This window comes from Bacillus rhizoplanae, assembly GCF_917563915.1.
Classification (GTDB): Bacteria; Bacillota; Bacilli; order Bacillales; family Bacillaceae_G; genus Bacillus_A; species Bacillus_A rhizoplanae.
The window spans coordinates 1-57671 of sequence record NZ_CAKJTI010000005.1; the positions used below are offsets into that span (position 1 = coordinate 1).

Consider the following 57671-nt stretch of genomic DNA (forward strand, 5'->3'; position numbering starts at 1 on the left):
GAGAGATAGTTCTCTCAAAACTGAACAAAACGAAACACGGAAACTTTATTGATGAACAGCGTTCATCAATTCTCCATAGAAAGGAGGTGATCCAGCCGCACCTTCCGATACGGCTACCTTGTTACGACTTCACCCCAATCATCTGTCCCACCTTAGGCGGCTGGCTCCAAAAAGGTTACCCCACCGACTTCGGGTGTTACAAACTCTCGTGGTGTGACGGGCGGTGTGTACAAGGCCCGGGAACGTATTCACCGCGGCATGCTGATCCGCGATTACTAGCGATTCCAGCTTCATGTAGGCGAGTTGCAGCCTACAATCCGAACTGAGAACGGTTTTATGAGATTAGCTCCACCTCGCGGTCTTGCGACTCTTTGTACCGTCCATTGTAGCACGTGTGTAGCCCAGGTCATAAGGGGCATGATGATTTGACGTCATCCCCACCTTCCTCCGGTTTGTCACCGGCAGTCACCTTAGAGTGCCCAACTTAATGATGGCAACTAAGATCAAGGGTTGCGCTCGTTGCGGGACTTAACCCAACATCTCACGACACGAGCTGACGACAACCATGCACCACCTGTCACTCTGCCCCCGAAGGGGAAGCCCTATCTCTAGGGTTTTCAGAGGATGTCAAGACCTGGTAAGGTTCTTCGCGTTGCTTCGAATTAAACCACATGCTCCACCGCTTGTGCGGGCCCCCGTCAATTCCTTTGAGTTTCAGCCTTGCGGCCGTACTCCCCAGGCGGAGTGCTTAATGCGTTAACTTCAGCACTAAAGGGCGGAAACCCTCTAACACTTAGCACTCATCGTTTACGGCGTGGACTACCAGGGTATCTAATCCTGTTTGCTCCCCACGCTTTCGCGCCTCAGTGTCAGTTGCAGACCAGAAAGTCGCCTTCGCCACTGGTGTTCCTCCATATCTCTACGCATTTCACCGCTACACATGGAATTCCACTTTCCTCTTCTGCACTCAAGTCTCCCAGTTTCCAATGACCCTCCACGGTTGAGCCGTGGGCTTTCACATCAGACTTAAGAAACCACCTGCGCGCGCTTTACGCCCAATAATTCCGGATAACGCTTGCCACCTACGTATTACCGCGGCTGCTGGCACGTAGTTAGCCGTGGCTTTCTGGTTAGGTACCGTCAAGGTGCCAGCTTATTCAACTAGCACTTGTTCTTCCCTAACAACAGAGCTTTACGACCCGAAGGCCTTCATCGCTCACGCGGCGTTGCTCCGTCAGACTTTCGTCCATTGCGGAAGATTCCCTACTGCTGCCTCCCGTAGGAGTCTGGGCCGTGTCTCAGTCCCAGTGTGGCCGATCACCCTCTCAGGTCGGCTACGCATCGTCGCCTTGGTGAGCCGTTACCTCACCAACTAGCTAATGCGCCGCAGGTCCATCTGTAAGTGACAGCCGAAGCCGCCTTTCAATTTCGCACCATGCGGTGCAAAATGTTATCCGGTATTAGCCCCGGTTTCCCGGAGTTATCCCAATCTTACAGGTAGGTTACCTACGTGTTACTCACCCGTCCGCCGCTAACTTCTTAAGAGCAAGCTCTTAATCGGTTCGCTCGACTTGCATGTATTAGGCACGCCGCCAGCGTTCATCCTGAGCCAGGATCAAACTCTCCAATAAAGTGTTTGTCTAGCATCATAAATAAAAATTGACGTTTCACGTTGTTTGTTTCGTTCAGTTTTCAAAGAACTTGTCTGCCGCTCAATTGCGACTTCCTCATGTTAGCATCTTTGTTTTTTGATGTCAACATTGTTTTTCACTTCTTTTTTCTTTTCGCTTTCCGCTTTTGTGCATCAGCGACGTTTATTAATATAACACGGCTATTACAGAGGGTCAATACTTTTTATAAAAAATTTCACATCCCGTTTAAATACCACAAACATATAGTTAAATTACTACAAAGAAGAGCACTATTGCTTCACCTCAGCTTTACCCTTGGCTTATTATACGAAATACATCTCTATAGCTTTATACAACATTCAACAAAAGGATCCCAATCATCCAAAAATTCAGAAATATATGCTATATTATCCTTATAGGAAGGTGAAGGGAATGAGCATTAAATACTCAAATAAAATCAATAAGATTAGAACCTTTGCGTTAAGTTTAGTATTCATCGGGCTTTTTATTGCATACTTAGGGGTCTTTTTTCGGGAAAACATGATTATTATGACCATTTTCATGATGGTTGGTTTTTTAGCTGTCATTGCTAGCACAGGTGTGTACTTCTGGATTGGTATGCTATCAACAAAGACCGTCCAAGTTGTTTGTCCATCTTGCAATAAATCAACGAAAATACTTGGACGAGTCGACGCTTGTATGCATTGCAACCAGCCGCTAACGCTCGATCGTAATTTAGAAGGAAAAGAATTTGATGAAAAATACAACCGTAAAAATTACAAGGCCTAATGAAGAGTATATGTTTACTTCTAAAAAAAGAGAGGCTGACTTAAAATGTCAGCCTCTTAATCATTCTTATTACTTATTTATTACTTATTGCATTCTTGACAAACACCGTAAATTTCTAAGCGATGACTATTGATTACAAAGCCAGTTGCTTTCGCAGCTTCATCCTCAATCTTCTCTAAACTTGCATACGGAAAATCTACAATTTTCCCACATTTTTCACAAATAACATGATAATGTTGGCTTGTAACGTAATCAAATCTGCTAGACGCATCACCATACGTAAGTTCTTTCACAAGCCCTACTTCTTTAAATACGCGTAAGTTATTATAAACTGTCGCAACACTCATATTTGGGAACTTACCTTCTAATGCTTTATAAATTTCATCCGCTGTTGGGTGCGTCATAGATTCCACAAGGTACTCTAAAACAGCATGACGCTGTGGAGTAATGCGTACACCCGTATTTTTCAACATTTCCAGCGCTTCTTTTAATTCCTCTTTGACCACCGTCATGCACCCCGATTCTATATGGATTATTATTTTATAATTCTTATAAAGAGTGTACTCCTTTTCCTTTCACTCGTCAACATTTCTACTATAACTATGTGGTTTTATTCTTCATCTTATATTCATTTCACTCTAACAAGCAGTAAAAGTACGATTGGTGGGAACGATGGAAGCTTCATTTTATCCCTAAGAGCCCGATTGGTTCAACTGGCCATCAGTGGGCGATAAAGCTCCCCACTGATAGAAGTTTCATTTTATTCTTATATGAGTCTGCCTTTTTTTATACATATGCATAAAAAAAAGTGCGAGAAAAAACTCGCACATGGAAAACTATCACCTGAGGAGGTATGCCCTACACTACTAACATATGAGAAATCCCCAAAAGTGTATAGACACATGCCTTGTAATACTTCACTTATTATTTTGTGCTACACAAGCTGGTAATAAAACTCCACCTCTATTGATGAAAATTTCATTTTATCCCTCATTAACGGGCAGTCAGACCCCCACCTCGAGATTGAGAGAAAAGCGAAGAAGATAGGTGGGGGATAACTGCCCGTACAAGCCCGATTGGTTCAACTAGCCATCAGTGGGGGATAAAGACCCCCCCACTGATGGAAGTTTCACTTTATATAAGACAAAACTTCCTCTACGTGACCTTTTACTTTCACCTTACGCCACTCTTTAACGAGTTCTCCTTCCTTATTAATAAGAAAAGTAGAACGCTCAATACCCATATATTCTTTTCCAAAGTTCTTTTTTAGCTTCCAAACATCATATAGTTCCGCTACTTCATGTTGCTCATCTACTAAAAGTAAAAATGGTAAGTCATGTTTTTCAATAAATTTCAAATGTCTATTTGCTGGATCAGGACTCACCCCAAGAATAACTGTATCTTTCTTTTGAAACATTCCGTAGGCATCACGAAAATCACATGCTTCTGTTGTACATCCTGGTGTCATATCTTTCGGATAAAAATAAAGCACAACATGTTTCCCACGAAAATCAGATAATTTTACTTGCTCTCCGTTACTTGCTTCTAACATGAAATCCGGTGCTCCTGCTGTAACCACGTGTAATCACTCCTTCTCTTTTACTTTCACTATATCAAATATCATATCATTTTTCATTTTCGATAACTGTCCGTACAACAAATGCAAACGGCATCGTATACCCTATTAATGCTTCTACAATCGCAATCCAACGACCAATCCCGATAGGAGTTATATCTCCGTATCCAACTGATAACAATGTAATCGCACTAAAATATAAACATACTTCTACAAGTGCAAACGAATGACTCGTTACCATCTTTCCGTCTTCTTCTAATATCAAAAATCCACTTTCCTCTAGAACAACATAACTTAACGCAAACGCAATGAGTACAGTTGTATAAATAAGAAATAATGAAATAAGATTATACAAAGAAAAAAAACGTTTTGATTCTCCTGCCGAATTCCATAACAGTTGTATACTTCGCAATACAGCAATCGCAGCAATAAATAGAATAATTCCCCATAACATGTCCCCCACCTCATTTTATTTGTATGAGGACAAAGGTAGTTTTATCCCATACACAACAGACATTAAAACTTCATGTTCAAGATGAAAAAGGAAGACGTAAACAAATTAACTTTACCCCGCATTAACGGGCAGTAAGACCCCCACTGATGGAAGTTTCACTTTATTAATTTCCAGCACCGCGATATCGTTTTACTCCTATATTCCAAACGAAAAAACCAATTGAGAAACAAATAATTCCAACAGCAGGCGTTGCAAATGCGTAAGAGTTCCATTCTGTTTTTCCTAGAAAATAAGATGCTGGATACACACCAACAAAAGCAAATGGCAATACAAACGTTAAAATAAAACGAATGACACGATTATAAATGTTAACAGGATAACGTCCATAGTTTCCAATATTATACATAAGCGGCATAATGGAACTTCTTGCATCTGACCAAAAACCAATGCTTGCAAGTGTTACGAAAATTCCCCCATACACCAGCGCACCGCCTAGTACCATCAATATAAATAAAAAGAAATCATACCAATGAAATGTTAATTGAAGTTGTACTGCAGCATATCCCATTACCCCTAAACCTGTTATCGCACCAAGAAGTGACTCCAACTCCATTCGTTCTAATATGACTTGAAACAAACTGTGAATTGGACGGGTTAAAATCCGATCCATTTCACCTTTTACGATATAACGATCATTAAAGTCCCATATATTAAAGAATGATGAAAAAACCGCAAATGGAACCAAGAAGAACCCATAAATAAAGATAATTTCTTCCCTATTCCAGCCTTCCAATTCTTGTGTATGTCCAAATACAACAAGAATAAAGATTAAGTTTACTGCTTGTAACAATAAATCTGATAGTAAACCAATAATAAAATCGCCACGGTATTCTAGCTTCGTTTTTATATACTGACTTGCATATTGTAAAAACAACTTAAAATATAACATTTTCTCATCATCCCCCTTGCACAATCAGCCGTTTTCTCGCTGTTTTCCACATCATAACAATTGGAATAATGAGCAGAACCGCCCATGTTATTTGAAATAATAAAGCTTTATAAATTGCCTCGCCTTGTATCCCTTCAGAGAAAATCATACTCGGAATGTAACTAATCGCTTGAAACGGCAAAAACGTCATTGCTTTTTGAGCCCATAACGGATAGAAGCTAATTGGAAGTAACAGTCCTGAAAACAAATCAATAACGACACGTTTCGCATACATAATTCCATTATTATTAAATAAAAAGAACGTTAACATCCCTGTCATTAAATTAATTTGTGTATTAATGATAAAACTAAATAATAGCGATAGGAAAAAGTACAACCACGTTTGGAAATTCGTTGTAATTTGCAGTGAGAATAACAATGTAACGATCACCATACCTGGAATAGAAAAGAAAGCAAATCTAAAAATCCCTTCTCCTAACCCTTGCATTACTTTCATACCTAAATAGTTATATGGACGAATTAACTCAACTGCAACCCGCCCTTCCTTAATTTCCATCGCAATCTCTCTGTCAATGTTATTAAAATAAAAAGCACGGGCCATCCATGCAATTGCGATATAGGTTGTCATTTGTGTAACCGATAAACCTTCGATATTTTCTTTCCCACTATAAATTGCTTGCCATAAAAAATAATACGCTCCGATATTAATTGTATAAATGATAATACCGCTATAATAATTTGTTCGATAAGCAAGCATCATTAAAAAACGAACGCGAATCATTTCAATATACTTATCCATGAGTTATGCCCTCTTCATAAATATTACGAATGATTTCCTCCGTAGATACTTCATTAATTTTTAAATCTTTAATTGTAAAAGTTTGTACGACTTTTGATATAAGAGTTGAAATAATAATTTCTTCATTCGGAATCTTGGCAATCCATGTATTTTGTTCTTTTCCTTGCGACCAAATTACATCATTATCAGGTATTAACATTGCAAGTTGCTGATAAGCAACAGGAGTTCCAAATTGAAAATGAATTTCTTTTTCTGCTCCCCACTGCGATCGAAGCTTTTCTAAAGACCCGTCATACATTACTTTTCCTTCATCTAACATAACAACACGATCACAAAGCGCTTCAATATCTGTAATGTCATGTGTCGTTAATAAAATTGTTGTTTTATATCGCTCATTCATTTCTTTTAAAAAATCACGGATTTTCAATTTAACAAGAACATCAAGTCCAATTGTTGGTTCATCTAAAAACAATAACGGCGGATTATGAATTAATGCTGCCGCTAATTCGCAGCGCATCCGCTGTCCAAGAGATAACTTCCGAACTGGCTTGTCCAAGAGCGGACCAATATCTAACGTTTCAATCACATGTTCCATATGTTCTTTATATTGCGCATCAGATACACCATATACTTTTTTTAACAAACGAAATGACTCTTGCACAGCAATATCCCACCAAAGCTGCGAACGCTGCCCAAACACAACACCAATCGTTTTCACAAATTCTTCCCTTTGTTTGTGAGGATTCATGCCATTCACAGTAATTTGTCCAGCAGTCGGTGTTAAAATACCTGTTAGCATCTTAATAGTAGTGGATTTACCAGCACCATTTTCACCAATATATCCAACCATTTCCCCTTGCTTTACAGTGAACGAAATATCATTTACTGCCGGTACAATCTTGTAATTGCGATTTAATAAATCTCGAAACGCTCCTTTTAATCCTGAGCGGCTTGAGTACGATGTAAATTCTTTCCGTAAATCTTTTACTTCAATAACCGTCTCCATACTCATTCTCCTTTCTGTTTCTCTCTAAAAGGCAGCACCTTTCATTGTCCTATAATATAAAGATTAGCGAGCTTTTGCGGGATCCCCCTATGAACTCGCTTCATTTCACTAACCATCAATGAAGCAGATAATGCCGACGAAAGTTTCATTTTAACACAACGAATAGTTTACTCAACAGTAGCAACTATCACAAACAATACGTCTTTTCCAAAAACGTGTTAAAATAATACATAGATTTTTGTAAGGAGATGAATTTTCGTGAAATTCACAAAATCAGAAGAACTACATAAAGAGGCATTAGAACATATCGTTGGTGGTGTAAATAGCCCTTCTCGCTCCTATAAAGCAGTTGGCGGCGGTTCACCTGTTGCAATGGAGCGCGGTAAAGGCGCTTACTTTTGGGATGTAGACGGCAACAAATACATCGATTATTTAGCAGCATACGGGCCAATCATTACAGGTCATGCTCATCCGCACGTAACAGAAGCAATTAAAGTAGCTGCTGAAAATGGTGTGTTATACGGAACACCAACAGCTTTAGAAGTAAAATTTGCTAAAATGCTAAAAGAAGCCATGCCTGCAATGGATAAAGTACGTTTTGTAAATTCTGGAACAGAAGCCGTTATGACAACAATTCGCGTTGCTCGTGCTTATACAGGGCGCACGAAAATTATGAAATTTGCTGGTTGCTACCATGGACATTCTGATTTAGTACTTGTAGCGGCTGGCTCTGGTCCTTCTACACTTGGTACTCCGGATTCTGCGGGTGTACCACAAAGCATCGCACAAGAAGTAATCACAGTTCCTTTTAATAATGTAGAGACATTAAAAGAAGCATTAGATAAATGGGGACATGAAGTAGCAGCGATTCTTGTGGAACCAATCGTTGGGAACTTCGGAATTGTGGAACCAAAACCTGGATTCCTTGAAAAAGTAAATGAACTTGTTCATGCAGCAGGTGCATTAGTCATTTATGATGAGGTTATCACAGCTTTCCGCTTTATGTATGGTGGTGCTCAAGACTTACTCGGTGTAACACCAGACTTAACTGCTCTTGGCAAAGTAATCGGCGGCGGTCTTCCAATTGGTGCTTACGGTGGTAAAAAAGAAATTATGGAACAAGTTGCACCGCTTGGCCCTGCTTATCAAGCTGGCACAATGGCTGGAAACCCAGCTTCTATGGCTGCTGGTATCGCATGCTTAGAAGTACTTCAACAAGAAGGGGTATACGAAAAACTAAATGAACTTGGGGCAATGCTTGAAAAAGGTATTTTGAAACAAGCAGCTGCACACAACATCGATATTACAATAAACCGCCTAAAAGGCGCTTTAACAGTATACTTTACTAAAGATAAAATCGAAGACTACGATGCTGCACAAAATACAGACGGTGAAATTTTCGGTAAATTCTTCAAGCTAATGCTTCATGAAGGAATTAACTTAGCTCCATCTAAATATGAAGCATGGTTCTTAACAACCGAACATACAAAAGAAGACATTGAATACACGATTGAAGCTGTTGGACGAGCATTTGCTGCATTAAAATAAAGTTCAACTTCCTTTTGGAGTGTTCTTCTCCAAAAGGTTAGTTGAACCAATCGGGCTTTTACAGGCAGTTATCCTCCACCTATCTTCTTTGTTTTTCTCTGAACCTTGAGGTGGGGGTCTTACTGCCCGTTAATGCGGGATAAAGTGAAACTTCCTTTTGGAGCGTTCTTCTCCGAAAGGTTAGTTGAGCCAATCGGGCTCTTACGGACGCTCCTTCCACGAAAAGGCTTTAAGAAATAGCGTCCGTTAGAGCGGGATAAAGTAAATCTTCCATCAGTGGAGGTTCTTCATCCCCCGCTGATGGTTAACCAATTGAGCGCATGCCAATAGTAATACCCTCACCTAACTTCTTTACTTTTTGCATAACTTTGAAATGAGGATATTACTGCCAGTAAATAGAGGTATAACACTCAACTAAATAAGAGTGAATCTCTTTTGTCATCAATAATTAGTTTTTCATGAAACAATAAAATATATTGCCCATTAGCGAAATAAAAAACAGAGGCCCCCCTCTGTTTTTTTATTTTTACTATTTCATAAATTATGAATTAATAGTATAATTATTCATAATTATTTGTTTTTAGTCTTGAATAACGATTTATAATTTTAAAATATTAGGTGTCGGACACCTTCAATATTTTGACTATTCAAAATTCACATCAGAGGGGGCTTGACGGATGCTAAATAAAACAAATAAGTGGACACCGTCTTTATTTCAAAATTATGCAAATGCAGAGCATGACGCGTGTGGAATCGTTTCCGTAATGGAAAAACGAAACATTCCAACGAAAGAAAACATTAATCTTTGTATACAATCGCTGGTGAAAATGAATCACCGTGCTGGATTTATTAATAATGAAGGTGACGGGATTGGAATTCATATTGATCTTCCAAAAACACTTTGGAAAGAAAAATTAACTCAAAATGGTTATAATCCAGCATTAGTGGACCATCCTCACTTTATTGTTGGACATTTTTTTCTACACCAAAAAAGGGATACAAACTCCTTACAAAATTATATTCGTTCCTTGCTGCAGAAAGAAAATCTAACTATCGTTTTTGAAACTAGCACCGTAACAAATTCTGATGCACTCGGACCTATCGGCAAACAGGAAGAACCACTATTTTGGCAAATTGCTATTGTTCCGGAAAATCAACATAAAAAGATTGATCAATTATTATTCTCTCTAACGATAGAAATTGAAAAAAATGAAGCAGTTCATGTCGCGTCATTCAGTCAAGATTATGTTGTTTATAAAGTACTAGGAGCTGGCGATACGCTTGTATCATACTATGATGACCTGCGAAATCCACTCATCGCATCTACAATGACACTTGGACATAACCGTTATTCTACTAACACATTATCTAATTTTTTTCGCGTTCAACCATTTAGTGTTCTTGGACATAATGGAGAAATTAACACCATTGCTAAGCTACGCGATCAAGCTGAAATGATTGATGTACCACTTACAATTGGAGGCAGTGACTCTCAAGATTTAAACCGTACCCTAGAAACACTTCTCACTCATTACAACTACAGTTTATTCGAAGCAATGGATATATTATTTCCGCCAATTATTAATGAAATTAAATTATACAAGCGGCATATGCAAGACTTATATACGTATATACGTGAAGCCTGGGGACATTTTGCTCAAGGACCCGCTGGAATTATTTCACGACATAAAGATGAAGCTGTTTTTAGTGTAGACTCCCTTGGCTTACGACCAGTTTGGAAAATAGAGACAGAAAATTCTTATATTTTTTCATCTGAGCCAGGTGTTATTTCTCCATCAGAATATGTTGCAGAACCAAAATCACTTGCTCCTGGAGAAAAAATTGGGTTAAAGCGGAATGCACAAGGCGAGCTTATTTTATACGAATACGATGTATATCAAGAGGAAGTATATGCACGTATGAAACAGCGAATTGACTTTATCGACTATCGTTATCATCTACATGTTCCACCAACAGAAGAGCTGGATAACCTTGCTTCAATTACTGAAGTCAAAACAGAACAATACGCAGCCTTTGGCTGGGACCGCGAGCATGTTCAGCTTCTCGAACAAATGGCTGAAAAAGGCGCTGAGCCAATCCGTTCTCTCGGACATGATGCTCCTCTTGCAGGACTCGATATAGGAAGAAGAAATATTGCTGACTTTATAAAGGAAAGCGTTGCTGTTGTAACAAATCCTGCTATTGATCGCGATCGAGAAATAGAGCACTTCTCTACACGTACAATTGTAGGAACACGCCCAAATCTGTATGCCACAGAAGAACAACCATTTGTTGTAGAACTTCCAAGCCCTATTGTCTTAGAAGGAGAACCCGGACAGCAAGCGGCAAAGCATCTAGAAACAGTAACATACGAACAACTCATCCGTATGTTTGCTCTGCATAGCACTGTCTATAAATTATCTGGAACATTTACAGCGGATGAAACTTTATATACTGCACTTAATCGACTAGGAACAGAAGCTGTAACAGCAGTAAAAAAAGGTGCCTCTCTTCTCGTACTTGACGATGCAAAGGCTCATCAAAAAAACCAATTATGGATTGATCCGCACCTAGTCACAGCAAAAATCCATAACGAACTTGCAAAACATAAACTCCGCCGTGATTGTGCAATTGTCGTACGTTCTGGAGCGCTTCGTTCTTTACATGATATTGTAACGTTATATGGTTTAGGGGCAGATGTTATAAATCCGTACCTTACATTTGCAACAGTAAATGATGGAACAGAAGAGCCTCTTCTAAACTTATATCACGCATTCAATAAAGGACTTGAAAAAGTCATTTCAACACTTGGAATTCATGAATTACGAGGCTACGGTCGCCTCTTCTCTTCCATTGGTCTACACGAAGAGATTGCACGTATACTGGATATCACCAACTTTCTTGGATCTGATACATTAGCTTTTTCACTAGAAGCACTAGCTGAAGATGCAAAAACTCGGGCAATGGATTATACAAATGAAAAAGCAAAAATACGAAAAACGTTTCACCTATTCCCGCGCATTTGGAAAGCGATTGGGGATGTCGCAAAAGGGAACGCCTATGATGATTACCGTGAAAAGCTAGAAGAATTAGAAGAAAAAAATCCAACAACAATTCGTCATCTCATAAAAATAAAGGAAACAAATCATAAAGTTCCAATTGAACAAGTTTCAATTGCAATAAAAAATCATAGTCTACCATTTATTATTAGCTCGATGTCATTTGGCTCACAAAATGAAATTGCCTTCCGTGCTTATGCTGAAGCTGCTGACCGATTAAATATGATTAGTTTAAACGGTGAAGGCGGCGAAATTAAAGATATGATTGGCAAATATCCACATACACGTGGACAACAAGTTGCATCAGGACGGTTTGGCGTCAATGCTGAACTGCTCAATTCCTCTAACTTAATTGAAATTAAAATTGGGCAAGGAGCAAAACCGGGAGAAGGCGGACATTTACCAGGATCAAAAGTAACAGCAAAAATTGCAGAAGCGCGAAATGCAACAATTGGTTCGGATTTAATCTCTCCTTCTAATAACCATGACATTTATTCGATTGAAGATTTAGCACAAATGATTACAGAAATTAAAACGGCTAATCAACACGCAAAAGTTGCTGTTAAAGTTCCTGTTGTCCCTAATATTGGTACCATTGCAGTAGGTATCGCTAAAGCTGGTGCTGATTTTATTAACATTAGCGGTTTCGATGGCGGGACAGGTGCAGCACGCATTCACGCCTTGCAGCACGTTGGTCTCCCTGTTGAAATTGGTGTAAAAGCTGCTCATAACGCCCTATTAGAAGCTGGAATGAGACAGCATGTAGAAATTTGGGCTGACGGTGGTATCCGCAGTGCTGCAGATGCGTTAAAAATAATGCTTCTTGGTGCAAATCGCATTGGCTTTGGTACACTTTCTATGATTGCCATCGGTTGTACGACATGCCGCGGCTGTCATTTAGATACATGTCATGTCGGAATTGCAACGCAAATTGAATCAGAAGCGCAAGCGAAAGAACATGGTCTGCGCCGCTTTGTGCCACGAGATTTTGAAAGTGCTGTAAAAGGATTATTGAATTTATTCACAGCTTTTGGAACAGAACTAAAGCGATTAACAGGACAGCTCGGTCATGTAAACTTACAAGAAATTATCGGACGTTCCGACTTATTAGAACAAGCACACAGCCAGCATTTGCTAAGTTTACAATACCTATTACAAACATTAGAAGATGTCACGTACGATGCTCCGCAAACAACATCACAGCAAAAGTGTAGTGAGGCTAATTATGCCATTGAATCAAAAGAACTTGTTAGTGTTGGTGTCGATCAGCGCGTAATGGGCGGCATGGAATCTTGCTACCGTGTGCGCAGTAAATTATATGAAAATCATGTATTAGAGCCAATCACATTAAAATACACAAATGGTTCCGTTCCCGGAAATGGTTTAGGTGCCTATAATAGCGAAAATCTGTTCATTCATGTCAACGGCGGCGCGCAAGACGGCATCGGAAAAACAGCTTTTGGAGGCGGTATTTACATTACAAAAACAAAAGGAAAAGACAGTAAATACTATAACGGTTCTGTTGGAAAAGGATTCGGATACGGAGCACAAAAAGGATCATTATATGTACAAGGAAATGCTGATGCTAGAGCTGGAATTCGTCTATCAGGTGCTGATATGATTATTGGCGGAAGAATGACAACATCACTTCCGAAAGAAGAACATGGAAATATCGGTGTTCACGCTAATATAAAAGGATTTGCTTTTGAATACATGACAAATGGTCGTGCGCTCGTCCTCGGTGACCCTGGTCCATGGATTTGTGCTGGAATGACAGGTGGAGTTGTATACTTACGTCATCAGCCTGATCTTGGATTAACAGAGCAAGCACTAGAGCGACGAATTGCAAAAGGTGCTAACGTTACGCTTCGTCCACTCAGTAAAACAGGAGAATCTGATGTAAACGAACTATTATCGGACTATCTCCGCGTGCTAAAGGAACATGAACAATATGAAGAAGTTGCTCTTCTTTCACCTTTGCTAATAGATCTGGATTCTCATTTCTACGAAGTAATTCCAGCAAAAGAGCAAGCAGATCCGTCTGTTTCAACAGAGTAAAATAAAGTGAAACTTCCATCAGTGGTTTTTTTTCATCCCCCACTGATGGAAAGCCCGCCCAATCGGGCCTTTACGGGCAGTTAGCCCCCACCTATCTTCCTCGCTTCTCTCTCAATCTTGAGGTGGAGGTCTTACTGCCCACGAATAGCGGGATAAACGAATAACAGCTTTCTCATTGACGACTTTTGATTCTCATAGTAATCTATAACAAATTAAAAAAACCTGCTGAAATTCAGCAGGTTTTTTCATTAAAATACTACTTGCTAACATAAGTTAATGAATGTATAGTATCATATTGTACATTCATTCTGACAAGAAAGAAAGGATATAAAAAAGAGTATGAAACTTGGTGCTCGCGTTTTAAAAACGGGTATTGCCATTACATTAGCTTTATTTGCATGTTTATTGCTTGGATTACCAAGCCCTGTATTCGCTGGGATCTCAGCAATTTTTGCTGTACAACCCTCTGTATACCGCTCATATTTAACAGCTCTAGAACAAATTCAAGCAAATGTAATTGGGGCAATTTTTGCCATTGTCTTTGTGTTTGCCTTTGGAAACAACCCTTTTATTATTGGTTTAACATGTATATTAGTTATTGCCCTTGCTTTAAAATTACATTTAGAAAATACAATTTCTATTGCTCTCGTAACTGTTATTGCCATTATGGAATATCAAGGTGCAAATTTCTTTGACTTTGCCCTATTACGCTTTGCAACAATTATGGTTGGGATTATTGCGGCATCTCTCGTAAATTTAATATTTATGCCGCCAAAATACGAAACAAAACTCTATCATAAAATCGTGGATAATACAGAAGAAATTGTAAAATGGATTCGTATGAGCAGTAGACAAGCATCAGATTTCACAACATTGAAAACAGATATTGACCATATGAAAGAAAAAATGATTCGTCTAAATCATTACTACTTACTGTATAAAGAAGAAAGAAGCTATACGAAAAAAGTGCAATTTGCTAAAATTCGTAAATTAGTCTTATTTAGACAAATGTTAACGACAACAAATCGTGCTTTGAATACATTAAAGGCATTACATCGAGCAGAAAACGAATTACGTTATATGCCGGAATCATTTCAAGAATCTATTCAAAATGAACTTGATTCGTTAACACATTATCATGAGCAAGTATTACTGAAATTTATCGGAAAAGCAAAGAAACAACAATCTGTTGAATTTCTTGACGAGGTTTCTGTTGGTAAACAACAACTAATTGATATATTTATGAACTACCAAAATAAAGAAGATGAAGAAAGTTATAAAATATGGCTTCACCTGTTCCCTCTCGTTTCAGCTATTATTAACTATAGTGAGGAAGTAGAACATTTAGATTTACTTGTAGACAGCTTCTATACGTATCATAAGCCAGAAAATGAACTAAAAATTCATGATAAACAAGAAGATGAATAAAATGAAACTTCCATCAGTGGGGGGTTTTTCCTCCCCCACTGATGGAAAGCTCTCACCAATCGGGCTTTTACGGACAGTTATCCCCCACCTATCTTCTTCGGGTTCCTTACAATCCTAAGGTAGGGGGCTTACTGTCCGTTAATGCGGGATAAAAAACGACCCTTTCACATTACGAAGGGGTCGTTTCTTTTATATGCTGAATTTGATATAAATTATAATAATGACCACGCTTTTGCATTAATTGCTGATGAGAACCCTTTTCTTTTATCTCACCGTCTTCTAAATAAATAATTGTATCTACATGTGTAATTGTTGATAATCTATGCGCAATAATAATAGTGGTTCGATCAGCAGCTAGCGTTTGCAGCGCTTCTTGAATATAACGTTCATTTTCTAAATCCAACGCAGATGTAGCTTCATCTAAAATAAGCAATGACGGATTTTTTAAAAATACACGTGCAATCGCGATGCGTTGTCTTTGTCCACCTGACAATTTCACGCCTCTTTCTCCGACCACCGTTTCATATCTATCAGGCAAACTCATAATAAAATCATGAATATGTGCGGCTTTCGCTGCTTCTACTATCTCTTCTTCTGTTGCTTCAGGCCTTCCGTATAAAATATTTGCTCCAACTGTATCGCTAAATAAAATATTATCTTGCAAAACAAGACCAATATGACCACGTAAATTACGCACATCGTAATTTCTAACATCAATCTCATCTACATAAATTGATCCTTTAGAAACATCATAAAAACGAGGAATTAAACTTGCAAGTGAAGACTTTCCACCCCCGCTTAAACCAACAAGCGCTACTTTTTCACCTGGTGAAATAGATAAAGAAATATTTCGGAGCACATCTTGTTCATGTTCATTGTAGCGAAATGAAACATCTTCAAATACAACCTCACCTCGAAGTGATTTCTTTGTAATAGCATCTGGGTGATCTACAATATCGTACTCTTCATCTAATAATTCAAAAACACGATCCATGGAGGCAAAAGATTGCGTAAGTGTGGTCGAAGAGTTTACAAGACGGCGTAATGGACTATATAGACTATCCATATAGCCAACAAAAGCTACCATTGTACCGAGCGTTAACGATTCATGAATTACTTCATAAGCAGCAAAAGCTATTACGATTAGAGGACCAAGATCCGTTAATGTGTTTACAGTAGAGAATGTCCTCGCTGTCCAGCTCGTATGTGTTAACGCCTTCGTTAGGAATTTGCTGTTCTTCTCTTGAAATTGCTCTTTTTCATACTCCTCTAACGCAAAGCTACGCGTCACTTGTATACCTTGAATACGCTCATGTAAATACCCTTGCATCGTCGCCAGCGCTTGTGAGCGCTCACGTGTTAATGTTCGAAGACGACTGAAAAAGTATTTAACTGCAACTACATAAACAGGTAATACGAGTAAGGAAACAAGCGTTAATTTCATATTCATCGAAAACATGACCGCAATTGCAATAAAAATTGTTGCTGTGTCAAGCCAAACATTCATTAATCCAGTAATAACAAAGTCTTTTGTCTGCTCAACATCATTAATTACACGAGAAATAATTTCACCAGTCTTCGTATTAGAATAATAACGTAAGCTTAATTTTTGTAAGTGCGCGAAAATATATTTTCTCAAATCATACAACACTGCATTTCCGATACGCTGTGCAAAATATTGACGATAATATTCAATCGGAGGCCGTAGCACCGCAAAAATAAACAACGCAATCCCAATGGCCGTAAATAATTGAGATGTTTTCTGTTCTAGTGAACTTCCTCCTTGAATAATATCATCAATAATATACTTTAATAACCAAGGCATAATAAGCGGAATACCAAATTTAATGAGACCTATTACAATTGTAACCGTAATGAGCCACCGATACGGCTTTACAAATTGTAGATACCGTTTTATTCCTTTCATGCCACTCCCCCAATCATGTTCTAACAGGACAAAACCTGCAGGATGCCCTAGCAGGTTTTTCTTTAATCTCTATACATTAAATATCGCTCATACCACATATCAATAAAATCAGGAGCAAATGGACCCTTTCGTTGATGAATCCATTGTGTTAAATACTCAACGTTTCGTTTTAATATAGTATCAATTACAGCTGGATAGTTCATAAGCTCACGATGTTTTTCATACTCATCTTCATCTAACAATGTATACGTCATATCAGGATACACTTTAATGTCTAAGTCATAGTCAATATATTTTAATGCTTCATAATCGTAGGCAAATGGCGAACTTAAATTACAATAATAGTACACACCTTCCTGCCTCAGCATTCCAATAATATTAAACCAATAATTCGAATGAAAATAACAAATAGCTGGCTCACGAGTAATCCACGTTCTCCCATCTGATTCTGTTACCATCGTTCGATCATTTGCTCCAATAACAAAACTTTGTGTCCCTTTTAAAACCGTTGTCTCTTCCCACATTCTATGAATGGAACCGTTATGTTTATAACTATGTATTTGTATTTTTTCTCCTTCTTTGGGAAACCCCATACTTTCTCCCTTCTTTCGTCGTGAACGCTCTTCTAAAGTTGTTATTTGGTATACCGTTCATTTTTACTCTTTTCCCAAAACATATTGAGCCGAATTCACTTTTCTTTTTATTATAACGGTTCTGTCGAAATTTTAAAACAAAAGAGCCGATTTACAAAATCGTCTCTTAGTTCGAAAGCATTTTCTCATTTTCAAAGGAGTGAATCACCGCTACTGTTTGCTGTTCAAACTTCCCCTGTAAATCTTTTAATGTTTTTTCTGTTCTTTGAATTTCTTGACGAATAAAATGGAGCTCTTTCGCATCTTGCTGATTCATTTCAAGGTGTTGGTATTTTTCTAAATGAATTTGTAACTTTAACAATTCGTCCATCGTCCTCAATTGTTCTTCAACCAGTTCATCAAACGGTCTCATTCCATACCTCCTTAAAAATACTATTACATAGTTTCGAAGAAAAACGTTCCTTCTCCTTTGACTATATTTGTTGACTTATTAGAAGTTATGTCGGCTTTCACAAATAAAGTAAAACTTCCTTCTGGGAGGGGGGTTATCCCCCACCTATCTTCTTCGCTTTTCTCTCAATCTTGAGGTGGGGGTCTTACTGTCCGCGAATAGCGGGATAAAGTGAAACTTCCTTCTGGGAGCGTTTTTTCCCAGAAGGTTAGTTGAACCAATCGGGCTTTTACGGACAGTTATTCCTCACCTACCTTCTTCGCTTTTCCCCGAATCTTGAGGTGGGGTCTTACTGTCCGCGAATAGCGGGATAACAAAGAAAAACACTCCTCTTACATTAAAGGAGTGTTTTTTCTTTGTTATTAAGATTGTGATTTTTTTGCTGCTGATTTTGCGTTTTGTTGTTTTACTGCTTGTACATTTGTTTCTGTTGCAAACTCTGTACCGTAGCTAGCAGCTGCGCTTTGAGCGCTAGCAGCGCCAGAAGCTTGTGATTTCTTAGCTTCTGCTTGTGCGTTTTGTTGTCTTACTTCTTGTGCATTTGTTTCAGTTGCAAATTCTGTGCCAAAGCCAGCGCTTTGAATGCTAGCACCAGAAGTTGTTTTTCCAAAACCTTGTTGTTTTTTGTTCATCTTTCTCACCTCCACAACAAATAATGTAACCATCATTCGCTGAACATATCCGTTAAAAATGTGAAAAGAAAATTTTTTTTTTACGTATACAGACAAAAACGTTCATTCAAACTAACTATGATGGAGGTGTGAATATATGTATATTGGACGTGATATGACAGAATTATCAATGACTCCAAGAAATCAATGGAAAAAAGATGAACTCGCTCATTTTCATCATTCTCTGCAGCAAATAATGCCTTATTTAAATGTAGAAGGACAAACAATTTACAAAGAAATTGTAAAAGAAATTGAAGCGCGCGGTGGTTTACAGCGGCAACAAGCTGATTGGACACATGGTATAAAGTGAAACTTCCATCAGTGGGAGTTTTCTTCATCCCCCACTGATGGAAAGCTCTCACCAATCGGGCGCATGCCAGCAGTTATCCCCCACCTATCTTCTTCGCTTTTCTCTCAATCTTGAGGTGGGGATCTTACTGTCCGCTAATAGCGGGACAAAAATATCCTATGATTAAAAACCCCAGCCGCTACGGCTGGAGTTTTTTCACACACTCTTCAAAAATTGTTCGATGTGATTTAGAAATTGGTAACTGTTCAAATTCCTGAACAGTTATCATTTTTAAAATATCTGTTTCAACAATTGGGTTTGTTACTGTACCATAAAATACAAATATATCCCACGTTCTATGTGTAAATGTATGCTTAACATTCATTGCATAATCATCAATAGAAACGGAAAGAGAAAACTTCTCTTTCATATAATCTGTCAATTGTTGTTTGTGGTTACGAATTCCTTCTCCAATTTCTATGTTAGGAAATTCCCACATGTTAGCAAGTAGCCCTGTGCTCCCTCTTTTATTAATGACATATTTACCGTCTTCTGTACGCAATACACCGGCAACGATTGGAACCATTTTCGGTGCTTTCGCCTTACTTTTCACAGGCAATTCCTTTTGTACTCCTTCTGCAAACGCGCGGCAGTGCTCTCTAACAGGACATAGAAGACAAGATGGATTTTTAGGAACACAAATAAGTGCACCTAATTCCATCAATCCTTGGTTAAAATAAGATGGATTTTCTTTTGAAATGATTTCACGAACAATATCTTCAAATAATTTACGTGTCTTTGGTTTAGCGATATCATCCCAAATCGATAAAATTCGTGATAATACACGCATCACATTTCCATCAACAGCCGGCTCTGGAATTCCGTAAGCGATACTTAAAATTGCTCCTTTTGTATACGGCCCTACACCTTTTAACTTTTCAATTTGTTTTACATCGCTTGGAACTTTTCCACCATATTGCGCTTTTACTTCTTTAACTGCAGCGTGTAAATTACGTGCTCTCGAGTAATAACCAAGTCCTTCCCACGCTTTTAACACCTCTTCATCCTCAGCATCAGCTAATGCTTCTAACGATGGAAACTTTTCCATAAAGTTTGCGTAATATGGTTTTACGGCTTCAACTCGTGTTTGCTGAAGCATAATTTCCGAAACCCAAACGCGATACGGATCTTTATTGATGCGCCATGGTAAATCACGCTGCTCTGCTTCAAACCAACTAATTAAATCATGTTGGAATTTTTCTATATTAAAATCATCTAGTATCTCAAGCTTCAAACTTGATCCCCCTCATTTTTTGCATATACGTACTATTATAAAGAATTTAGGAGAAAATTTAAGTAAGATGGTATAAGAAATAAAAGGTAAATGCCTTGTGATATGAAATAAAAAGAGTTACATTAATAAAAAACGGAGGTGGTTTTCATGGACACAGCCACTCATCTTGTCATGGGCGTTACATTAGGAAGCTTAGCAACACTAGATCCAGCAATCAGTCAAAGCGATTTTGGACCACAAGCTGTGATGCTTGCCGCAATTGCTGGTTCGAATATACCTGATATTGATACTGTTTTAAAACTGCGCAACAATGCGAAATATATTCGAAATCACCGTGGGATTACTCACTCTATGCCAGCTGTTATTATTTGGTCATTTCTCGTTAGCGGGATTACCTTTGCAATCTTTCAAGGAACCCCTTATTTCCATCTTCTTCTATGGTCATTTATTGCTGTTTTTCTTCATGTTTTTGTTGATATTTTTAATGCCTACGGTACACAAGCACTGCGGCCCTTTACTAAAAAATGGGTGGCACTAGGCGTTATTAATACATTTGATGTAGTTATCTTCTTCATTCATACATTAGCGATTGCATGTATGCTTGTCGGTGCAAATAAAGGTTATGCAGGAGCAGCTGCTTATATATTAATGACCATTTATTATATTGGCCGAATTATAATGCGTCAAAATGTAAAAAGTGTCGTAAATAAACGGTTCCGTGATGTTGAACAAGTCATTATTTCACCGTCATACCGCTTTTATCATTACCGCTTAGCTATTGTGACAAAAGATCATTACTATGTTGCCCATTGGCATCGCGGTCATATTATGGTTCATGATAAATTCGAGCGCATTCCATTACCTAATAATGATGTCATTCGTGCCGCTCAAAAAGATGAAAATATTTCAGCATTCTTATCGTTTTCTCCTGTCTATCGCTGGGATATTTTTGAATACAACGATTATTATGAAGTTCGATTTATTGACCTGCGCTATCGCAGTAAAGGTTACTATCCATTTGTTGCTATTGTCCAGCTTAATAAAGAACTTGATATTATAAGCTCATACACAGGATGGATTTTCAGCGAAGAAAAACTACGAAAAAAATTAGAATTGCTTCCCCATTAAAAAACGACCACAATTGGTCGTTTTTTAATGTTTTAAATGATTTTCTTGGTTAATTAAATGACTATACTTTGGATTATTCGTTTGAATTTCATGCAAACGCGCGCCTTGGTTGTTAATCCACGCTCGTACAACTTTCTCCGTCATTTCAATCCCTTGATACGTTCCTATCTTTGCATATGCCGCGCCAAAGTCCTCCCATAACAACTCAACCCAAGTACGGGCTTGAGAGTAAGAAAGAGAAGCATTTTTTTCAAGAAGTTCTTTCGTTAATTTTTCAAAAATATCGTTCATGTTATGTCTCCTTTAGTCAATTCATTCATTTTTTCAACATATAAGTCGCTGCTATGCAGAGCAAAACATGATCTGCACTTTGTTTTAACCCTTGCATGTGGAAGAAAAAGGCACTGACCATGACCAGTTGCTTTCGTCCTCTTAAAAAAGGGTTTATATATCCATTTTAATTTTTCAGCATATAAGTCACGGCTATGCAAAATACAACATGACCTGCACTCGCTTTCTCCCTTTGTTTTAACCCTTGCACGTGGCAGAAAAGGGCACTGACCGCTTCTATGCATGGCCAGTTGCTCTCGCCCACCTAAAAGAAAAAGGTTTTTAGGCTGTTTTTTATTTGTATTTATCTAGAATATTTTCTCTCACATTGCACATTCTATAAGTGATACTTTTTGTATCAATTTGTAGCGAGGGGGAGTTCCTCTTGGGCAAACAATCTGAAATTTGGTCTGAAGCTAGAAATAACAATAAGTTAGACGGTCCGCCAAAAGCACAAGCACGTTTTGCTTCGAAACGACCTAACGGCACTATTAATACGCATCCGCAAGAACGAATGCATGCCGCTAATCGAGAAGAAGAAGCATAACAAATGTTTATCGATAACTTCTTATACGAGGTGATAAAATGAGTTACCGCGATCATTTAGACCATCGTTCCGAATTATTCAACCCTACGTGGGCGCGTCCAAAACATGCAAAAGCACAAGTGAATGGACAAACGCAGCAAACTCAATCTCTTATTATTTTGGCAAATGAGATGAGAAAACGCCAAGTTTAACTGTCTATCTTCTTTAACAACTACGAAAAGTGAAAACCAGAGCAGCCAAGGCTCTCTGGTTTTTATTTCTTTTGCAATAGCGAAATAGGAATACCAATTTCCTCTGTTTCATTTTGTTTGTGACCCCAAGCAAATACTCCATTAAAATACGTAATCGTAAAAGATACCCCTGGCTCTTCTGTAAGTTCATATGTTTCACCAATCTTAAATGCATCGATATCTGTCATATAAGCACGAGCCATTGCAATTTTCCTCATTAATACGTCAAATTCATTTACAATACCAAGTTGCTCTGCCTTCACTGACTGTTCTTTTAAAATGCCAATTTCTTCTCTTAATTCATGTGGTGTCATTTCGCTATAGCGCTTTGGCATATTTCTCATATTTTTCCTCATCCCTCTTCACGTTTCATTTGAATAAACACTTCTATTTCATCAATCGAAAAACCCTTTCGATATAATGCTTGCTTCATCTTATTTTCATACGTCCAGCCATCATATTTCTTGTATTTTTCATGATATTTATTACCATGATATATAAGGGCTTCTTCTTGCTTTTTATCATCCTTTTCATCCTGTAGTTCTTCTAAACAAATTTGAATGATATCACGCCCATATCCTTTGCGTACTAGCATCTCTTCTAATTTTTGTTTCATTTGCAGAAAAGAATGTTTTTGATAAGACTTTTTCTTTTTTTCTATAAGTCCAAGACCATTTTCAATTTGTTTCTCTTGTGGATACTCCTGTAAACTATGAGTAATAATTATATCCGAAACACCCTTACTTAACAGTTCACGTCTAATAACAATCGGTCCTTTTTGGCTCACATTGCTATGAGTACGTACATATGCAATTGCATACTCTTTATCATTAATATAACGGTCATGCAATAGTTTTGAAATAACTTCAGAGATGATGGCTTGTCCAATTTCTTTTTTCCGTAATTGCTCTTCTACCTCTTGTTTCGTTCTCATTTGATGCGATAAATAAGTAATGGCGTATAAATACGCTTTTTGTACTTCTTCACCATATAAAATATTTGCTAATTCAACATCATCAAATTCTAAACCTTTTTGAAGTCCGTGTTTAATTAAGGTCACTTGATCTACACTGAAACCATATTCTTCTCCATGACCTTTATCAACATAAATATTAAATCTTTCTTTTGTTCGCTTTTGTACTTCTATTTTTGTAATGACAGCCATAAATTTCACCTCAACATCATTTTAACATATATGCAACAAATTTGAGTTTCTTGAATATACATAATGAGGAGGGATTTCTCTTGGAAATTGCTATTTCTGGAGGAACAGGTTTTATTGGAAAAGCACTCACTTTATATTTAGCAAGCAACGGACATACCGTATACATTTTGACGCGTCAACTGAGAGAAAATCATTCACCTTCAAATATTCAATATATAAAATGGGATGCTGCCGATTCAAAATTCCCCATTCCTTCCATTGATGTTGTTATTAATCTTGCCGGGGAATCTATTAACAATGGACGTTGGACTAAAAAACAAAAGGAAAGAATCCTCAATAGTCGCTTACAAACGACAAAAGGATTAATTAAACAACTACAAATGTTGCCCCAATCTCCACACACATTTATTAATGCAAGTGCAATTGGCTATTATGGTACATCAGAGACAGAAATATTTACAGAGGACTGCCCAAAACCAGGGAATGATTTTTTAGCTACTACAGTAAAGTTATGGGAAGAAGAAGCAAGCAAAGCTGATGCACTTGGTATTCGCACTGTTTATACACGCTTTGGCGTGGTTCTTGGAAAAGATGGCGGGGCACTACCGAAAATGTTACTTCCATATCAATTGTTTATTGGAGGAACCATTGGTTCAGGCAACCAATTGCTTTCTTGGGTTCATCTTGAAGATGTTGTTCGAATGATTGATTTTGCTATTCATACAAAAGAAGTGAACGGTGCATTAAATGTTACAGCTCCTCATCCCGTAACAATGAAAGAATTCGGCAGAACCATCGCAAAAGTGATGCATAGACCACATTGGTTACCGATGCCTGCCTTTGCACTCAAAACCCTTCTCGGTGAAATGAGCACCCTTATTTTAGAAGGACAAAATGTATTACCTCACAAAGCAATACAACATGGGTATACACATTCTTATGATACTTTAGAACACGCGCTTCAAAATATTGTATCGCACTAGTAATTTCTAAACTTTCTCACGAAAAAACTCGTATGCAGAATAAAGAGGTTATTATGAAAATATTATTTAAGCAAGCCACTGTTTATCCTATTACCTCTCCTAAATTACAAGGCGATGTATTAGTAGAAAACAACAAGATTGCTGCGTTAGAACGATTTATTGAATCTAGCGAAGATATGACCGTTATTGATGCACGTGGTCTTCATCTTCTTCCAGGCTTTATCGATGTGCATACACATCTTGGTTTATATGATGAAGGAACTGGATGGGCTGGAAACGATGCAAATGAAACAGCAGAAATGCTAACTCCTCATATTCGCTCTTTAGATGGCATTCATCCTTTTGATATTGCTTTTCAAGATGCTGTACAAAGCGGTATTACAACCGTACACGTTATGCCTGGAAGTCAAAATGTAATTGGCGGAACAACATGCGTCATAAAAACAGCAGGAAACAGTATTGATCATATGGTCATTCAAGAGCCCGCAGGTCTGAAAATTGCGTTTGGAGAAAACCCAAAGGGAATGCATAGTAATGGAAACAAAGAGTCTATTACCCGCATGGGAATTATGGGAATGCTGCGCGAAGCTTTTTATGAAGCAAAGCATTATGGGAATGATGCGGACTTTCGAATGGTTCCTATTTTGCAAGCGCTCCGCCGTGAAATCCCTGTACGTGCCCACGCCCACCGTGCAGATGATATTCTTTCTGCTCTTCGCTTTGCAAAGGAATTTAATCTTGATTTACGCATTGAACATTGTACGGAAGGTCATCTTGTTGCTGATAGATTAGCAAACCACGATTTAAAAGTATCTGTCGGTCCAACATTAACACGTCGTTCAAAAATTGAATTAAAAAACAAATCTTGGCAAACGTATCACGCCTTATCGAATCAGGGAATTGAAGTCTCTATTACGACAGATCACCCCTATACACCAATTCAGTATTTAAATGTTTGCGCGGCTATCGCTGTTCGAGAAGGATTAGATGAACATAAAGCTCTAGAAGGAATTACGATTATACCTGCTCGCAACTTACGTTTAGAAAAGAAAATTGGTAGTATCGAGCCTAGGAAAGACGCTGATCTTGTCCTATGGACTCATCATCCTTTTCACTATTTAGCCAAGCCTGTATTAACGATGATAGACGGAAAAATTATCCATACAAAAAATTCATAAAAACTAGTTTATTTTTTTGACTAGATGAAGTATTATACGATTATAAACTGAATGAAACCATGATCAATTTGTGTCGTGTTGAGTAATTTCAAATTGATGAATGGGGAAGGCAAATGGTGCGCCACCAGCATTATAGACTGGTTCTAGTGGGTTCGATTCCCACCCCGAAATTTTTTTAAGTTTTATATAAAAATTTCGAGGGTGGGGTGTTTTTTGTCGTCATGCTGCCCTCTTTGGAGGAGATAGTATGTTAAAAAAACGTGACCTACATGACAGCCACGTTCTATATGATTTGATGATTCACCCTGATGTCTTCCCCTTTGTGCGTCAGAAGGCATCTTCTTATGAAGAATTTTTGTTTCTAACAAAACAAACAATTGAAACTGAAGAGCGCGGAGAACTAATTTCACGCACAATTGTTGATGAATGGGGAAACCCTATTGGAACAATAACTTTATTTGATGTGCAAGAAAAAGCAGGTTTTCTTGGCACTTGGCTTGGCAAACCGTATCACGGAAAAGGTTATAATAAACCAGCAAAAGATGCTTTCTTTAGTGAACTTTTCTATGAATTAGATATTGAGACTATTTTCATGCGAATTCGCAAATTAAATACTCGCTCTATTAAAGCTGCCGAAAAACTACCATACGTTAATCTAGCAAATGAAACAAGAAAATGTGTATACGATCAAATTAACGCAAATGGTGAAGTATATAACTTATATGAAATTCCAAAAGATCAATACACACTACACACAATGCGCGAAGCAACATTCCAAGACGCTCATCATTTAAAAGAAGCATAATATATGTATATCTCCCTCTGTCATTGGTAACGATAGGTAATGACTTTATGACACGAGGTGAACTGTAATGGATAAGAAAAAACGTGAAAAATCAAGAAATACATTATCTAGCACACAAGAAGTTCTCTATCAACGTGAATTTAAAAGAGCAGATCGTGCAGCTGGATATAAACCAAAAGGAATTTATTAACATATAGCTACCTCTTGTTCAGAAGAGGTAGCTTTTTTGTGGAAAACTTTATCCACAAAAGATATTAGAATTGTGGATAAATTCTAATATCTTTTGTATAAAAGATGAATTTAATCACAGTTATCTTGTTTATTTTGTGGATATATTTACTAAAAATTGTGGATATTGTGGATACTTTTGTTAATATTTGAAGTTTACTGTATATTGTAAGCGAGTTCTTTTGTGGATAAGGTGAAATTTACATTCACCTTCTTTATTTTCTCAAAATCCTAACGAAAATATCTATCCTCGCAATAGGTTTATTTTTATAACAAAGATTGATCATTTTGTCTGCTATTTTCAACAAACTTGTGAGTATGCAAATGATAGCAAAATCATCCTCATAGCAGCAATTGTAAAAAAGAATGGGATATATTGATACCAAACCATGTTAGTAAGAATTCCACTGACATCAGTCAACTTTCCTCTTTCAAAGGCGATAATATTAAATGTGGATCATACAAATATGTTCAAATTTCATAAATTTCTTGCACCAAAAACGCCTCTATTCATTCCCTTTCAAATTGAAAAACATCTTGATTGATCATTTGATGGAAGTATCTATCCATTTCTTCTGCTGAAACACTTTTTCTATTTTGTAACCACCATGTACTTAACGTTGTAATTACACCCGAATAGAATTCGATAATTAATTCATTTGGTATTGTATGGCTTTTACAAATTCGATTTAATTCTTGATTCTCCCGTTTCTTCGTTTCACGGGTTTGATAATGTATAAAGTTATTAAATTGTTCATCACCCATTTGCGACTCTAATATTTTACCAATCTCTTCATGATGTAAGAATTGCTCCATCACTTGAAATGGCTTAGTTAATCGATCTAAAAGTGGTATTGTAAAAGCTTCCTCTTGATATTGTTTAAATCCAAATGCCAATAACGCGTCTTTATCTTCAAAATGTTTATAAAATGTTGTTCGATGCACCATCGCACGATCACAGATTTGGTTGATGGTAATAGAACTATATTTCTGTTTTGATTGTGTTATTAATTCAAATAAAGACTCCCACAATAATTTATGTGTACGTCTAATACGTAAATCCAGCTGCCCCTCATTACTATTCATCTACACTTCTCCTTTTCTGTAGATTAATTATACAACTAGCGAAAATTGATTCTCCCTATTTTTAATCTACATGTGTATATTATATTACACGTGATCTTTTAGATACAAATGTATCAAAAAGATAGAGACAAAAAATAGGAGGAAAATCGATAAATGAATATGACAGCCACGAGTTCTACAAGTAGCAAAATTGATACTTCTAATATTAGACATACACCCATTTTAATTGCATTAATTTTAGGTGCAATGGTCGCATTATTAAACGAAACATTACTTGGTAATGCTTTAACCGTATTAATGAAAGATTTTGATGTAACAGCTTCAACAATTCAATGGCTTTCTACATCCTACATGTTAGTTGTTGGGGTTTTAGTACCGATTACAGCTTTACTTCAACAATGGCTTACAACAAGACAAATGTTCTTAATCGCCATGTTAACATTTTTAGTCGGTACATTGATCGCTGGGTTCGCACCGACATTTTCCGTTTTATTAATCGGTCGTATTGTCCAAGCAATCGCGACTGGGTTAATTTCACCATTACTAATGAATACGATTTTAATTATTTGTCCACCTGAAGAACGTGGTGCCACAATGGGCTTAATAGCACTTGTTATGATGTCTGCTCCAGCAGTTGGTCCTACATTATCCGGAATGATCGTTGATTCACTTAGTTGGCGCTGGTTATTCTATCTTGTCATTCCTATCGTAATCATTTCCATTTTAATTGGAATGAAGTATATTCAAAATGTCACAGAATTAACACGACCAAAAATTGATTATTTATCCATTCTTTTATCAACATTAGGTTTCGGTGGTATTGTGTATAGCTTTAGTTCTTCAGGTGATTTAGGATGGTCAGATCCTAAAGTTTATTCCACTTTAATTATCGGGGCTATATCGTTATTCATTTTTGTTGTTCGTCAATTAAAAATCGATAATCCAATTTTGGAACTACGCGCATTTAAATTCCCCATGTTTACTTTATCAGTTGGGTTAATGTTCATCGTCATGATGTCGCTGTTCTCAACAATGACATTATTACCAATGTTCTTACAAACGGTTTTACTTGTTACAGCCTTTAAATCAGGGCTAATCATGCTACCGGGGAGTATAATTAGCGCCATCATGGGACCAATTGCAGGTAAATTATTTGATAAATTGAGTCCAAAGGTTATTATCATCCCTGGCATTGTGTTAGTGGCCGTTGCAATGTGGCTATTCAAAGGCATTAACCCAGAAACAACATTGACACAAATTATCTTGATGCACAGCGTATTAATGGTTGGACTCATGTTTGTGATGACAGCACAAACATATGGTTTAAATCAATTGACACCAGAGCTTTATCCACACGGTACAGCGCTCTTTAATACGTTATCGCAGGTAGCCGGTGCGATTGGCACAGCTATATTTATATCTAAAATGTCTTCAAGCACAACTGAATATATGAAAAATTCAGCAAATCCAATGGACCCAGCAGAGAAGTTAAATGGCTTAACATCCGGCTTCCAAGGGGCATTTACGCTTGGGTTAATCTTTATAATTGTTGCCCTCGTTGTATCGTTTTTCTTAAAAGGACAGAAACAGAAAGCAAAAGCTACTCAGCTCTTACACAATGAAAATTAGAAGAACCTAAATTTTGTATTAGCTGTAGATTGATTGAACAAGAACATCAAAAAGACATCTTTACTAGTTAAAGATGTCTTTACTAAGGGAACGTTATACCCTCTATTGGATTGAATATAGGTATAACAGTAAATTTAAAAGTCCTTAATGTCGATTTTTATGTATGCTTGTCAAACAGATTTCGAAAATGATGATTTGTGCCAATTAAAATTCTACAAACAATTCCTCTTCTCCTTTTTTAATATTACTTTCCATTTAAACGAAATAACGCAAAAAACCTCCTTCTACTCAGATAGAAAAGAGGTTCTTATATTAAGTAAAAGACTGCACAAGGGCTGTTGGGTGTACCGGCGAATGTACTTGTACATGATTTTCTTTTAAAATAGAATCTACAATATGAAACGCTGGTTCCGGACGATAAATGTGTTTCATCGCTTCTTTCATTTGCAATAATTTCATATCATCTTGTAATAACTCTTTCGTTTTCTGAAAGATTTCATTATCTTCGCGAATAACAATTGCTGCACCTTGTTTTTCAAAATACTTCGCATTTTCATTTTCTTGCCCTGGTACTGGTTTATATAAAACGACAGGTACTTGCAAAGCTGCTGCTTCACTTAATGTAATTCCTCCTGGTTTTGTAATCATACAAGAGGTAATACGGAACAGCTCATCAATATTCTCTATATAACCGAATACTTTTAATGCATCTGGATTGCTTTCTTGTAATTGCAGCAGGTCCTCTTGCAATACTTTATTTTTCCCACAAACTACGGCTACCTGCAGATTAGGAATTGACATAAAGGATTGGCATAACTCTTTTACACTTCCTAACACTCCATGCGCTCCTGCTACAATAAGCAAAATCTTTTTGTCCCGTGACAAATCATACTTATCATACAATGTTTCTATATTGATGACCGCTTCAAAATTTTTACGAATCGGAATCCCTGTTGCTACAATTTGCTCAGCAGGTACTCCTACCTTTATCATAATGTCCTTCACATAATCTGTTGCAACAAAATAACGATCTACTTCTCGGTGAATCCATATTTTATGCAAGCAAAAATCGGTAACTACATTATAAACAGGTATAGAAATATCTGTTTGCTTTTTCAACTCTGGAACCGCAATGATTGGAAATGTATTAATAACAATATCGGGTTTTTCAGCATGCAATATCGCTTTTAAACGTTTTCGACCAAAATTGGCATACCATGATGCAATTTTTTTATCGTAAATTTTCTCAACACCATAATAAAATAAGCGGTATAGCTCTTTCCCAATTGTATAACTTTTTAAATATAAATATTTTGTAATGTCTGTTATAACAGGGTGCGATTCACTAAAAAGATCGCATACGATTACATCCTCAAGTCCTCTTTGACGAAATGTTTGTTCTAATGTTTTTGCCACTTGTATATGACCGTTACCATAATGTGCTGTTAATATTAAAACCTTGGGGTTTTTTATCAAACAAATCCACTCCTAGCTTTTTCGGTCTTTCATATTGCATCTGTCACAATATAAAAAACAATTTCCTTATGATTTTGCATGTTTGAATTCCAACAAATTTTCGTTGGATCTGTACCTGTCGTGGATATGCAAAGCATATGTTATTGACCCCTTAATCCCATCTGCTCATATCTTAAACATTATACTTTCCTATAACTGCTTTCGCAATAACTTGACTTTTATCTATACTCCAAGATACGCATTACATTATTTCTTAATTCTTTCTATTGTTTCGTTTTCCCTTTACATTTTTGTAAATTTATCCATATCGTTTCTTTACAAAAATAGACATTATGCAATCTTAGTATACTCTTTTCCTTATTTTTGCTCTACTATTTGTCAGCAGAAAGCAAAAAGTCTAATCCACAATTGGATTAGACTGCTGCTAAAATATACTTTGCTTTTTGAATGCTTTCTTCCGTTGGAGGCTCTACTCCTGCAAGAGGATATTTATGCCCTAACGCCTCCCATTTATAAACGCCTAACTTATGATACGGTAAGACTTCTACCTTTTGTACGTTATCAAGACTTTGAATAAAGGCTGCCAAATTTTCTAAGTCCTCTGTACCATCTGTAATTCCAGGTACAAGTACATGACGCACCCAAATTGATTTCTTTTTATCTGATAAATAACGAGCAAATTGTAAAATATGTTCGTTCGGTTTTCCTGTTAATTTGCGATGTTTCTTCGAATCAATATGTTTCAAGTCAAGTAATACCAAATCTGTATATTCCATCAAAATATCTAATTTTCTTTGGAATTCTTCATCTTCAGAATAGCACCCTCCAGAAGAATCAATTGTCGTATGAATACCGATCTCTTTACATTTCTTAAACAGCTCAATCAAAAAATCTAACTGCAGTAAAGGCTCGCCGCCACTTACTGTAATACCACCGCCAGAAGCTTCTATAAAAGGAAGGTAACATGTAACATCCTGCATCACTTCTTCAACTGTTATTTCTTTCCCTTTACCAATCTCCCACGTATCCGCATTATGACAATATTGACAGCGTAATAAGCATCCTTGTGTAAATATGACATAACGAATTCCTGGGCCATCAACAGTACCACAAGACTCTACAGAATGTATTCTTCCTTTTACCATGTTGCTTCCCCCTCTATTGAAACAGCCTCCCTCTGTCTTCATGAGAACAGAAGGAAAGCTTTTACTTACATACTTTCGTGCATTGTACGGTTAATAACGTCAATTTGTTGTTCACGAGTTAATTTAATGAAGTTAACCGCATAACCAGATACACGAATTGTTAATTGTGGATATTTTTCAGGATGTTCCATTGCATCCATTAATGTCTCACGGTTAAATACGTTAATATTTAAGTGATGTCCTTCTTTTACTGCATATCCATCAAGCATAGATACTAAGTTGCGAACTTGTACATCTTCTTCTTTTCCAAGTGCTTTTGGAATAATAGAGAATGTATTAGAAATACCATCTCGTGCATCTTCATATGGTAATTTTGCAACAGATAATAATGATGCCAATGCTCCTTTTGTATCACGACCATGCATTGGGTTTGCACCTGGTGCAAATGGTTCGCCAGCACGACGGCCATCTGGTGTGTTACCAGTTTTCTTACCGTATACAACGTTAGAAGTAATCGTTAAGATTGACATTGTATGAATAGAATTACGATATGTTTTATGTTTACGAAGCTTATTCATAAATGTTTTCACAAGATTTACCGCGATTTCATCGACACGATCATCATTGTTACCGTATTTAGGGAACTCACCTTCGATTTCAAAGTCTACCGCAACCCCATTTTCGTCACGAACTGGTTTTACTTTTGCATGTTTAATTGCGCTTAAAGAGTCAGCTACTACTGATAAACCTGCGATACCTGTCGCCATTGTACGAATCACATCTGTATCATGAAGCGCCATTTCAATACGTTCATAGCTATATTTATCATGCATATAATGGATAACATTTAATGTGTTTAAGTATAAACCTGCTAGCCATTCCATTGTCATATCAAATTTACGCATCACTTCTTCATAATCTAATACTTCAGAAGTGATTGGTGCAAATTCAGGCCCAATTTGTTCTTTTGATTTTTCATCTTTACCGCCATTAATTGCATATAATAGCGCCTTAGCTAAGTTTGCACGAGCTCCGAAGAACTGCATTTGTTTACCAATTCTCATTGCGGATACACAGCAAGCAATACCGTAATCATCACCATACTCTGGGCGCATAATGTCATCATTTTCATATTGAATTGCAGATGTCTTAATAGACATTTTCGCACAGTAGTTTTTAAAGTTCTCTGGTAATTGTTTAGACCAAAGAACTGTTAAGTTTGGTTCTGGAGCTGGTCCTAAGTTATCTAATGTATGCAAGAAACGGAATGAGTTTTTCGTTACTAACGGACGGCCATCAAGTGCAATACCACCGATAGATTCTGTTACCCAAGTTGGATCACCAGAGAATAATTCATTATAATCAGGTGTTCTTGCAAATTTCACAAGACGTAATTTCATAATGAAGTGATCAACAATTTCTTGTGCCTCTTCTTCTGTTAATGTACCGTTTACTAAGTCTCTTTCAATAAAGATATCTAAGAAAGTAGACGTACGGCCAAGACTCATCGCTGCACCGTTTTGTTCTTTAATTGCTGCAAGATAAGCAAAATATAACCATTGGAATGCTTCTTGTGCATTTGTTGCTGGCTTAGAAATATCAAAACCATGAGAAGCTGCCATTTGTTTTAATTCTTGAAGTGCACGAATTTGCTCAGATAATTCTTCGCGTAAACGCATTGTATCTTCGCTCATTACACCGCCCGTTAAATTCAAATCTACTTTTTTCGCTTCGATTAAACGATCTACACCGTATAATGCAACGCGGCGATAATCACCAATAATACGGCCGCGACCGTATGCATCTGGAAGACCTGTAATAACACCTGATTTACGAGCCGCTCTGATTTCTGGAGTATAAGCATCGAATACACCTTGGTTGTGCGTTTTACGCCAGTCTCTGAAAATGCGGCTCAGTTCTTTGTCCATTTCATATCCGTAAGATTCACAAGCTTGCTCTGCCATACGAACGCCACCAAATGGTTGTAATGAGCGTTTAAATGGCTTGTCAGTTTGGACACCAACTACTTTTTCAATATCTTTATTTAAATATCCTGGGTCATGTGATGTAATAGAAGAAACAATTTTAGTATCCATGTCAAGAACTCCGCCATTGTCACGTTCTTGTTTTGTTAATTCCATTACTTGATCCCAAAGTTGTTTCGTCGCTTCTGTTGCTCCAGCTAAGAAGGATTCATCCCCCTGGTAAACGTTTATATTATTTAAAATGAAATCGCGAACATCAATCTCTGCTTTCCACTTTTCACCTTTAAAGCTTTCCCATGCGTTTTTTACATTTTCTAATACTTGAGTCATCCTAATCTCCTCCATTTTTTGATTAGTACAGGACTAAGATTTTTTGTATAACAGCTTATGTGCTTAGCATACTACTTTTTTGAAAAAATGAACGTTAGAGTTGTGACATGTTTGTGAAACAATGAGCAAACTCCTATAGACATAGTGAAAACGTTGCTTAAAATCTTTATTGAATTCACCCATTTTAATAATTTCATTTTTTTAGTATTCTAATACAGGAATCCTATTCTGCAGTATAAGAGTCGTATCCATTTTAAACTGTAATACTCTTCCTTCCTATTCTGTTATAGTTTTTTAAAAAACAGAATAAAAAAAGTGTGCCTGTTTCAGCACACTTTTTCATGTTGTTTCTCTCTTACGTCCTCCATCATGAAAACCACCTCGAATGCCAAGTTCTTCTATCACACATGACATCCCCTCTATGTGATCCCCAATAATTCGAAGTACAGCTGGGGCATGCCCCCTCACTGCAAAATGTTCATTCGGCCGAATTCGATTCATTTGATCTACTTCTACACGATGCACACAAGAGGTTAAGAATCCCGCTAATATTGCCTTCACCTGTGCCACACATGGAGATAATAAAGAATCAAATCCGATATATTCTAAACAAACCTTACTAACCGCATTTGGTACAGCTACCAGCGAACCTACACCTAAATCTTTTCGGTTACAAGCCAAGTTTAAAGCATATTTTAGTGCCGTAACAAGATGTAACGGTGCTCGTAAATCTAAATAATAATTTAAATCATTCAACACCACGTCTTGTCCATCCGCAATCGCTTTTGCAAAAGGATATAAATCCTTTGCAGGTATTGCAAAATCCCCATCAATAAATAGCAGGATATCCCCTTTAGCCATCTGAGCCCCTATAGAACGTCCCACATCATTTCCAAGCGTTTCTTCATAAATAATAGTTGTAGCCCCGCATTGCTTTGCAATTGTCGCTGTCTTATCATTCGATCCATTAACAACAACGATAATTTCAAGTGGCTCAATTTTACGTGCTTCTTGAATAACCGATGCCATCGTCATTTCTTCGTTTTGAACAGGAATAATAATTGAAAGTTGTTTACCACTATATAAATTAGACTGCACACCCCAGCCTTTATAATATGGAGGCAACGCTTGATCACCAAGTTTGCGAAGGGCTAGTACAATATCTCTTCTCCTGTTTCCATCTGTATAGGCTCCTCGTCTATCATAATTCTCTAACCATTCACCTAATGCTTCTATGTGATCTCCTATCATTCGTTGCTCCGCATGTGCAAGTTTATTCCCATATGCTTCATGCTCAGCTGGACGAAATTTATTGGGGGTAATTACATCAATTGCACAATGACGCTGTATTCGCCATCCTTGTGTCGTTAAACGAACGTGTGCAACAATTGGATTACATAAAGCATCATAACCAATGCTTTCTACCGCTTCCTTCGTTATAGCATGTGGTACTGATAGAATAGAATCAATTTGTAAATCAGCTCGGTCTACTATCTCATTCAAAATTTGGCGCCATACTGTAATAGAATGCGGACGTTGTTTTTTCTTAAATAAAGCGTCGAAATTATTTAAAATCACATCTGCTTGTCCATGTAAAATTGGATTAAGAAAGAAATGGAGGCTAGGCGAAGGAATAGGAAAATCGCCGTCTAAAAATAACAACACTTCTCCCTTGGCACACTTGGCACCGACCGCACGACCAACGTCATTCCCAAGCACTTCCTCACTGCTTATTACTATACATCCAAGCTCTTTTGCAATTCGTTCTGAATCATCTGTACATCCATTCGCAACAACAATAATTTCAAGTGGATGCAGCTCCTTCGCCGACAGAATCACCTTTCGAATAGAATCGGCTTCATTGTATACAGGAATAATAATAGATAAGGATTTAACCATCCAATTCTTCACGAAACCATGCGATGGTTTTCTGTAATCCTTCTTCAAATGACACTTTCGGTTGAAATTGCAGTAAAGTAGTTAACTTTGCTACGTTCGGACGTCGATGTGGAATTTCTTCAAATCCATCAGGATATACACTCTCAAATGGGAGATAAATAATTGGCGAAGAACTTTGAATCGTACTTCGAATGATTTCAGCAACTTCTCGAATAGAGATTTCATGTTCAGAACCAATATTGATAATTTCACCATTTACTTTCTCATCCATTGCTCCTATAGTTGCTTTTACAGCATCTGTTACATACGTAAAACAACGCGTTTGTACACCGTCTCCATATACAGGAATTTCTTTACCTTGTAAGGCTGCACTAATAAATCGCGGAATAACCCCTGCATACGGACCATCTTTAGCTCGCGGTCCATATATATTAAAATAACGGACGATTGTCACTGCCAATCCTTGACGAGCGTATCCTAAACAGAGTGTTTCCTCTAATGTTTTGCAAATAGCATAGCTCCATCTAATTTTTGCAGTTCCACCAAATAGCCGATCACCATCCTCCGAAAAAGGCGGTTTCGCTTTTCCATATACTTCAGAGGTGGAAGCAAACACAACTTTTTTCTTCCCCTTTAAAGCAGCTTGTAAAATATTTCTTGTCCCATCAAAATTTGTTTCTATGAGCTCAATGCTCTTTTCCATCGTACTTTTCACACCTAAAATAGCTGCTAAGTGAAATATCACATCATGACTTTGAACTAGTTGCTCAATTTTCTCTTTATCTAGTACACTCGCTTCTACGATTGAAATCTTCTTCATTAACTCTAAATGATATTTACGCTTTCCTTTATAGAAATTATCTACAATCGTCACATCATATCCACGATGCAAAAGCTCTTCCGCTAAATGAGAACCAATAAATCCAGCTCCACCTGTAATTAAACATCGCTTGTTCATATGTTCACCCGCTTTAATACACCACGTGTATCTAATACTTGCTTCGCTTGTTTAATCAACTTCCAGTCGATAATAGAATGATCTGTTAAAATAAGTACGAAATCAGCTTTATCAATTGCTTCCTTGTTTAATAAAATAGATTTATATCGTTTACCCGCAATGTGTGCAAATGGAATATATGGATCATGATAAGACACACTATACCCTTCTTTTTGTAACAAGTCTGCAATTACAAGAGCAGATGATTCGCGCAAATCATTTACATCCTTCTTATAGGCAAGACCTATTAACAACACATTTGCTTTTTCTGTTACTTGTTCTTTTACTTGTTTCACAATATTTTTCGGCATTTCCTCGTTAATATGATGAGCAACATCAATCAGATGACTTACCATGCCATATTGCTTCACTTTCCACTGGAAATACAGCGGATCGACTGGAATACAATGTCCCCCAATTCCTGGTCCTGGCCAATATGGTGTGAATCCAAATGGTTTCGTCGCTGCCGCTTCTAAAGCTTCGCGAAAATCTATTTGTAATTCTCTACATAATAAATCCATTTCATTTACCAATGAAATATTAACAAGCCGTTGTATATTTTCAAAAAGCTTGCACATTTCAGCAACTTTCGGTGAGCTAACTGGAACGATATTATCAAATACGTCCCCATATAACTCCATAATTTTTTTCTTACACAACTCCGTTTGACCGCTGACAACTTTTGGAATGGATTGTACTGTATATGTCGTATTTGCAGGATCAATACGCTCCGGCGAATAACCAATATAATAATCTATCCCAACCTTTTTACCACTATTCGATATAATTGGGATTACTACTTCTTCTAATGTACCTGGATATGTGGAACTTTCAAAAATGAAGGTTTGACCTGTTTGAAGATGTTTTTGTATATAATATGAGACGGAAATGACAGCACTTAAATCAGGTTCCCCATTTTCCCCCATTGGTGTTGGTACCGTTACAATAATGTAGGTACTTTCTTCAAATGCTTTCACTCCGTTTTCTGGAGTCGTAACTGTAAAACAACCTTTTTCAACTAATTGTTGCAATTCTTTAGATGTAACATCAGGGATATAGCTAAAGCCATTTTTGATACTTTTTATTTTCTCTTCATTTTTGTCGAATCCTATTACACTATATCCCTTTTGAGCAAAATGGATTGCTAACGGTAGACCAACATATCCTAAACCGATAACTGCCACTTTGCAGCGATTAGTGTCCATGCTCCTCTTCCTTTCTAAGTTGTTCTATAATCGCTCTGTCACGTTCACCATCTGTAAAACTTCCTCGTTCATCTGTACGTTCTAATAAATAAGCAATTGCTTCTAATTGATCTCCAAAAATCCGATCAAATGCTGGAATTCTCCCATCCACAATATGATGCTGTTCTGGACGAATACGATTTGACTTTACAACATCGACATAATGAACCGCTTGTATAGAAAAATCGGCTAATATCGCTTTTATTTGAGCTAATGGGGGAATAATTAAAGCTTTATAACCAATTGTATCAAGTACTTTTCTATGAATCGCATGCGGAACAGCCGTTAACGAATTGTTCCATAAGTCAGGACGCTTTGCTGCTAAGTTTACATAATATTTTCCGGCACTAATTGGATCAACTGGATGAAACTCATCGAGCAAACATTGCAAGTCATTTAACGCTACATCAACACCCTTCTCAATAGCTTGTACAAATGGTAGTAAGTTTTCAGCTGGGATAACAAAATCACTATCGATAAACAAAAGAATATCTGCCGTTGCACGCATCGCTCCAATTGCTCTTGCAACATTATGACCAAGTGCCTCACGAAATTCTAATACAATAACCTGTTCTGCTTTAGCTTTTTGAACAGTCTCTTGATCCGCTCCATTAGCAACTACAATAATTTCATCAATTCCAGCTCGCCTTACTTCTCTAATAACAGCTGTAATTGTTTCTCGTTCTGAACCAGCTGGGATAACTGCACTATATTTTGCTTTTTTTTCTTCTGGAATAAAACAAATATAATCACTTACAACATCCCGATTTCGTTTGCCATCTGTAAAACCACCGCGCGGACCATATACTTCAATCATATGATGTAATGCACGTAAATGGTCTCCCATAATACGACTCGTTGCTTTTGGATACGGTGATCCCAGGGATGTTCCTGTATGAACAGGACGAACTTTATTAGAATGAATGACATCTACAGATCCCAAGTCCCCGATGGTCATCCCTTTTATCACAGCCATTGCTTGAAATAATGCAGGATCAGCTAGATGCCACCATCCTATTTCCTCAATTACTGTCCTTTTAATCGCATGCGGAATTGCAATAAGTGAGCCAACAACAAGCTCTTTTCGATTCAAAAAACGGTTTAACATTAATTTACTAACTGTCGTATAATGTGGACGGAGCTTCAAATAAACAGACCATGTTAAATTATTAACTGCAATATCCTTTCCTTGTTTAATACATTGAATAAATGGTAGTAACTCTTGATGCGAGATAATAATATCTCCATCTAAAAATAAAACTATTTCACCTTTTGCCTCCCTTGCACCAATTGCACGCCCAACATCATTACCTAACAAATGCTTACTATAAATAACTTTACATCCAAATCTATCTGCAATTTCTTTCGTCCGATCGGTAGATCCATTATCAACAACAATAATTTCATAAGGTTGTACTTTTTTTACTTCTTCCAACACACCACCTATCGTTTGTGCTTCATTATGTGTTGGAATCACAACAGATACGCGCATGTTATTCCTCCTAACTATACAATCGAACATATGAAACAACTGGAATTCTTACAATAACATCTTCTGGTGGACCGTAGGACGGAGCTGTTCGTATGACAATTACTCCATCTGTTACAGATAAAATAATCCCTGTCACAATTTCTCCAGCCGTTACAACTTGAGCAAGTTGTCCCACACGAGACCGTAATGCCTCAATAAACGACATTTTATTTCCCCCTTTCTCTATACCTCACGAATTGAAATAATACTTGAAAATGGTAATAAAATAGTTGCTCCAGTTAATTCTTGTAATGTTAAAAAGTCATCTCCTACTTGCGCAATGATACCTGTTAAACCTCCAACAGTTACAGTAATTTCGACCTCTTTTCCTAACAATTGTTCTGCAATTTCTTTAAATGGAGAAGCATTACATTCTTTTAAAATAAAACAAATAATGTTTTGAAATTCCTGAGATTCAATGTATTCTGCAACACCTTTTTTTGTATACATTTCTATATACCGTGCAAACTGCGCTGAAAATAATATTTCTTCCATGGCAGGGATAAATTTCTTATAAAAAAAGCGATCTAATTGTCTATCGACAACATGTGCAAGCCTACGCCAATAATCTTTAAATAGAGACACTATACTTTCCCCCTATATACATTTTGTTGTATGGACAACTTGTTCACACTTATCAGCATATAAAGAAATAACACTTTTGGTGCTAAATAAACTACACATTTTCTATAAAACAAATCACATACCTATACATGAAGTACACATACAATTGCCAACATAATAAAGTAAAACTTTCATCCGTGGGAGGTTTTATCCCCACGGATGGTTAGTTGAACCAATCGGGCTTTTACGGGCAGTTTCCCCACCTATCTTCTTCGTTTTCTCCAAACGTGTTTATTGCCCACAAATATGTGATTTAAAAAAGGAGGAATTTTATATGCGAAAAACAAAAATCGTTTGCACAATTGGACCTGCAAGTGAACAATACGAAACATTACTTTCTTTACTAGAATCTGGAATGAATGTGGCTCGGTTAAATTTTTCTCATGGAACACATGAAGAACATCAAGTACGTATAAATACAATACGAAGAGCAGCAGCGGCAGCTAAAAAAAACATTGCACTCTTACAAGATATTAAAGGACCTAAAATTCGAACTGATGAATTTGAAGGCGGACAGGCAGAACTGCTTGAAGGTGCGACTGTTACTGTTTCAATGAAAAAAGTACTCGGAACATCTAAACAGTTTTCCGTCACATACGAAGGTCTATATGATGATGTAGAAGTAGAATCTCATCTATTACTTGATGATGGATTATTAGAGCTAGAAGTAATAGAAAAGGCAAATGGTGAGTTACAAACAAAAGTTATACATGGCGGGATAATTAAAGATCATAAAGGTGTGAATGTACCGAATGTAAAAATCCGCCTACCTGGTATTACAGAAAAAGATAAACAAGATATTCTTTTCGGCATCGATCAGCGTGTTGATTACATCGCCATCTCCTTTGTACGTAAAGCTGCTGATATTTTAGAAGTACGCGACATATTAGCAAAGCATAATGCCTCACATATTCGCGTCATTGCAAAAATTGAAAATCAAGAAGGAATTGATAATATAAAAGAGATTGTAGAAGTTGTGGATGGAATTATGGTTGCGCGCGGTGATATGGGCATTGAAATTCCAGCAGAATATGTACCGATTATCCAAAAAGAATTAATCCATACCTGTAATCTGCTCGGAAAACCAGTCATTACAGCAACGCAAATGCTGGATTCTATGCAAAGAAACCCAAGACCAACAAGAGCGGAAGCTTCAGACGTAGCAAATGCAATCTTTGATGGCACAGATGCGATTATGCTTTCAGGAGAAACAGCTGCCGGTGAATATCCAATAGAAGCCGTACAAATGATGAATAAAATCGCTCTGCAAGTAGAGGAGTCTTCTTTATTCCAAAATCAAAAGCAATTGCTTCATGATAACCATAAACAAATAACAGAAACAATCGGTGCTGCTGCTGTCCAAGCAGCTTATTCCTTACAAGCAAAGGCAATTTTAACACCAACCAAAAGTGGTTATACAGCACAAATGATTTCAAAATATCGTCCGCACACTCCTATTATCGCAACAACATCTGAACAATCTGTTATGCAGCAACTCGCACTCGTATGGGGCGTACACCCATTTTTCACTGCACCAAAACAAACGACAGATGAAGTAATTGAACAAGCATTATGTAACGCTAAAGAACAACAGCTGATCTCTACGCAAGATATTGTCATTGTAACAGCAGGTGTCCCTGTTAACGAACGTGGAACGACAAATCTAATGAAAATTGAAGTGGTAAAATAAAGTAAAGCTTCCATCCGTAAGCACATTACTGCCCGTTAACAAAACAAAAAGGCAGATGCACTACGCATCTGCCCTCCTTTACTCGCAACCCTCTATATTACATGTCATGCCATCTGAAAATGTTACTTTTTCTTTTTTTAATTCCTGCTCAATTATAGTCTCTAATGCTTCTTTGTTACGTACACCTTGTACCACACTCTCGCCAATAACAAATGTCGGCACAGCTTGTACCCCTTGTTCGTAATAAGCATGATGTACAGCTTTTTGATGCGCTTCTTTATACGTACCATTCTCTAGTGCTTGACGAAATTCATTTTGATTTAATCCTACTTCTCCAGCGATTTCTACAAGCACATCCACTTCTCCAATATTCCGTTCTTCTTGGAAAAATGCAGTAAACACGCGGTGCTGATATTCATTTCCTTTTCCATTTTCTTTTGCAAATTGATATCCTTCAAACGCAGTATGCGTATATGGATGCGGTGACAAACGAGGTAACTTTATATCAACACCCATTTGCTCTGCCCACGGTGCAATTGTACTTTGGAACATTCCTAACTTGTCTGGTTCATTCCATGGATCAATACGTTCCGCTGGATATGGACGCAATTCAAATGGCATCCATTCTACTTCTACATCTTTTCCTTGAATTGCTTCTTGTAATGGTTGTTCACCTATAAAACAAAATGGGCAAACATAATCGGAATATACTTTTATTTGTAATGTCATTATTTTTACTCCTTCACTTTCATGTTGTAACAATTATAGTTACAACCAGGTGTTTCTGTCAACTAAAAATCGTTTCCATTCAAAGAAAGACATCTAACGATTTTTCAATGTCAATATTGCGGCTACCGCATAATATAAAGCTTTCTCATACTTTGCATGTTCCACAATTGATAAATTAACGAGTGAACCGCCGCTCGCAGAAAAATATTCAATTGCTTCTACTGGAATCGCATCTTCTTTTATTTCAATATAGCTGCCATCTTTCCAGCATCCCTTTTGAATATTGGCATACAAATCTCCAGTAATTTCTCCAATTTCTTCATCATGCTCAGACCGCAAAAGCCATTCCAGCTTTTTTAAATTCAATGTCTGTTTCAGTTCACAAATCTTATCTCCCGCTAAGTCATGAAACGTATAAGAAAGGTGCATTCCCGCTCTTTGTCTTACAATTAACATCTCTTCTCCTAGTTCGTTATACAAAACAAATCGCTTTTCACTCAATGATTTCAAGAAAAAGGATACGAAAATTTTCCATACCTTTTGTAGTTCTGTTTCATATTCTTCTCTTAAAGCACCCATCGTATTTCCATCCATCGAAAAGTATGTAACCGTGTTTATTATAGATACTTCCCTTCGTACAACAAATCGCTGTTGATGCAGCAATGGCGACTTCCCTTCAATACGAATTGTTGCTCCAATTTTCTTAGCCCTCTCTCTTTCTACAAAACTATAAATCATAAAAAAGAAGGCCATTATGATCATACTTACAAAAGTCATAGTATCCTTGTTCCATTGAAAATACGGTGTCCGAATATAATCGAGAATAAACGCTATAACAGCAACAACAAATATGAAAATAGAAACAATAAACAATCTTCTTCCATTCCGTGCATGATGCTCATGGATCCCTATTTTTATCTCCTTTTTTTTACATTTTATTATAATTATCTCATTTTTAAATTCTTTTTCCAAAGAAATTCCTAGCTGAAAGTATAAAAAAAAAGCTATCTCATAAGATAGCTTTCTAACCTTCTACATGCCGAGTCATTGTATAAATATCATTACTTAATACACCAAACGATTTAATGTTATTTTGAATATTAGATAATAAAACCACATACGTACTTCCATTTTTACTAAAACTATTTAAACAATTCCATCCCGGCATAACGCCATGATTTGAGTAACTACCAGGGTCCACATACCAACCAAAACCATAATCTTTTTTAAATGCTGTAAACATTTGATGATAACTTTCATTTGAAATGAGTTTTCCTGTAAATAAAGCTTGATCAAATAAATATAAATCATATGCGGTCATATATATATCACCGCATCCAAATAATTGTGACATACTTGGTAAAGCTGGTGTTGTCATCCTATTATCTACAATTTTATAACCAGTAGAAGGATATTTTTCTTGTTGAAACTTGTCACCAAATCCGGAGTGCTTCATACCAGCTACTTCAAATATATGCTTTTGAATATAATCCTCAAGAGATTCTCCACTCACTTTCTCTACAATATACGCAAGCACAGAATAGTTAGAATCGGAGTATTTCCATTTCGATCCGGGAGGGAATGCCAATTTTTGATTTCCTATTCTTCTAATCAGTTCATCATGTGTGATGTCTTCTGATTCCTCTGGATACTCTGGAATACCTGATGTATGCGTAAGAAGATGTACTAATTTAATTTCTCCGCCTCTTGGGAAGTCAGGAATATATTTTGCCACAGTATCTTCTGTGTTTAATTTATTTTGTTCTTTCAATTGCATAATAGAAGTTGCGACAAAAGCTTTCGTAATTGATCCAATGTAATAGGATGTCTCTGAATTATTAGAAAATTTTTCATCTTGATTAGCAAGTCCATATCCTTTATTCAAAAGAACTTTTCCATTCTTTACAACAACAGCTGTACCACTGAAGTTTTTACTCTTTATATACTCATCTAATTGAGCATTGTTATTGATTTCTTGCGGAGATTGCTCAGTTACCAATTCTTCTGAACGTTTCTCTACAGGTTCTGTCTTTACTTCTTTCACTTCTTTCGCTTCTTTCGCTGCTTGCAACGTTTCCTTTTCTTTATTGTTCGAAGTAATTTTTGTATACCCCCAATATACAAGGATGAATAACAGACTGAGAATAATCGTTCGCTTTATATATATAATCGGTCTGCGAGAGTTCATAACAATAAAAACCTACCTTTTCTCATAGTTGCTCATTTTACATCTTACTTTATCACGCAATGGGTAGTTTACCAACATCATGCACAAAAAATAAAAAAAGAGCATCTAGAATGCAAGATAGTCGTTACATTCGTAATGAAGTGAAACTTCCATCAGTGTTTTTTTTCATCCCCCCACTAATGGATAGTTGAACTAATCGGGCTTTTACGGGATAAAAAAATCCCTCATTTTTATCAATGAGGAACTTCTTTTTATTAATTATATATGTTTTTTCATATCATCAGCAACAGACTCAACGTTTGTACCAACGATAACTTGTATACTTGTATTACTTAGTTTCATAACACCTTTTGCACCGGCACGTTTTAATGCTGGTTCATTTACTAAGTTTGCATCTTTTACTTGTAAACGAAGGCGAGTTGCACAGTTATCAATAACTGTTAAGTTGTCTTTTCCGCCTAATGCTGCAACGTAAGTTTCACCAATAGAACCTGCAACTGGTGCTTCGCCTTCTTCTACTAACTCATCGTCATCTTCACGACCTGGAGTTTTTAAGTTAAATTTCTTAATTAGGAAATAGAACACGAAGAAGTAAATTGCTGCATAAATTAAACCAATTCCTGCTAATAATAACGGTTTTGTTGCAATACCGAAGTTTAAGAAGTAATCAATCGCACCGGCACTAAATGAGAAACCGTCATGAATGCCGAGTTGTGTTGTAACAAATAAAGAAATACCTGTTAATACAGCATGAATACCATATAATACTGGTGATAAAAACATGAATGAGAATTCAATCGGTTCTGTAATACCAGTTAAGAATGAAGTTAAAGCAAGACCACCTAACATACCCGCTACTGCTTTACGTTTTTCTGGTTTAGCTGCTGCAATCATCGCAAAACATGCTGCTGGTAAACCAAACATCATGATTGGGAAAAAGCCGGTCATGAACATACCTGCAGTTGGATCTCCCGCAAAGAAGCGAGCAATATCGCCATGAACAATATCGCCTGCTGCATTTGTAAAATCACCAAGCACAAACCAGAAATATGTGTTCATTACATGGTGTAAACCAATTGGAAGTAATAAACGGTTTAATAACCCGAAAAGACCTGCACCAATCGCACCTAGATTAACGATACCGTGTGCCACTGCATCAATACCACTTTGAATTGTTGGCCAAATTTCTCCAAATACTAAACCTAATAAAAGCATAACTACAGCTGTAATAATTGGAACAAAACGTTTACCAGCAAAGAATCCTAACCATTCTGGTAATTTAATTTTATAAAATTTATTATATAACAATCCTGCAACCACACCTGCAATAATACCACCTAAAATCGCCATATTAATTTTCGGTGCTAACGTTGCCGCCTTTGAAATCTTCCCTAAAGTATCTGCTACTTTAGACGGATCAACAGAACTAACTAAATCTTGAATGCTGTTTAATTTATCGTGTAATTCTGCCGCCGAATACTCTTTACTTAAAGTATCAGTTGTATTTTTCAGAACAAGATAGCCAATTGCACCTGCAAGAGCTGCGGCACCGCTACCATCAACAGACAAACCAACTGCAACACCAATCGCAAAAATAAGTGCTAAATTATCAAAGATTGCTGCACCGGCTTGTGCCATAACAGGAATATTAAATACGTCAGGCTGCCCTAAACGAAGCAAGAGCCCCGCTGCTGGCAATACTGCAATTGGAAGCATTAATGCTTTACCAATACGTTGTAAAAACTGCAACATCTGAATTCCCCCTATCCAAAAATATGAAAACGTTACCATTTGTAAATAAGCTTTAGAAAACGCTTTCTATGACATAATCATGATAACATATAGTTGTATAGATGTGTAGTTATTATTTCAGGTTTTTTTATGGATTTATTTCCCTTAACCCTAGTTGTTTGTAAGATTCATCCTTATTCTAATCACTAAAAAACAAATTGATTAAAATTATCATTTTTACAAATAACGAAGCGTCCTCATGAATAGAAGTTTCATTTTATCATTCCTCATTTTCATGTTATTATTTATTTCCGCGCTTGTCGGGAAAGTTAAATTTAGTAACTAATATAATAGGAGTGGTTTATTATGCAGTGTATCGAGACTAGCAATTTACAACAGTTATTAGATCAAGTTCGGCCCTATACAAAACAAGGTAAGCTTGCAACATACATTCCCGAGCTAGGAAATGCAAATCCCGATGATTTAGGTATCGCGATTTACCATAAAGAAAGCCATTACGTTCATGCGGGAAAATCCCAGATACTCTTTACACTTCAAAGTATTTCAAAAGTAATTACACTCGCACTTGCGCTTTTTGACCGCGGTGAAGAGTATGTATTTTCTAAAGTTGGCATGGAACCCACCGGTGATCCTTTTAATTCTATTATTAAATTAGAAACAACAAGTCCCTCTAAACCATTAAATCCAATGATTAATGCTGGGGCATTAGCTATCACAAGTATGATTGCAGGAGAGTCCAATGAAGAAAAAATGGAACGCATTCTTCACTTTGTCCGTGATATTACAGATAATTCTTCCATTAACTACTCTTCTAAAGTTGCCATCTCTGAATTAGAAACAGCTTATTTAAACCGCTCTCTTTGCTACTATATGAAGCAAAACAACATTATCGATGGTGATATTGAAGAATTAATGGATCTATATACACGCCAATGTGCGATTGAAGTAAACTGCATCGACTTAGCCCGTATCGGACTTATCTTTGCGATGGATGGTTATGATCCATATCGCAACAAACAAATTATCCCAAAATACATTACAAAAATTTGTAAAACCTTCATGGTAACATGCGGCATGTACAACGAATCTGGAGAATTTGCAATTCGCGTTGGAATTCCAGCAAAAAGCGGTGTAGCTGGTGGTATCTTTGGATGTGTAAAAGGTGAAATGGGTATTGGTATTTTCGGTCCTGCTCTAGACGAAAACGGAAACAGCCTCGCTGGATTTAAAATATTGGAGTTACTTTCTGAACAAGAAGGTTGGAGTATTTTCTAAAAGGCGCCATTTCAGGCGCTTTTTTCTATATAATTTGTGCATATTCTCTATACAATTCCGAATAGTATAGTACAACCTAGTGTTTTATCATATGAAACTTCCATGCAGGAAATACCTTTAAACTAATCAAATTTTATTGAAAGTATCCGGCGAGCAAACAGGATAAAAGGGAGGTGCCCATGAAACTCATCCTTCAAACAGAAGATCAGGCAGTTCTTGAGAAAACCATTCTTCTTTTTGTATTAAGCATCGTTGAAAGTTTAAAATTAAAAGTTGTTTCCCTTGATGAAGCCTATCGATACATATTTAATTTAGATGTACTGGAATTGTTAATGGACCGAAGTATTAATGATAAAGTACTAGAAATTGTTCATTTCGGCATTGAATTAGAAGACATTCAAAACTTAATCCCCGAAGATTTAGAACAAAATATCGAAGAATTAAAATGGCGCTGTATTCAAGCGCTAAGTGACTATGAGATGTATGAGGAAACGGAGCAATTGATTGAAGATATTCGGTAAAGCGAAAATTCCAGTAAAATACTGAAAAAAAAAAAGCACCTCTTTAGGTGCTTTTTAATGTTTTTTTAAACTGTTTTTATATGTTTCAATATTTACTGGTAGCTCTTCCTCTTCTAACGTATGTTCATTTACATCTTTATGAATGTAAGCACCCTTTGGAGGTTGATGATCGTGTCCTTTTTTCTTATGATCAAAAGATTTACCGCGTCCCATACTAACACCCCTTCCTTTGAATAAAGTCTATGTTAGTATAAATAAAAGGTCGTCGACATATGCAATTGTTTGTTGTATTTCCGAGGAAATGGTAGAAGTTCGTTGATTCCTCGCTTAACGAGGAGTGAATCCCCTGCTGCCATACCTCAATTCATTCAAGTAATAATGAGTGGAAAATGAAGCCCCCCCACTGATGGAAGTTTCACTTTATCCCGCACTAACGGGCAGTAAGACCCCCACCTCAAGATTCAGAGAAAGCGAAGAAGCTAGGTGGGGGATAACTGCCCGTAAGAGCCCGATTGGTTCAACTAACCATCAGTGGAAAATGAAGCCCCCACTGATGGAAGTTTCACTTTATTATAAACTTTGCGCTTCTGCCGTATTCGTCTCTTCAACCTGTTTCATTTTGTTGTTCTTATTTTTAGAAAAATGATAAAACAGTAAGCAAACAATCATAAATGGAATACCGCAATACAATGCCATACGTTGCTCTGGAATAAAGGCCATACTCACAATTACAATCATATTTAATGTAAAAGCAAGAAGTGGAACAAACGGATATAATGGCGTTCTAAATTTCAAATCCTTAATATCCCCGCCTTGCTTTACATACGTTCTTCTCGCTAGAAGATTTGATAAAGCAATAGATGCCCAGACCAGTATTGCACCAAACCCTGCGATAGAAAGAAGCCATAAATAAACTGTATCTTCTGCATATATACCGCATAATAAAGAGAGACAACCAACAATGGTACTTGCAATTAATGCATAAATTGGAACACCCTTTTTAGATAACTTACCAAAAATCGGACTAATCATTCCTTGGCTCGACATAGACCAAAGCATACGAGAAGTGGCATATAAACCAGAGTTTGCTACTGATAACACTGCTGTAATAATAACGAAATTCATAATATCTGCTGCATATGGAATACCAATTTTATCAAATACAACTACAAACGGACTTTCTACTAATCCCGCTTGTTCCCATGGGAATAATCCAGCGAGTATAACTATAGAAAGTATAAAGAAAACTAATATACGCCAAACCGTATTATTAATTGCTTTTGGAATTGTTTTCTCTGGATTTTCACTCTCTCCAGCCGCAATACCAACTATTTCTGTTCCCTGAAAGGAAAAATTGACGGCAACCATTGTAACTAAAATAGCTGTCAGCCCATTTGGAAACAGTCCTCCGTGATCAGTAAAATTCGAAAGCATTGGGGCTGGTTCATTTCCTTTCATATCTAAAAATCCAAACATAGCTGCCCCGCCTAAAATAATAAATGCAATAATCGTAATGACTTTAATGCTCGCAAACCAAAACTCAACCTCTGCAAAACTTCGTGAAGATAATGCATTAACAGCAAAGAGAAGTACTGCAAAAACTACGCACCAAATCCAAGATGGTACATCTGGAAACCAACGTTTCATTAAAATACTAACTGCAATGAGCTCAATCCCTATCGTAGCAGACCAGTTTAACCATGACATCCAACCTACTACATAACCTGCCGCAGGCGAAATATGCTTTGTAGCATACACTTGATAAGATCCTGCACTCGGCATGGAAACTGCTAATTCCCCAAGGCAGAGCATTGTTAAATACATAACAAAGCCTCCAACAAGATACGCGGCAATTGCCCCGCCTGGTCCAGCTTCATGAATAGTATAACCAGATCCTAAGAAAAGGCCTGTACCAATAACCCCTCCAAGTGCAATCATAAATATGTGTCTACTTTTCAACTCCCGCTTTAACTCCTGATCTTGCTGCTTCATATGAACCCCCCTTTAATTTTACAGGCACCCCGAAATGTAAACGCTTTAAATTTAATATGAAAAAGAATAAAGTGCATTGTCATTTCATGGTTACTATAGATCGGTAACAAGAGGGAGATTTTTCAAAAGAAAATCTCCCAATACAAGAAAATACCCAAAACACGATAGATAGTTAATACTAAAACTTTCTTATGCTTCACCTGGTATCGACATAAATTAAACACTTGTTTAAAAGAGCATTAGAAAACGGTACATAATCCAGAAGGCTTTGTATTAATCACTTCCTGTAATCAACATATCATCCCTGACTGTTATTAATAATGTTTGATTTGTGATAGCTTGTCCTTCTTCTACTTGTAACAATTCCACATAACCACTGATTCCCACTTTAATCTCTACTGTCTGTTTATCCATTGTTTCAATTAAAGCTAATTTCTCCCACTCATACACATAGGAGCTTTCGTTAATAAATAATTTTTCAACTTTACCATAACAAGGACTGTACACGTTTTCTATCACTGTTCTCATCTTTTAAACCCCTCTTTCTTATTAAGTGCAGATGTAACCCTTTCAACTTACCTCCCATTCCAAAATTTAAAGTACTCAACTACTATTAATGCAAGATATGTACCAACCTAATTTCTTACGTGGAATTAAGAGTTAGTACTGAAAAAATCTTAATACACGCAAAATTTTTCTTCTCCTTTAAAGATTTTTAAGCTGAAAAGCGCAAATTTTTTTTGCATACTTGCAATAATTTTATTAAAATTAAGAAAAATCAATCTTCATCGAGTATAACAAGGAGAAGATAAATGATGCACACAGAAGAAATCAATTTCAAAAAATTAGTCGAAATGAATATGCTATATGAAACCTTACTCAATGAAATTGATATTGGGATTCACATTATTAACGAAGAAGGTAAAACGATTATCTACAACCGCAAAATGACGGAAGTTGAATCAATGAATCATAAGGAGGTACTATATAAAAGTCTTTTAGAGGTATTTGCATTTGAAGAAAATCAAAACAGTACTCTTATAGAAGCACTAAAACTAGGAAAAGCGAGAAAAAATATAAAGCAAACTTATTTTAATAATAAAGGACAAGAGATCACAACAATTAATGATACCTTTCCCATAGTAGAAAATGGAAAAATAAAGGGTGCTATTGAAATAGTAAAAGAGATTCCCCAGATAAGGCAAACAAGTAAAGCAAATTCCCTTCGAGGGCATAATACTAAATTTACCTTTAATCATATAATAGGTAATTCTAAAGCCATTCAATCGGTTATTACAGAAGCAAAAAGAGTAACACGCACCTCTTCCTCTATACTTATCGTGGGAGAAACGGGGACTGGTAAAGAATTATTTGCACAGAGTATTCATAATGAAAGTTATCGTGCAGGGAAACCTTTTATCTCACAAAATTGTGCTGCTATACCTGAAACTCTAATGGAAAGTTTATTATTCGGCACAAACAAAGGGGCTTTCACAGGTGCAATAGATAAACCAGGTTTATTTGAAGAAGCACACGGGGGAACTTTATTATTAGATGAAATTAACTCATTAAGCCCAGCGCTTCAAGCTAAATTGTTGCGTGCAATACAAGATAAAACAATACGAAGAATCGGAGGAACACAAGAAAAAGAAGTAGACGTTCGAATCATAGCAACTATTAACGAAGATCCAATTGAAGCCATTACACACAACCGATTACGAAAAGACCTATATTACAGATTAAGCGTTGTTACTTTATTTCTTCCACCTTTAAGAAAGCGAAAAGAAGACATCTTACCCCTTCTTCGTAGTTTTATTGAAAAATATAATATGCAGTTTGGCTTAAAAGTAAAAGGTATAAATGACAACGTAAGAGACTTTTTCTATAAACACGATTGGCCTGGAAATATAAGAGAATTAGAACATATAATTGAAGGATCTATGAATTTAATAGAAGATGAGGAAATGATTACAACATCCCATCTTCCAACACGTTTTTATGAGTTAACAAAAAATGAATTAAATATTCACCCTCCTCTAACTAGGTGGGAGACAGATAACTCAGATCACACATCTAGAAATTTAAAGAACACAATAAAAGAAATGGAAAAAGAATATATCGTTCAAATTCTTAACGAACATAATGGTAATATCTCACAGGCCGCAAAGTACTTAGGATTAAGTAGGCAAAACCTGCAATATCGATTAAAGAAGTACGGGCTAAACACGTAAAGATTCTCGCTCTGTCATTAATCCATACGAGTTTGTATACATCACATGGGTTTCTTTAAAGTTTCTATAAGTACAGCAAAAAAGGGCGCTCTTAAAGAACGCCCTTTTTTGTATGGCACCACTTATAAATGAATGACAGAATCACTTTTGTAAACTCAACAAGCTGTTCTATCTCAACCTTTTCATTTACTGAGTGCGCTTCTTCTAACGTACCTGGACCATAAATCACTGCTGGAATATTAAATCCACTAAACCATCCTCCATCAGTTACTGTAGCAGACATATCAAGAATGGCACTGCGGTGTAATGTTGATTCATGTACAGCAGCAAGTTGTCGCACTGCTGGATGATCTTGATCAACTTCTAATGAAGGAAAGATTTCACCACGATCCACAATCATAGATTCCCCGCCCCATTTAAATTGTGGTGGATTTTCACGTAACCATGGATCAGCTGCCGCAAGTCTGCCAATATAATCTTCAATCTCCTCTATCACCTGTTGATGTGTTTCATTTGGATAAAAGTGTACTGTAATCCATAATCGGCATTCATCCGCAATAAATGCCGCATGACGTCCTCCTTCAATGACTGCCGGATTAATTGTTGTTGTTCCTACTGGATAACCATCATATGTTTTCATAACCGCCCAGTGACGTTCTAGCTCTTGCAACCCCTGCACAATTTTCATCATCTTTTCAATCGCACTCGCTCCGAACAAGCGACCTCCGGCATGAATCATTTGTCTGCGCGTTGCATCATGAAACGTTTGCGGACTTTTCACAGTAATCCATCCTGTAATAACCCCGCCTTGGCCTTGCATATGTAAATCACTTGTATCCACAACAACTGCAAAATCAGCGTTATATCCACGCTTACAACATTGAAGTGTTCCTGCTTCTCCTACTTCTTCTCCAATGACTGATTGAAAAATTAAATCCCCAGGTAGTTCGATACCAGCTTCCTGTAAAAGCTGAATGGCAAATAGAGCTCCAGCTAGTCCACCTTTCATATCAGCAGCGCCGCGGCCAACAAGCCAACCATCTTTAATAAAAGGTTCAAATGGCCCAGTTTCCCATCGTTCATCCGTTGAAACTTCTGCTACATCCATATGACCGTTAATGATTAAGCTTTTGTGTGAATCTCCTGCTGTCCCCTTTTTCACTCCAACAATATTCGGATCATTCGGATACACATCCCATTTATCAATTTTAAAATCACGCTTCGTTAAGAAATCAGCGACAAATTGCTGTGCCTCATTTGTATTTCTCGCTGGTGGTGCAGGAGTTTCAAAACGAATTAATGTTTTTGTCAATTCTAATAGTTCATCTTTTCTTACATCTATTTGTTCTAGTAGCTTTGAAATCGTTTCATTCATTGCAAATTCCCCTTTGCGTACCTAGTGTATTCTTGCTCTTATTTTTACATGAAAAAGAGACTGTTTACAATTTTACAGTCTCTGAGTATCTATATAAATTACATCAATCTCTCTAAAAATCAACTTTCTCCAAATACAACCCACTTGCATCAGCAAGACAATTTATTTGGTTTCGTTGTTTTGCCTCTAAAATTTGAGGTATTGCTTCAGCGTCTAACTGGCCTAATCCAACTTCTATTAACGCTCCAACAATTTTTCTCACCATATTGTGAAGAAATCCGTTTCCGCTTACTCTAATTTGGATAAAGCCTTCGTCTTCAACGATATCAAGCATATATACTTCTCGAACCATAGACTTCTTCTTGGATTTAGCATTTGAAAAAGCAGTAAAATCATGTGAGCCGATTAAATATTGAGCAGCTTTTTTCATACTTTCGATATTCAACTTTTTTCCAACGTGCATGCTGTATTTTCGCATGAATGGATTTGTATGTTCCTCATTCCAAATCTTATATAAATACGTTTTCGCTTTCGAGTTGTAGCGGGCATGGAAACGCTCCGGAACTAATTCTACATCAGTAATACTAATATCATTTGGTAAGTATTGATTTAAGTACTTTTTAACTTTAGGTTCCGTTAAATTCTCATCAATCTTAAAATTAGCTACTTGATTAAGAGCGTGTACACCAGCATCTGTTCTACTGCATCCAAGGATCTCGATTTCTTGTCCGAGCATTTCAGATAATACATTCTCTATTTTTCCTTGAATGGTATTTTCACCATCGCCGAGCCGCTGCCAACCCTTATAGCGTGCACCATCATATTGAATCGTTAACTTGTAGTTGTTCATTGTTTTCTGCTACTAAACCTATTCATATTTTTAGTAACAGACTCACCGCCTTTCTTATACCTAGAAAATACAATTCATGTACCTAACCATATCATATATAATTCTTCTCACCTGCATATTTAAAAATACCACGTTATAGAGAACAGTGATAGATAAGGAATACAAAATTCCTTAGTGCAGTTTCCATAACAGGCGCTTCCTCTACTTCACTAAGCTACGTATACCCTTCATGCCCATCTCGTAAAATACCCTTCGCATAAGCAAGCGTCGGCTTGTTGTTTTTATGGACAATCTGGAGTGCTTGTAATACGCAATCCTCCGATAAGTCCTCGATCCTGCCATTCAGCTTCTGTGACAAACTACCGAAATTTTGCTTATAAAACATGAATACATTGCAGTCGGAATCCACTTCTTCATCTGCTTTGCAGCTTTCAGACGCTTCTTGGGAAGCAGCGGACATCTCTTCAACCGGCATACCGAAATGCTCCAATAATAGTGGAATACTCAGCTCTTCCTCCAAACATTTTTGAAGAAACATATGTACAAACTTTTTGCTTTTCACAGTCTTTAACTCACGCAACACACATTTCTCGATGTTCGTATTCGTAATTGGGTTATAGCGCAACCAATTCTGGATGTATAACTCCTTCGTGTCTGCATCATATAGTATTTTTCCATAGTCGATGAACCGCTGCAGCAGCTTCTCGACAGTCTCTCTGTTGTAGCCTGTTTCCAGCTCCGCCAAACGCTTCGGCAACGGATAAATGCCACATTGCGTAGTTTTAGAGCATGTCAGCAAGTATATGTAAAAGTATCGCTCCTCCGGGGTTAAGTCCAATATAAAATCATCCTGCCAAAAATTCACCTGTATATTCCGGTATACTGCCACGCCTACTCCTCCCATCATTAGCGGAAAATACAAAATTGCCGTTTCCTTAATAGATATAAAGATGGATGAAGAAAGTTGGTAATTTAATTTTATTTTTTTCAGGGTGATTCTTGTAGTAGTAGTTTCTTTGTTTTGTTTTTGTAATGATTTATTACTTGCAAGGGGCTTTTGAGGGGCTTACAAGAGGCTTGTAAGGGGCCATTCATTGTAAATCAAAAGAATTTGGCTATCAATTTAAGGAACATTTTAGGTTATACAATTATTTTTGATATTAATGATAAATCTTGATAACTAAGTTTATATTTTGTTCGTAAACATTTTACCTCATTGACTCTATTTCTATAATCTATATCTGATACCAAGTTATTAACGCGTTCATTCGGTTGACAAAAATCCAATTTTGACCGATTCAGCACTATAAAACTTGGTAAAAAATAGTGAAAATCCAAGAATAATAAGGTAAACTAATCAATGGTTTTATTTTACTAGTTTAAAGTCGGTTGACGTTAATATCGAGGTTATATTAGGTATGCGGAGGAATGGTTTATGAGCAACAACACGATAAGTGAATCAGTTGAAGAAATTGATAAAAAACAGGTAAACTCAATCAAGCGTTTTAACAATTGGAAGTTTATCACGACGGGTGTCATCGTTATGATTGCACTCCTAATTGCGGGAATTAGTTATTATCAGACAACCCGGTTCAATTCACAGGTTACGATTAATGACACAAAAGTCGGCGGTCTGACTGCTGATCAAGCAATAAAGAAATTAAAAACTTCTGTATTAAAAAACAAAGTCTATGTCGGCCAACAACAAATTTTAGATGAAAAAGATACGCAAACGGGATTTACTGATGAGGATTTGCCTAAAGTTAAGAAATTACTAAAAAGCCAGTGGACATTTTTTCCTTCCTCAAAGGCAAAAAATTATTGGCTGATACCCGAAGAGGCGGATCAGTATCGAAGCGAAACGATGAAAAAACTTGTAGAAGAAAAGCTCATATCTATGAATAAAAGTTTAAAAGCGCCTCAAGATGCGATGGCGAAGTTGGAACAGGGCAAAGTTTTTATCTCAAAAAGCATTAACGGAGAACAGTATGATGTCGCGAGTCTAT

General features: G+C 36.9%; 50 protein-coding genes, 1 rRNA gene and 2 pseudogenes (1 of these 53 running past the window's edge). 18 read left to right on the forward strand and 35 right to left on the reverse strand.

The window, feature by feature from the left end; genetic code table 11:
* Positions 1–79: 79 nt before the first annotated feature.
* Positions 80–1631 (reverse strand): 16S ribosomal RNA (locus tag LRP84_RS06925).
* Between the two features lie 432 nt (positions 1632–2063).
* Between LRP84_RS06925 and LRP84_RS06930 the strand changes: the two genes are divergently transcribed.
* Entirely contained in the window at positions 2064–2420 is a 357-nt protein-coding gene (locus LRP84_RS06930) for a YgzB family protein (RefSeq protein ID WP_098306924.1), read from the forward strand.
* Positions 2421–2500: 80 nt separating this feature from the next.
* Here LRP84_RS06930 and perR read toward each other — a convergent pair whose 3' ends face one another.
* The 6 genes from perR to LRP84_RS06960 form a co-directional block, all read right to left on the reverse strand.
* A complete protein-coding gene (gene perR, locus LRP84_RS06935; RefSeq protein ID WP_230574410.1) occupies positions 2501–2926 on the reverse strand; it encodes a peroxide-responsive transcriptional repressor PerR in 426 nt (141 codons plus the stop codon).
* A gap of 623 nt (positions 2927–3549) precedes the next feature.
* Positions 3550–3999 carry a thioredoxin-dependent thiol peroxidase gene (gene bcp / locus LRP84_RS06940; protein ID WP_230574411.1) on the reverse strand — a complete coding sequence of 150 codons (450 nt, stop codon included), beginning with the start codon at positions 3997–3999 and terminating at the stop codon, positions 3550–3552.
* Between the two features lie 46 nt (positions 4000–4045).
* Positions 4046–4450: a potassium channel family protein gene (locus LRP84_RS06945; protein ID WP_230574412.1), complete on the reverse strand. Its 405-nt coding sequence runs from the start codon at positions 4448–4450 to the stop codon at positions 4046–4048.
* Positions 4451–4613: 163 nt separating this feature from the next.
* Complete coding sequence (locus tag LRP84_RS06950) at positions 4614–5399, reverse strand: ABC transporter permease (protein ID WP_230574413.1); 786 nt, start codon at positions 5397–5399, stop codon at positions 4614–4616.
* Positions 5400–5406: 7 nt separating this feature from the next.
* The gene (locus LRP84_RS06955) at positions 5407–6198 is read right to left on the reverse strand and encodes an ABC transporter permease (protein WP_230574414.1); all 792 of its coding nucleotides are present in this window, start codon (positions 6196–6198) and stop codon (positions 5407–5409) included.
* On the reverse strand, positions 6191–7204 hold the full coding sequence (locus LRP84_RS06960) for an ABC transporter ATP-binding protein (RefSeq protein WP_230574415.1): 1014 nt from the start codon (positions 7202–7204) through the stop codon (positions 6191–6193). The genes LRP84_RS06955 and LRP84_RS06960 overlap by 8 nt, the downstream gene beginning before the upstream one ends.
* Before the next feature lie 252 nt (positions 7205–7456).
* Between LRP84_RS06960 and hemL the strand changes: the two genes are divergently transcribed.
* From hemL to LRP84_RS06975, 3 genes are all read left to right on the forward strand, one after another.
* Positions 7457–8752 carry a glutamate-1-semialdehyde-2,1-aminomutase gene (hemL, locus tag LRP84_RS06965; protein ID WP_230574575.1) on the forward strand — a complete coding sequence of 432 codons (1296 nt, stop codon included), beginning with the start codon at positions 7457–7459 and terminating at the stop codon, positions 8750–8752.
* Positions 8753–9429: 677 nt separating this feature from the next.
* A complete protein-coding gene (locus LRP84_RS06970; protein WP_230574416.1) occupies positions 9430–13869 on the forward strand; it encodes a glutamate synthase-related protein in 4440 nt (1479 codons plus the stop codon).
* Positions 13870–14208: 339 nt separating this feature from the next.
* Positions 14209–15297, forward strand: coding sequence for an FUSC family protein (locus LRP84_RS06975; RefSeq protein ID WP_230574417.1), 1089 nt, complete (start codon positions 14209–14211; stop codon positions 15295–15297).
* 169 nt (positions 15298–15466) lie between these two features.
* Here LRP84_RS06975 and LRP84_RS06980 read toward each other — a convergent pair whose 3' ends face one another.
* The 4 genes from LRP84_RS06980 to LRP84_RS06995 form a co-directional block, all read right to left on the reverse strand.
* On the reverse strand, positions 15467–17224 hold the full coding sequence (locus LRP84_RS06980) for an ABC transporter ATP-binding protein (protein WP_230574418.1): 1758 nt from the start codon (positions 17222–17224) through the stop codon (positions 15467–15469).
* 62 nt (positions 17225–17286) lie between these two features.
* On the reverse strand, positions 17287–17817 hold the full coding sequence (gene ntdP / locus LRP84_RS06985) for a nucleoside tri-diphosphate phosphatase (protein ID WP_230574419.1): 531 nt from the start codon (positions 17815–17817) through the stop codon (positions 17287–17289).
* Positions 17818–17983: 166 nt separating this feature from the next.
* Positions 17984–18229, reverse strand: a complete 246-nt coding sequence (locus LRP84_RS06990; protein WP_230574420.1) for a YgaB family protein — start codon at positions 18227–18229, stop codon at positions 17984–17986.
* 401 nt (positions 18230–18630) lie between these two features.
* Positions 18631–18915 (reverse strand): gamma-type small acid-soluble spore protein, encoded by a 285-nt coding sequence (locus LRP84_RS06995; protein WP_230574576.1) that lies wholly within the window; start codon positions 18913–18915, stop codon positions 18631–18633.
* Between the two features lie 121 nt (positions 18916–19036).
* On the opposite strand from LRP84_RS06995, the gene yfhS reads away from it, so the two are divergent.
* Complete coding sequence (gene yfhS, locus LRP84_RS07000) at positions 19037–19249, forward strand: mother cell protein YfhS (RefSeq protein WP_230574421.1); 213 nt, start codon at positions 19037–19039, stop codon at positions 19247–19249.
* A gap of 178 nt (positions 19250–19427) precedes the next feature.
* Here yfhS and mutY read toward each other — a convergent pair whose 3' ends face one another.
* On the reverse strand, positions 19428–20522 hold the full coding sequence (gene mutY, locus LRP84_RS07005; RefSeq protein WP_230574422.1) for an A/G-specific adenine glycosylase: 1095 nt from the start codon (positions 20520–20522) through the stop codon (positions 19428–19430).
* Between the two features lie 147 nt (positions 20523–20669).
* Here mutY and LRP84_RS07010 point away from each other — a divergent pair, with 147 nt between their 5' ends.
* Positions 20670–21650 (forward strand): metal-dependent hydrolase, encoded by a 981-nt coding sequence (locus tag LRP84_RS07010; protein ID WP_230574423.1) that lies wholly within the window; start codon positions 20670–20672, stop codon positions 21648–21650.
* A gap of 24 nt (positions 21651–21674) precedes the next feature.
* Here the strand turns inward: LRP84_RS07010 and LRP84_RS07015 are convergent, their stop codons facing one another.
* Positions 21675–21941 carry a YfhJ family protein gene (locus tag LRP84_RS07015; RefSeq protein ID WP_230574424.1) on the reverse strand — a complete coding sequence of 89 codons (267 nt, stop codon included), beginning with the start codon at positions 21939–21941 and terminating at the stop codon, positions 21675–21677.
* 424 nt (positions 21942–22365) lie between these two features.
* Between LRP84_RS07015 and LRP84_RS07020 the strand changes: the two genes are divergently transcribed.
* Positions 22366–22527, forward strand: coding sequence for a small, acid-soluble spore protein K (locus LRP84_RS07020; protein ID WP_098306889.1), 162 nt, complete (start codon positions 22366–22368; stop codon positions 22525–22527).
* A gap of 38 nt (positions 22528–22565) precedes the next feature.
* A complete protein-coding gene (locus tag LRP84_RS07025; protein WP_230574425.1) occupies positions 22566–22718 on the forward strand; it encodes a YpzG family protein in 153 nt (50 codons plus the stop codon).
* Between the two features lie 62 nt (positions 22719–22780).
* Here LRP84_RS07025 and LRP84_RS07030 read toward each other — a convergent pair whose 3' ends face one another.
* Together LRP84_RS07030 and recX are read right to left on the reverse strand one after the other, a co-directional pair.
* Positions 22781–23101: a YfhH family protein gene (locus LRP84_RS07030; RefSeq protein WP_230574426.1), complete on the reverse strand. Its 321-nt coding sequence runs from the start codon at positions 23099–23101 to the stop codon at positions 22781–22783.
* 8 nt (positions 23102–23109) lie between these two features.
* Positions 23110–23922 (reverse strand): recombination regulator RecX, encoded by an 813-nt coding sequence (gene recX, locus LRP84_RS07035; RefSeq protein WP_230574427.1) that lies wholly within the window; start codon positions 23920–23922, stop codon positions 23110–23112.
* An 80-nt stretch (positions 23923–24002) separates the two neighbouring features.
* Here recX and LRP84_RS07040 point away from each other — a divergent pair, with 80 nt between their 5' ends.
* The 4 genes from LRP84_RS07040 (at position 24003) to LRP84_RS07055 (ending at position 27078) form a co-directional block, all read left to right on the forward strand.
* Positions 24003–24905 (forward strand): TIGR01777 family oxidoreductase, encoded by a 903-nt coding sequence (locus LRP84_RS07040; protein ID WP_230574428.1) that lies wholly within the window; start codon positions 24003–24005, stop codon positions 24903–24905.
* A gap of 53 nt (positions 24906–24958) precedes the next feature.
* The gene (locus tag LRP84_RS07045; protein ID WP_230574429.1) at positions 24959–26083 is read left to right on the forward strand and encodes an amidohydrolase; all 1125 of its coding nucleotides are present in this window, start codon (positions 24959–24961) and stop codon (positions 26081–26083) included.
* A 247-nt stretch (positions 26084–26330) separates the two neighbouring features.
* Positions 26331–26888 (forward strand): GNAT family N-acetyltransferase, encoded by a 558-nt coding sequence (locus LRP84_RS07050; RefSeq protein WP_230574430.1) that lies wholly within the window; start codon positions 26331–26333, stop codon positions 26886–26888.
* 67 nt (positions 26889–26955) lie between these two features.
* Complete coding sequence (locus LRP84_RS07055; RefSeq protein WP_098306877.1) at positions 26956–27078, forward strand: YfhE family protein; 123 nt, start codon at positions 26956–26958, stop codon at positions 27076–27078.
* Between the two features lie 548 nt (positions 27079–27626).
* Here LRP84_RS07055 and LRP84_RS07060 read toward each other — a convergent pair.
* Entirely contained in the window at positions 27627–28202 is a 576-nt protein-coding gene (locus tag LRP84_RS07060; protein ID WP_230574431.1) for a TetR/AcrR family transcriptional regulator, read from the reverse strand.
* Between the two features lie 159 nt (positions 28203–28361).
* Between LRP84_RS07060 and LRP84_RS07065 the strand changes: the two genes are divergently transcribed.
* The gene (locus LRP84_RS07065) at positions 28362–29831 is read left to right on the forward strand and encodes an MDR family MFS transporter (protein ID WP_437438766.1); all 1470 of its coding nucleotides are present in this window, start codon (positions 28362–28364) and stop codon (positions 29829–29831) included.
* A 312-nt stretch (positions 29832–30143) separates the two neighbouring features.
* On the opposite strand, the gene LRP84_RS07070 is transcribed toward LRP84_RS07065, so the two are convergent.
* The 9 genes from LRP84_RS07070 to LRP84_RS07110 all read right to left on the reverse strand — a co-directional run bounded on the left by LRP84_RS07070 (position 30144) and on the right by LRP84_RS07110 (position 41023).
* A complete protein-coding gene (locus tag LRP84_RS07070) occupies positions 30144–31307 on the reverse strand; it encodes a diglucosyl diacylglycerol synthase (RefSeq protein WP_230574433.1) in 1164 nt (387 codons plus the stop codon).
* Positions 31308–31720: 413 nt separating this feature from the next.
* The gene (gene pflA / locus LRP84_RS07075) at positions 31721–32452 is read right to left on the reverse strand and encodes a pyruvate formate-lyase-activating protein (protein WP_230574434.1); all 732 of its coding nucleotides are present in this window, start codon (positions 32450–32452) and stop codon (positions 31721–31723) included.
* 65 nt (positions 32453–32517) lie between these two features.
* Positions 32518–34767: a formate C-acetyltransferase gene (pflB, locus tag LRP84_RS07080; RefSeq protein ID WP_230574435.1), complete on the reverse strand. Its 2250-nt coding sequence runs from the start codon at positions 34765–34767 to the stop codon at positions 32518–32520.
* Between the two features lie 339 nt (positions 34768–35106).
* On the reverse strand, positions 35107–36666 hold the full coding sequence (locus tag LRP84_RS07085; RefSeq protein WP_230574436.1) for a glycosyltransferase family 2 protein: 1560 nt from the start codon (positions 36664–36666) through the stop codon (positions 35107–35109).
* The gene (locus tag LRP84_RS07090; RefSeq protein WP_230574437.1) at positions 36659–37624 is read right to left on the reverse strand and encodes a UDP-N-acetyl-alpha-D-glucosaminuronate decarboxylase; all 966 of its coding nucleotides are present in this window, start codon (positions 37622–37624) and stop codon (positions 36659–36661) included. Before LRP84_RS07090 ends, LRP84_RS07085 begins: the two co-directional genes overlap by 8 nt.
* Positions 37621–38868 (reverse strand): nucleotide sugar dehydrogenase, encoded by a 1248-nt coding sequence (locus LRP84_RS07095; RefSeq protein ID WP_230574438.1) that lies wholly within the window; start codon positions 38866–38868, stop codon positions 37621–37623. Before LRP84_RS07095 ends, LRP84_RS07090 begins: the two co-directional genes overlap by 4 nt.
* On the reverse strand, positions 38858–40399 hold the full coding sequence (locus LRP84_RS07100) for a glycosyltransferase family 2 protein (protein WP_230574439.1): 1542 nt from the start codon (positions 40397–40399) through the stop codon (positions 38858–38860). The genes LRP84_RS07095 and LRP84_RS07100 overlap by 11 nt, the downstream gene beginning before the upstream one ends.
* 10 nt (positions 40400–40409) lie before the next feature.
* Positions 40410–40604: a hypothetical protein gene (locus tag LRP84_RS07105; RefSeq protein ID WP_230574440.1), complete on the reverse strand. Its 195-nt coding sequence runs from the start codon at positions 40602–40604 to the stop codon at positions 40410–40412.
* Positions 40605–40621: 17 nt separating this feature from the next.
* Positions 40622–41023, reverse strand: a complete 402-nt coding sequence (locus tag LRP84_RS07110) for a DUF2642 domain-containing protein (protein WP_230574441.1) — start codon at positions 41021–41023, stop codon at positions 40622–40624.
* Between the two features lie 313 nt (positions 41024–41336).
* On the opposite strand from LRP84_RS07110, the pseudogene pyk reads away from it, so the two are divergent.
* A pseudogene (gene pyk, locus LRP84_RS07115) lies at positions 41337–42746 on the forward strand (pyruvate kinase); the annotation flags it as partial.
* 84 nt (positions 42747–42830) lie between these two features.
* Here pyk and LRP84_RS07120 read toward each other — a convergent pair.
* The 4 genes from LRP84_RS07120 to nagE form a co-directional block, all read right to left on the reverse strand.
* Positions 42831–43481 (reverse strand): DsbA family oxidoreductase, encoded by a 651-nt coding sequence (locus LRP84_RS07120; protein ID WP_230574442.1) that lies wholly within the window; start codon positions 43479–43481, stop codon positions 42831–42833.
* Between the two features lie 93 nt (positions 43482–43574).
* A complete protein-coding gene (locus tag LRP84_RS07125) occupies positions 43575–44354 on the reverse strand; it encodes a sugar ABC transporter ATP-binding protein (RefSeq protein WP_230574443.1) in 780 nt (259 codons plus the stop codon).
* A 151-nt stretch (positions 44355–44505) separates the two neighbouring features.
* Positions 44506–45669 carry a serine hydrolase domain-containing protein gene (locus LRP84_RS07130; RefSeq protein WP_230574444.1) on the reverse strand — a complete coding sequence of 388 codons (1164 nt, stop codon included), beginning with the start codon at positions 45667–45669 and terminating at the stop codon, positions 44506–44508.
* Between the two features lie 258 nt (positions 45670–45927).
* Positions 45928–47421 carry an N-acetylglucosamine-specific PTS transporter subunit IIBC gene (gene nagE, locus LRP84_RS07135; RefSeq protein WP_230574445.1) on the reverse strand — a complete coding sequence of 498 codons (1494 nt, stop codon included), beginning with the start codon at positions 47419–47421 and terminating at the stop codon, positions 45928–45930.
* A gap of 345 nt (positions 47422–47766) precedes the next feature.
* On the opposite strand from nagE, the gene glsA reads away from it, so the two are divergent.
* Positions 47767–48696, forward strand: a complete 930-nt coding sequence (gene glsA / locus LRP84_RS07140; protein ID WP_230574446.1) for a glutaminase A — start codon at positions 47767–47769, stop codon at positions 48694–48696.
* A gap of 179 nt (positions 48697–48875) precedes the next feature.
* A complete protein-coding gene (locus LRP84_RS07145) occupies positions 48876–49217 on the forward strand; it encodes a DUF3969 family protein (RefSeq protein ID WP_230574447.1) in 342 nt (113 codons plus the stop codon).
* A 54-nt stretch (positions 49218–49271) separates the two neighbouring features.
* Here LRP84_RS07145 and LRP84_RS07150 read toward each other — a convergent pair whose 3' ends face one another.
* The 3 genes from LRP84_RS07150 to LRP84_RS07160 all read right to left on the reverse strand — a co-directional run bounded on the left by LRP84_RS07150 (position 49272) and on the right by LRP84_RS07160 (position 51737).
* Positions 49272–49430 (reverse strand): hypothetical protein, encoded by a 159-nt coding sequence (locus LRP84_RS07150; RefSeq protein ID WP_020061179.1) that lies wholly within the window; start codon positions 49428–49430, stop codon positions 49272–49274.
* A 357-nt stretch (positions 49431–49787) separates the two neighbouring features.
* The gene (locus LRP84_RS07155; protein ID WP_230574448.1) at positions 49788–51209 is read right to left on the reverse strand and encodes an amino acid permease; all 1422 of its coding nucleotides are present in this window, start codon (positions 51207–51209) and stop codon (positions 49788–49790) included.
* A 273-nt stretch (positions 51210–51482) separates the two neighbouring features.
* A complete protein-coding gene (locus tag LRP84_RS07160) occupies positions 51483–51737 on the reverse strand; it encodes a biotin/lipoyl-containing protein (protein WP_230574449.1) in 255 nt (84 codons plus the stop codon).
* A gap of 287 nt (positions 51738–52024) precedes the next feature.
* On the opposite strand from LRP84_RS07160, the gene LRP84_RS07165 reads away from it, so the two are divergent.
* The gene (locus LRP84_RS07165; protein ID WP_230574577.1) at positions 52025–53440 is read left to right on the forward strand and encodes a sigma-54 interaction domain-containing protein; all 1416 of its coding nucleotides are present in this window, start codon (positions 52025–52027) and stop codon (positions 53438–53440) included.
* A gap of 91 nt (positions 53441–53531) precedes the next feature.
* On the opposite strand, the gene LRP84_RS07170 is transcribed toward LRP84_RS07165, so the two are convergent.
* The 3 genes and pseudogenes from LRP84_RS07170 to LRP84_RS07180 all read right to left on the reverse strand — a co-directional run.
* Positions 53532–54815: an acetylornithine deacetylase gene (locus LRP84_RS07170; RefSeq protein WP_230574450.1), complete on the reverse strand. Its 1284-nt coding sequence runs from the start codon at positions 54813–54815 to the stop codon at positions 53532–53534.
* Positions 54816–54927: 112 nt separating this feature from the next.
* On the reverse strand, positions 54928–55665 hold the full coding sequence (gene truA, locus LRP84_RS07175) for a tRNA pseudouridine(38-40) synthase TruA (protein WP_230574451.1): 738 nt from the start codon (positions 55663–55665) through the stop codon (positions 54928–54930).
* A gap of 217 nt (positions 55666–55882) precedes the next feature.
* A pseudogene (locus LRP84_RS07180) lies at positions 55883–56554 on the reverse strand (DnaD domain-containing protein); the annotation flags it as partial.
* 546 nt (positions 56555–57100) lie between these two features.
* Between LRP84_RS07180 and LRP84_RS07185 the strand changes: the two are divergent.
* Positions 57101–57671: the 5' portion of a L,D-transpeptidase family protein gene (locus tag LRP84_RS07185; RefSeq protein ID WP_230574452.1), read on the forward strand. Its footprint extends 878 nt past the window's final position; the window shows 571 of its 1449 coding nt (coding positions 1–571); the start codon lies at positions 57101–57103; its stop codon lies off the right edge, out of view.

Coding starts and splice junctions, on each gene's coding strand:
- ntdP (WP_230574419.1), bottom strand. CDS start 17,817: ATGGGGTTTCCCAAAGAAGGAGAAAAAATACAAATACATAGTTATAAA.
- yfhS (WP_230574421.1), top strand. CDS start 19,037: ATGTATATTGGACGTGATATGACAGAATTATCAATGACTCCAAGAAAT.
- LRP84_RS07150 (WP_020061179.1), bottom strand. CDS start 49,430: ATGGGACGCGGTAAATCTTTTGATCATAAGAAAAAAGGACACGATCAT.
- LRP84_RS07090 (WP_230574437.1), bottom strand. CDS start 37,624: ATGAACAAGCGATGTTTAATTACAGGTGGAGCTGGATTTATTGGTTCT.
- LRP84_RS07085 (WP_230574436.1), bottom strand. CDS start 36,666: ATGGTTAAATCCTTATCTATTATTATTCCTGTATACAATGAAGCCGAT.
- glsA (WP_230574446.1), top strand. CDS start 47,767: ATGCAGTGTATCGAGACTAGCAATTTACAACAGTTATTAGATCAAGTT.
- LRP84_RS07060 (WP_230574431.1), bottom strand. CDS start 28,202: ATGAATAGTAATGAGGGGCAGCTGGATTTACGTATTAGACGTACACAT.
- pflB (WP_230574435.1), bottom strand. CDS start 34,767: ATGACTCAAGTATTAGAAAATGTAAAAAACGCATGGGAAAGCTTTAAA.
- LRP84_RS07130 (WP_230574444.1), bottom strand. CDS start 45,669: ATGAACTCTCGCAGACCGATTATATATATAAAGCGAACGATTATTCTC.
- LRP84_RS06975 (WP_230574417.1), top strand. CDS start 14,209: ATGAAACTTGGTGCTCGCGTTTTAAAAACGGGTATTGCCATTACATTA.
- truA (WP_230574451.1), bottom strand. CDS start 55,665: ATGAACAACTACAAGTTAACGATTCAATATGATGGTGCACGCTATAAG.
- LRP84_RS07155 (WP_230574448.1), bottom strand. CDS start 51,209: ATGAAGCAGCAAGATCAGGAGTTAAAGCGGGAGTTGAAAAGTAGACAC.
- LRP84_RS07145 (WP_230574447.1), top strand. CDS start 48,876: ATGAAACTCATCCTTCAAACAGAAGATCAGGCAGTTCTTGAGAAAACC.
- LRP84_RS07160 (WP_230574449.1), bottom strand. CDS start 51,737: ATGAGAACAGTGATAGAAAACGTGTACAGTCCTTGTTATGGTAAAGTT.
- LRP84_RS06990 (WP_230574420.1), bottom strand. CDS start 18,229: ATGAGACCGTTTGATGAACTGGTTGAAGAACAATTGAGGACGATGGAC.
- LRP84_RS07045 (WP_230574429.1), top strand. CDS start 24,959: ATGAAAATATTATTTAAGCAAGCCACTGTTTATCCTATTACCTCTCCT.
- LRP84_RS07055 (WP_098306877.1), top strand. CDS start 26,956: ATGGATAAGAAAAAACGTGAAAAATCAAGAAATACATTATCTAGCACA.
- LRP84_RS06930 (WP_098306924.1), top strand. CDS start 2,064: ATGAGCATTAAATACTCAAATAAAATCAATAAGATTAGAACCTTTGCG.
- LRP84_RS07170 (WP_230574450.1), bottom strand. CDS start 54,815: ATGAATGAAACGATTTCAAAGCTACTAGAACAAATAGATGTAAGAAAA.
- LRP84_RS07030 (WP_230574426.1), bottom strand. CDS start 23,101: ATGAGAAATATGCCAAAGCGCTATAGCGAAATGACACCACATGAATTA.
- LRP84_RS07120 (WP_230574442.1), bottom strand. CDS start 43,481: ATGACATTACAAATAAAAGTATATTCCGATTATGTTTGCCCATTTTGT.
- LRP84_RS07105 (WP_230574440.1), bottom strand. CDS start 40,604: ATGTCGTTTATTGAGGCATTACGGTCTCGTGTGGGACAACTTGCTCAA.
- LRP84_RS07100 (WP_230574439.1), bottom strand. CDS start 40,399: ATGCGCGTATCTGTTGTGATTCCAACACATAATGAAGCACAAACGATA.
- LRP84_RS06970 (WP_230574416.1), top strand. CDS start 9,430: ATGCTAAATAAAACAAATAAGTGGACACCGTCTTTATTTCAAAATTAT.
- LRP84_RS06980 (WP_230574418.1), bottom strand. CDS start 17,224: ATGAAAGGAATAAAACGGTATCTACAATTTGTAAAGCCGTATCGGTGG.
- LRP84_RS07065 (WP_437438766.1), top strand. CDS start 28,362: ATGACAGCCACGAGTTCTACAAGTAGCAAAATTGATACTTCTAATATT.
- LRP84_RS06950 (WP_230574413.1), bottom strand. CDS start 5,399: ATGTTATATTTTAAGTTGTTTTTACAATATGCAAGTCAGTATATAAAA.
- LRP84_RS07015 (WP_230574424.1), bottom strand. CDS start 21,941: ATGAACGATATTTTTGAAAAATTAACGAAAGAACTTCTTGAAAAAAAT.
- LRP84_RS07165 (WP_230574577.1), top strand. CDS start 52,025: ATGCACACAGAAGAAATCAATTTCAAAAAATTAGTCGAAATGAATATG.
- nagE (WP_230574445.1), bottom strand. CDS start 47,421: ATGTTGCAGTTTTTACAACGTATTGGTAAAGCATTAATGCTTCCAATT.
- recX (WP_230574427.1), bottom strand. CDS start 23,922: ATGGCTGTCATTACAAAAATAGAAGTACAAAAGCGAACAAAAGAAAGA.
- LRP84_RS07025 (WP_230574425.1), top strand. CDS start 22,566: ATGAGTTACCGCGATCATTTAGACCATCGTTCCGAATTATTCAACCCT.
- LRP84_RS07095 (WP_230574438.1), bottom strand. CDS start 38,868: ATGGACACTAATCGCTGCAAAGTGGCAGTTATCGGTTTAGGATATGTT.
- LRP84_RS06945 (WP_230574412.1), bottom strand. CDS start 4,450: ATGTTATGGGGAATTATTCTATTTATTGCTGCGATTGCTGTATTGCGA.
- LRP84_RS06960 (WP_230574415.1), bottom strand. CDS start 7,204: ATGGAGACGGTTATTGAAGTAAAAGATTTACGGAAAGAATTTACATCG.
- pflA (WP_230574434.1), bottom strand. CDS start 32,452: ATGGTAAAAGGAAGAATACATTCTGTAGAGTCTTGTGGTACTGTTGAT.
- LRP84_RS07010 (WP_230574423.1), top strand. CDS start 20,670: ATGGACACAGCCACTCATCTTGTCATGGGCGTTACATTAGGAAGCTTA.
- LRP84_RS07050 (WP_230574430.1), top strand. CDS start 26,331: ATGTTAAAAAAACGTGACCTACATGACAGCCACGTTCTATATGATTTG.
- LRP84_RS06955 (WP_230574414.1), bottom strand. CDS start 6,198: ATGGATAAGTATATTGAAATGATTCGCGTTCGTTTTTTAATGATGCTT.